This window comes from Roseiflexus sp. (assembly GCF_057785375.1).
In genome coordinates this window covers 173014-215410 of the sequence record NZ_JBYNRX010000097.1, presented here as the reverse complement: position 1 = coordinate 215410, position 42397 = coordinate 173014, and the positions used below count along the sequence as shown (strand labels likewise).

General features: G+C 60.0%; 33 protein-coding genes and 2 pseudogenes (1 of these 35 cut by a window edge). 25 read left to right on the top strand and 10 right to left on the bottom strand.

What is annotated here, in order from left to right:
* From AC3EA7_RS19910 to AC3EA7_RS19895, 4 genes and pseudogenes are all read right to left on the bottom strand, one after another.
* A pseudogene (locus tag AC3EA7_RS19910) lies at positions 1 to 100 on the bottom strand (Uma2 family endonuclease); the annotation flags it as partial.
* Positions 54 to 1349 (bottom strand): glycosyltransferase family 4 protein, encoded by a 1296-nt coding sequence (locus AC3EA7_RS19905; protein ID WP_488615815.1) that lies wholly within the window; start codon positions 1347 to 1349, stop codon positions 54 to 56. The gene AC3EA7_RS19905 and the pseudogene AC3EA7_RS19910, both read right to left, overlap by 47 nt.
* Positions 1324 to 2259 carry a hypothetical protein gene (locus AC3EA7_RS19900; RefSeq protein ID WP_488615814.1) on the bottom strand — a complete coding sequence of 312 codons (936 nt, stop codon included), beginning with the start codon at positions 2257 to 2259 and terminating at the stop codon, positions 1324 to 1326. Before AC3EA7_RS19900 ends, AC3EA7_RS19905 begins: the two co-directional genes overlap by 26 nt.
* A gap of 316 nt (positions 2260 to 2575) precedes the next feature.
* Positions 2576 to 3673: a glycosyltransferase family 2 protein gene (locus AC3EA7_RS19895; RefSeq protein WP_488615813.1), complete on the bottom strand. Its 1098-nt coding sequence runs from the start codon at positions 3671 to 3673 to the stop codon at positions 2576 to 2578.
* Between the two features lie 787 nt (positions 3674 to 4460).
* On the opposite strand from AC3EA7_RS19895, the pseudogene AC3EA7_RS19890 reads away from it, so the two are divergent.
* Positions 4461 to 4807: pseudogene (locus tag AC3EA7_RS19890) on the top strand (transposase); the annotation flags it as partial.
* Positions 4808 to 5533: 726 nt separating this feature from the next.
* Here the strand turns inward: AC3EA7_RS19890 and AC3EA7_RS19885 are convergent.
* Complete coding sequence (locus AC3EA7_RS19885) at positions 5534 to 6700, bottom strand: glycosyltransferase family 4 protein (protein WP_488615812.1); 1167 nt, start codon at positions 6698 to 6700, stop codon at positions 5534 to 5536.
* A gap of 746 nt (positions 6701 to 7446) precedes the next feature.
* Between AC3EA7_RS19885 and AC3EA7_RS19880 the strand changes: the two genes are divergently transcribed.
* From AC3EA7_RS19880 to AC3EA7_RS19805, 16 genes are all read left to right on the top strand, one after another.
* A complete protein-coding gene (locus tag AC3EA7_RS19880; protein WP_012119349.1) occupies positions 7447 to 8094 on the top strand; it encodes a 4-vinyl reductase in 648 nt (215 codons plus the stop codon).
* Positions 8095 to 8425: 331 nt separating this feature from the next.
* Entirely contained in the window at positions 8426 to 9826 is a 1401-nt protein-coding gene (locus AC3EA7_RS19875; RefSeq protein ID WP_488615811.1) for a multidrug transporter, read from the top strand.
* A gap of 11 nt (positions 9827 to 9837) precedes the next feature.
* Entirely contained in the window at positions 9838 to 10782 is a 945-nt protein-coding gene (locus AC3EA7_RS19870) for a response regulator (RefSeq protein WP_488615810.1), read from the top strand.
* 55 nt (positions 10783 to 10837) lie between these two features.
* A complete protein-coding gene (locus AC3EA7_RS19865; RefSeq protein ID WP_488615809.1) occupies positions 10838 to 17338 on the top strand; it encodes a GAF domain-containing protein in 6501 nt (2166 codons plus the stop codon).
* On the top strand, positions 17335 to 18174 hold the full coding sequence (locus AC3EA7_RS19860) for an alpha/beta fold hydrolase (RefSeq protein ID WP_488615808.1): 840 nt from the start codon (positions 17335 to 17337) through the stop codon (positions 18172 to 18174). Before AC3EA7_RS19865 ends, AC3EA7_RS19860 begins: the two co-directional genes overlap by 4 nt.
* 285 nt (positions 18175 to 18459) lie before the next feature.
* Positions 18460 to 19500 (top strand): galactitol-1-phosphate 5-dehydrogenase, encoded by a 1041-nt coding sequence (locus tag AC3EA7_RS19855; RefSeq protein WP_488615807.1) that lies wholly within the window; start codon positions 18460 to 18462, stop codon positions 19498 to 19500.
* Between the two features lie 1235 nt (positions 19501 to 20735).
* Positions 20736 to 22919, top strand: a complete 2184-nt coding sequence (locus AC3EA7_RS19850; RefSeq protein ID WP_488615806.1) for a heterodisulfide reductase-related iron-sulfur binding cluster — start codon at positions 20736 to 20738, stop codon at positions 22917 to 22919.
* A gap of 926 nt (positions 22920 to 23845) precedes the next feature.
* A complete protein-coding gene (locus AC3EA7_RS19845) occupies positions 23846 to 24118 on the top strand; it encodes a hypothetical protein (RefSeq protein WP_488615805.1) in 273 nt (90 codons plus the stop codon).
* A complete protein-coding gene (locus AC3EA7_RS19840; protein ID WP_488615804.1) occupies positions 24118 to 25047 on the top strand; it encodes a hypothetical protein in 930 nt (309 codons plus the stop codon). The genes AC3EA7_RS19845 and AC3EA7_RS19840 overlap by 1 nt, the downstream gene beginning before the upstream one ends.
* Positions 25008 to 25334, top strand: a complete 327-nt coding sequence (locus tag AC3EA7_RS19835; protein WP_488615803.1) for a hypothetical protein — start codon at positions 25008 to 25010, stop codon at positions 25332 to 25334. The genes AC3EA7_RS19840 and AC3EA7_RS19835 overlap by 40 nt, the downstream gene beginning before the upstream one ends.
* 733 nt (positions 25335 to 26067) lie before the next feature.
* Positions 26068 to 26823, top strand: coding sequence for a (Fe-S)-binding protein (locus AC3EA7_RS19830; protein ID WP_488615802.1), 756 nt, complete (start codon positions 26068 to 26070; stop codon positions 26821 to 26823).
* Positions 26820 to 28232 (top strand): LutB/LldF family L-lactate oxidation iron-sulfur protein, encoded by a 1413-nt coding sequence (locus tag AC3EA7_RS19825; protein ID WP_488615801.1) that lies wholly within the window; start codon positions 26820 to 26822, stop codon positions 28230 to 28232. Before AC3EA7_RS19830 ends, AC3EA7_RS19825 begins: the two co-directional genes overlap by 4 nt.
* Positions 28233 to 28235: 3 nt before the next feature.
* Complete coding sequence (locus AC3EA7_RS19820; RefSeq protein ID WP_488615800.1) at positions 28236 to 30671, top strand: DUF3536 domain-containing protein; 2436 nt, start codon at positions 28236 to 28238, stop codon at positions 30669 to 30671.
* Positions 30672 to 30859: 188 nt separating this feature from the next.
* Positions 30860 to 31465 carry a Uma2 family endonuclease gene (locus AC3EA7_RS19815; protein WP_488615799.1) on the top strand — a complete coding sequence of 202 codons (606 nt, stop codon included), beginning with the start codon at positions 30860 to 30862 and terminating at the stop codon, positions 31463 to 31465.
* Positions 31466 to 31574: 109 nt separating this feature from the next.
* Entirely contained in the window at positions 31575 to 32315 is a 741-nt protein-coding gene (locus AC3EA7_RS19810; protein WP_488615798.1) for a nitroreductase family deazaflavin-dependent oxidoreductase, read from the top strand.
* A 162-nt stretch (positions 32316 to 32477) separates the two neighbouring features.
* Positions 32478 to 33785, top strand: coding sequence for an NAD(P)H-dependent oxidoreductase (locus tag AC3EA7_RS19805; protein WP_488615797.1), 1308 nt, complete (start codon positions 32478 to 32480; stop codon positions 33783 to 33785).
* Between the two features lie 297 nt (positions 33786 to 34082).
* Here AC3EA7_RS19805 and AC3EA7_RS19800 read toward each other — a convergent pair whose 3' ends face one another.
* A complete protein-coding gene (locus AC3EA7_RS19800; RefSeq protein ID WP_488615796.1) occupies positions 34083 to 34274 on the bottom strand; it encodes a hypothetical protein in 192 nt (63 codons plus the stop codon).
* A gap of 1 nt (position 34275) precedes the next feature.
* Between AC3EA7_RS19800 and AC3EA7_RS19795 the strand changes: the two genes are divergently transcribed.
* The 7 genes from AC3EA7_RS19795 to AC3EA7_RS19765 all read left to right on the top strand — a co-directional run bounded on the left by AC3EA7_RS19795 (position 34276) and on the right by AC3EA7_RS19765 (position 38251).
* Positions 34276 to 34806, top strand: coding sequence for a hypothetical protein (locus AC3EA7_RS19795; RefSeq protein WP_488615823.1), 531 nt, complete (start codon positions 34276 to 34278; stop codon positions 34804 to 34806).
* Entirely contained in the window at positions 34701 to 35060 is a 360-nt protein-coding gene (locus tag AC3EA7_RS19790; RefSeq protein ID WP_488615821.1) for a CPBP family glutamic-type intramembrane protease, read from the top strand. Before AC3EA7_RS19795 ends, AC3EA7_RS19790 begins: the two co-directional genes overlap by 106 nt.
* 156 nt (positions 35061 to 35216) lie before the next feature.
* Positions 35217 to 35453, top strand: coding sequence for a hypothetical protein (locus AC3EA7_RS19785; RefSeq protein ID WP_488615795.1), 237 nt, complete (start codon positions 35217 to 35219; stop codon positions 35451 to 35453).
* A gap of 51 nt (positions 35454 to 35504) precedes the next feature.
* Positions 35505 to 35696: a hypothetical protein gene (locus tag AC3EA7_RS19780; RefSeq protein ID WP_488615794.1), complete on the top strand. Its 192-nt coding sequence runs from the start codon at positions 35505 to 35507 to the stop codon at positions 35694 to 35696.
* 11 nt (positions 35697 to 35707) lie between these two features.
* Positions 35708 to 35902: a CPBP family intramembrane glutamic endopeptidase gene (locus AC3EA7_RS19775; protein ID WP_488615793.1), complete on the top strand. Its 195-nt coding sequence runs from the start codon at positions 35708 to 35710 to the stop codon at positions 35900 to 35902.
* A 97-nt stretch (positions 35903 to 35999) separates the two neighbouring features.
* Positions 36000 to 37307, top strand: a complete 1308-nt coding sequence (locus tag AC3EA7_RS19770) for a hypothetical protein (protein WP_488615792.1) — start codon at positions 36000 to 36002, stop codon at positions 37305 to 37307.
* Positions 37304 to 38251: a CE1 family esterase gene (locus tag AC3EA7_RS19765; RefSeq protein ID WP_488615791.1), complete on the top strand. Its 948-nt coding sequence runs from the start codon at positions 37304 to 37306 to the stop codon at positions 38249 to 38251. Before AC3EA7_RS19770 ends, AC3EA7_RS19765 begins: the two co-directional genes overlap by 4 nt.
* A gap of 132 nt (positions 38252 to 38383) precedes the next feature.
* Here the strand turns inward: AC3EA7_RS19765 and AC3EA7_RS19760 are convergent, their stop codons facing one another.
* The 4 genes from AC3EA7_RS19760 to AC3EA7_RS19745 form a co-directional block, all read right to left on the bottom strand.
* Positions 38384 to 39256, bottom strand: coding sequence for a CPBP family glutamic-type intramembrane protease (locus AC3EA7_RS19760; RefSeq protein ID WP_488615790.1), 873 nt, complete (start codon positions 39254 to 39256; stop codon positions 38384 to 38386).
* A 42-nt stretch (positions 39257 to 39298) separates the two neighbouring features.
* A complete protein-coding gene (locus AC3EA7_RS19755) occupies positions 39299 to 39973 on the bottom strand; it encodes a TIGR00266 family protein (RefSeq protein ID WP_488615789.1) in 675 nt (224 codons plus the stop codon).
* A 15-nt stretch (positions 39974 to 39988) separates the two neighbouring features.
* A complete protein-coding gene (locus AC3EA7_RS19750; RefSeq protein WP_488615788.1) occupies positions 39989 to 40924 on the bottom strand; it encodes a CPBP family intramembrane glutamic endopeptidase in 936 nt (311 codons plus the stop codon).
* A gap of 107 nt (positions 40925 to 41031) precedes the next feature.
* Positions 41032 to 41568: a helix-turn-helix domain-containing protein gene (locus AC3EA7_RS19745; protein ID WP_488615787.1), complete on the bottom strand. Its 537-nt coding sequence runs from the start codon at positions 41566 to 41568 to the stop codon at positions 41032 to 41034.
* Between the two features lie 650 nt (positions 41569 to 42218).
* Here AC3EA7_RS19745 and AC3EA7_RS19740 point away from each other — a divergent pair.
* On the top strand, positions 42219 to 42397 hold the start of the coding sequence (locus AC3EA7_RS19740; RefSeq protein WP_488615786.1) for a transposase. 475 nt of this gene lie beyond the right edge of the window; 179 of the gene's 654 nt are visible here — the first part of the coding sequence; the start codon lies at positions 42219 to 42221; its stop codon lies beyond the right edge, outside the window.

Sequence of the window (42397 nt, the reverse complement as noted above, 5' to 3'; positions counted from 1 at the left end):
GCTTTTCGGAGAAGAAGTTGTCCACCGGCGTGTCATCCTCGGTGACGAACCGCTCATAGTCCGGCAGATACTCCGGCGGCGGCGGCCTGGTCGGGTCCACCTCCGGTACGGTCGCAGGCGTCGTCATCGTTTCCCCTCCTTACGCTGAGCGTTTGGGAGCATTGTAGCACGTTCGCCGCGTTGACGGCATGGAACTTCTGGCGCACTGTTTCACGTGCCAGTTGTTCGAACATGTTCAGGTACTGCTGCGCCACTGCTTCCCACGACATCTGTTCCGCTCGCCGACGCGATGCGGCGCCCATTCGCAACAGATGTTCACGGTTGGCAGCGAGATATGCCAGGTGTTGCGTCAGCGTCTCGACATCGCTCCACGCGAAGGTGAGTCCGTTCTCGCCTTCCTGCACCAGTTCCGCAGTTCCGCCGGTACGTGTGACGACCAGCGGCAATCCGGCAGCCATGGCTTCGAGCGTCGCCACGCTCATGCCCTCGTTGTACGACGGCAGGACAAACACATCGGCGTTCGCATAGCGCTCGGCGATCCGCTCGCGTGGCACATACCCCGTGAAGGTCACGAGGTCGGCGACATCCAGGCGTTCCGCTTCGGCGCGGTACATCCGTTCGGCATCGCCGGTCCCGACGAACTCAACCGCTGCCGCTACCCCTGCGTCGCGCAGACGGCGCAGCGCGGCGATCAGATGCCGCTGCCCTTTGCGTTCGATCAGCCGCGCCACGCAGATGATGCGCAGCGGACCGCGCAAGCGCGGCTTGGCGACCCGAAATGCAGCGACATCCACGCCGTTCGGCACGATCGCGGGGGTGATCGACGGATCGACACGCCGGATCATGGCGGCTTCGCCGTCACATTTCGCCACCACCAGCCGTGCATGCTGCCACACCGCGCGGATGAACGGCGCCAACACCGGGTACAGCCAGTCATACCGCTCCTCAAAACCGGGAATATCCGGCCCACACACTCGCACCAGATACGGCAGACCGGTGAGAGAGCGAAGCGCCAACGCGACGCCGCCCGCAGGCACGGCGCTCCAGGCGAAGCAGAAGTCGTAGGGCAGCGCGCACTGTCGTGCCAGTGCAGCAGGCAACACCCCGGCAGCGTAGGTCAGCAGCTCGCGGTTCGATGAGTGATGAAGATCGCGGTTGTTAACCGGAACTTTGTAGATCTGAATGCGCTCGCTGAACTGCTCACGCTCTGGTTTGCCTCCCAGCGCCGCCGTAAACAGATCGATCTCCAGATCGACGACGCAGGCGAAGCGCTGAAACAGCGCCTGGTTGACCGTCCCCGTTCCGCCGCCGAGCGGCGGAAACTCATTGTTGAGCATCAGAATGCGCATTTTTTCTCGCTTGCCAGCCATCGTACAGAATGAACGCCAGCGTGGGAAGGAAGAGCGCCGGAACCGACCATGCTGGACGAACCTGTAGCCCAATGCCAAAATGGAACAACGGAACGACCCAACTCAGCACCGTCAGCGCGAGCACATGGCGGCTGCGCGTGGGAATCAACCAGAGCGCCGCCAGATCATACACGCCGCGGAATGGCAAAACCGACATCGCCAGAAACAACCGGACGCGCTCTTGCCGCCAGCGTAGCAGCGCGAGCGCCAGCAAAGGACCAAAGGGCAGGGTAAGCAGTGCGATCATCTGCTGGTACTCTCCGGTCATCTCCAGCCACCGGCGGGGCCAGGATGGATAGATAATCAGAGACGCCGCGAGAACACTGCCTGCCAGCGCTATGCCGCGCCAGGTCACCCGATTGATCGCTACCGGCAACGCGATGTTGGGTTTGATAAGAACCAGGAGCGGCGCCAGCAGCGGGAAAAACCAAGCAGCAGCGATAAGCGGCGACCACTGAGCGAACATCAGGGCATAGAGATAGGGAAATGATGCAAAAACGGACAGTCGCCACACGTCACCCGCGCGCAAAATGCCATATGCCAGCAGTCCTGATGATCCCCCAAAGAACAGTGCTGCGGCTAGCGGTTTAGGGAGTGTGACGAACGGCAATCCAAACAGTGCGACAGGCAAGGGATAGGGGACTTTGAGCGATGACGGCTCAAAATCATACGGATCACGCCCCTGAAGGAGCGCAGTTGCGGTATCGAGCGCCCAATTGAAATCGCCTGGACCGGGAAAATACATTGGCAGCGTTCTGAATCGGTAACACAACACAGCCGCAGCGCTCCCAATCATCATCGCAAGCAACACCTGGCGATACCAGCGAACACTGTGCCAGGTCCGCCACATCCATCCTTGATGTCTTGGAATAGAGCGCAGATGCATTTGGCTCTCAGTCCTCACGCCGAATCGCAATCTACACGATGTTCGAGCGCCCGGTTCGCAAGGCGTCACAATCTATAACGCCTCGGCATCAGCAGCCCCAAGGGGGCTTGCACTTGCGGTGAGCGCAGTCGAACCGCGTGCCTCAGCAAGGGCTTTCGCCCGCAGCGCCCTGGCAGTATTGTACGAATGACCGCGCATTGGTGTCAGTTCTCAGTTCTCAGTTCTCAGTTCTCAGTTCTCAGTTCTCAGTTCTCAGTTCTCAGTTCTCAGTTCTCCGGTTCTACTCCCCGCCAACCACCCGTCGCACCACATACAGCGGGCGCTGTTTGACCTCCTCGAAAATACGTCCCACATACTCGCCGATGACGCCGATGGTGATCAACTGAATGCCAGACAGCAAAAAGATCGCCACAATCAGGGTTGGAAAACCAGGAGGATTCAACCCGAACGCGATGCGTTGCACGGCATACACTATCGCCAGCGCAATCGAGATCGCTGAGACAATGAACCCCAGCATCGTAATAATCCGCAGCGGCACAAAACTGAACGACACGATTCCATCGAGCGCCAGATAGGTCAACCGGCTCAGGGTATATTTCGGCTTCCCCGCGTGTCGTCCCTGCCGGTCGTAGGGCAGCCCGATCTGCCGCATCCCGACCCAACTGCGAATGCCGCGCACAAAACGGTTTCGTTCCGGCATCGCCGTCAGCACATCGACAACCCGCCGATCCATCAGGCAAAAGTCGCCGGCGTCAAGCGGGATGTCGATATTGGCGAGCCGCCGCAGCATGCGATAGAACAACGCATACGCCGCACGCAGCAGCAGGTTCTCTTTGCGACTCGCGCGCACTGCGTACACGACGTCGTACCCCTCGTGCCAGCGGGCAATAAACTGCGGCAGCACCTCCGGCGGGTCTTGCAGGTCGGAGTCCATCACGATGACGCCATCGCCGCGTGCGTGGTCCAGCCCGGCGCTGATTGCAATCTGATGCCCGAAGTTGCGCGCCAGCTCAACCACGACAACCCGTGCGTCGTTCGCTGCGAGCGATAGCAGAACATCCCGACTCCCATCGTGGCTGCCATCATCGACGAACACCAGTTCATATGGTTGCCCTTCATCTTCCAGCACGCGGGTGAGCCGTTCATAGAGCGCCGGCAGGTTCTCACGCTCATTGAAGACCGGTAGAACAACCGAGAGATGCGGACGCGGGCGCGACGTCTGTGCGACGCCATTGCCGGAATGATCGGCGATCAACCCCGCGAGCCTGCGGCAGAATGCCAGCGCCGCCTGCGGGTCGTCGATGGGAATGACGGACGCCAGCGCCGCAGCCGTATCGCGCTGGTTTGCCGATCCGCCATGGAAACTGTGCTCACCCATATCCCATCCCGGCCAGCAGAGACGTTGCACTGCAACGTTTCAACCCGGCAATTACCATCACTAGTATATGGCGATATCAGGGTACGCGATCGATCGACATGGAGTCAAATTGATAATAAGGTCGAAATAGTTGAGATATAAGGGTTGCTGGTTAGAGAAGGGAAAGTGGCGCATAGCGTGCGGAGATGCAGCAATCTCACGAGAGTCACATCGTTGCGAGCGGGCAGGCGCCGCGTCCCTCGTCCGACTACCCATTGAGATGCGGCGATCTCACGAGTGCCACATTGTTGCAAGCCCTCACGTCGGATCGCTCGATTAGGGCATTGGGACGCCAATATGGGCGAGGCGCCGCCTTGTGCCAACGCCACCTTCCTGTCCAGAGAACCTGCCGCTGAAAGGTCGGCTCTCTATTACCCACACGTCTGAAAGCGTCTTCCTTAGAACCGATCCACCGCACCCGCCCGACCGCGACGGTTATTGAGCCAATAACCCGGTATATCCCGGTCAAGTACAAAATAATCTGGCATGTGCGCTGCGCCCGGCGGCTGAAGCCGTGGGCTACGGTTGCGAAGCCTGCCTTCGCAGGCTATACCGGTTTAATGCTTAGAGCCTATCCGAAAAATCGTTGACTGAAGTGCGATCGGGTAGGCGAAGGCATTGCCTTCGCCTACCCAACGAGCCTTTCCGGATAGGCTCTTAGAGCCTGTTATGCACTTCAGAGATAAACGTGGTATGATTTCAGCATGACACGTAAACCCTATCCAAGCGATGTGATCGACGCGGAGCGCTGAGCCGGTCGAAGCGAGGAGCGGGCCTTCGTCGCTTCGACCGGCTCAGGCGCCGCGCTCCCTCCCTAACCTTAATGACCGAAGACGCCCCGCAGCGCGACCACGCGCTGCGCGAGGTCTCTAACGGATTGCGCTGGATCGTCCGCGCTTCGGCAAGCTCAGCGCATCGCGCTTCGGCAGGCTCAGCGCATCGCACGGGAGCGCCCTGGCGCATGATGCCCAGCGCTCCGCCGCCGTGGTCCACCGTCTATCAGCAAACCCAGCGCTGGCTGAAGGCCGGGGTCTTTGCACCGCGCTCGTCCATGATCTGCGCGCGCTGGTGCGTGAAATCGAAGGGCGCGCGCCTGCGCGCTTCGACGCTTCGGCCGGCTCAGCGCAAGCCGGCTCAGCGCACCGCCGCGCGCGGCGATCGTTGACGCGCGCACGATGCAATCGACCCCCCCCTGCCCCCCCCTGCATGCGGGGGGGCACGTGGCGGTTGATACGCTGGGCCAGTTGCTGGCCGCGATGCGCTGAGCCTGCCGAAGCGCGGTTCATTACCTTTATGCTCGAAAGTACATAACAGGCTCTAGCCCGCGCACCGACATCAGCAGCCCCGGCGGAGCTTTCGCGTGCGGTGAGCGCAGTCGAACCGCGTGCGGTGAGCACGGTCGAACCGCGTCCTCAGCGCGGGCGTTCGCCCGCAGCGCCCTGGCGTCCCGCTGCGCGCCCTGGCGGTATTGCCCAAATGACCGCGCATTCGTAGAAGACTCACGCAAAAGCGCGAAGGTGCGAAGATGCTGTAGGACATCCGGTGTGCGATGACGCTGCGACCTGATGAACATCGAGCGAGAAATCCGGTCTAGCCCGCGCACTGACATCAGCAGCCCCGGCGGAGCTTTCGCGTGCGGTGAGCGCAGTCGAACCGCGTCCTCAGCGCGGGCGTTCGCCCGCAGCGCCTCGGTGTCCCGCCAGCGCTCCGGCGGTATCGTCCAAATGACCGCGCATTCGTATCAGTTCCGCAAAGTCACGGCAATATGTCGTGATAGAGGAGAACGTTGAATAGAGCCAGGCGGAAGGTTCAGTCCAGCATCTAACCCCTAACCACTACATACACCCGCTCCGCAATCGGCGCCAGCGCGTCCCAGGCGTAGCGCAGGGCTACCCGGCGTACCCCGATGCTCAGGCGCTGTCGCAGATCGGCGTCGTTCAGCAGATGGATCGCCGCTTCCGCCAGCGCCCCGGCATTGCCTGGCGGAACGAGCCAGCCGCTCACCCCGTGCTCCAGATACTCGGCAGCCTGCCCGACACGGCTGGCGATGATCGGCAGACCGGCGCCCATCAACTCAAGCAGTTTCGCCAGGCCCCGCGCGCGGTTGATCAGCGAATCCTGCATTGGCATGAGCGCAATGTCGGCGGATGCCAGCGTCGGCGGGATCTGTTCCGGCGACAGCCAGCCGCGATATTCGATGGCGTGAGACAGACCGGCGCGTTCAGCCAGGTGCAGCAACGTCTGCTCCTCGCCGCGCTCGCCTCTGCCCGCCACGATCAGGCGTGCGTCCGGGTGGCGAGCCGTAATCCCGACGAGCGCCGCCACGACCTCGCGCACATCGAGTTCCCAAAAGCGGGTGTAGAGGAGGAGGCTCGCCGTTGAAGGTTGAAGGTTGAAGGTTGAAGGTTGAAGGTTGAAGATTGAAGATCCAACGCCGTTGGGAAGGTAGAAGACGCGATCAGGTGCAATGCCGAGGCTCCACATCAGGGTCTCGAGGGTGCGGCTGGCGACTGTCACCGCAGCTGCACGGCGCGGCAGATCGCGCTCCTGCCAGGCGAACAGGCGCTTTGCCGCCGGAGGGTACGGCAACAGATCGTTCCAGCCGCCAGAACCTTCCCAATCATCGGTATCTACGACCAATGGTATTGCCGGGCGGATAGTTCCCAGCAGCAAGGCGGCAAGACCGCTATACCCCTTGGGTTTGAACAAATGCACAACGTCTGGTGATCGCTGCACCGTTTCACGGAGCAGCGCCAGCGTCTGCTGCGCGACAGTCGCAGCGCCAGGCAGCGATGGCGCTGCGGTGTGGATCACCGGCACATCGCCGTGAACCACGCACGTCGCAGCATCCTCTGGGTTATGCACCGGCGGCGCAACAATCACGACCTCGTGCCCGCGCCGCGTCAGCGCCTGCGCCAGCGGCAACATGCGCGCCGCCAGCGTGCCCTTGGGACGGATGCCAAACGGAGCGAGCATCACGATTCGCATGACTGGTCATTGCCTCTTTGCCTGATGGGATGTCTTCTTTACGGACGGATTATATCCTGATACTACTGTGCGGTCATTCGTACAATACCGCCAGGGCGCTGCGGGCGAAAGCCCTCGCTGAGAACATGAAAGCCCCTCTGGGGCTGCTGATGTCAATGCGCAGTGCGTCCGCGACTGCCAACGCGCGTTGTGGATCGGTGCGCCGTGCGAACCGGGCGCTCGAACATCTTGGCTGACTGACTGCAAGGTAGTATGAGAACCAGGGATTAGGGGTTGAGATTGCTGTCCTTATAGAGCGAACAACCAGATGTTGCACAATAATGGCCCGTGGTGACCCTCTTGTAGCTGCCGTTGGCTGAGCCTGTCGAAGCCGGCGTCAGCTGCTCCGCGACCTTGATTGTCCAGGTTTTGGTTGATCGCTCGATTACCCTTCCGCGTCCAACCTTTGGACCTTTGCGGGACAAAACGCGCAGCGTGTCGTGCGCGGCCTTTGCACCTCTCTCCTCGCACTTGCCCGCCCTCGCGCCTCCTTGCCCTGCGCCTCACGCCTGGTTCCGCCTTCCCGTTTGCCGCCCTGCAACGCTCTCACCCTCTGCGATTTTCCATCATACGATACTGTCTCATACGAAGAAACCTCGTGAACGCTGTTGACGATCCCGATCCCTTCGTGTACAATGATGCAAGCCATCGACTGATGGCACATTCTAACCAATCGTTTACTCCTGAGACCCTTAAGGAGCCGGGCAATGCCTGACGAGCGTGGCAGCGCAGATGAACTTGAGGTGCGATACTATCCCAATCTGATCGGCCGCCTGTACCTCATCAGCCTCGAGGACGTCATGGGGCGAAATGGCGTCAATGCGCTGTTGAACCTGGCCGGAACCCGGCATCTGGTCAACAATTACCCGCCGAACAATCTCAAGCGCGAATTTCCGTTCTCGGATTTATCGGCGATCTCCAAAGCCACCGAGACGATGTACGGGCCGCGTGGCGCGCGCGGCATGGAACTGCGCGCCGGGCGCTATGCATTCAACCTGGGGCTGAAAGAATTCGGTCCGCTGCTCGGAATGGCTGACCTTGCGCTGAAACTCATGCCGATGACGATGAAGATGAAAATCGTCCTCAATGCGACAGCGCAGACGTTTGATCGCTTCAGTGATCAACCGTCTCATGTCGAGGAGCGCAAGGGTCAGTTCCTCTACATCATCGACAAATGCCCGATCTGCTGGGGACGCAAGTCGGATCGTCCTGTCGGGCACCTTGCACAGGGTATTCTCGAAGAAGCGCTCACCTGGGTGACTGGCGGTCATTCGTTCCGTATCGAGCAGACCGAGTGCCAGGGCATGGGATGCGAGCGCTGCATCTTCGCCATCGATAAAGACCCGATCGATTAGTCTTCACCTGACAGTTATCGGTTTCTGGAGGTGCAGACGTCTTGCGCAACGGAGACAGGGCGGGCACGCTCCATATGTCCTGTACAAGCGCACGTTCGATAGTCCGGCTCTGTCCGTCGGGCGTATCGCTACGTGTGTTTTTGTGTTTTCAGGATTAAGCGTCTGTCAAACGCCGCCTCTCGTGCGTATCATCGATCTCCTGGCGCGTAATTCGACTGTAATCTCATGCCCTTGAAGGGGTGCTTCCCTATCCTGTATAGTACAGGTCAGAGCCTGGAAGGAGGTTGTGCTTCTCCTTCAAATCCGGCTATCGTTGCGGGGAGTTCCATCTATGAAACGCATTATCATCCGTGAGCGCACGCTCATTCCCCCGTTCGGCGAGCCGGCGCGCGATCTCCGCGTGCTGAATAAACCGCTCTGGCTGTTGCAACGTGACTTGCTCGCTCCCTACTGTCGCGGCGCGCTGGAGGTCGACTCGCTTGAAGAGGCGCCGCCGGTCAATGAAGAATTGCTTGTTCATCGTGACAATCTGTTCTTCAACGAGTACCTGATCGACGCCTTTATCCGCGAGGCGCGCAAGATCGGTCGCGCCTGTCGCATCGCCTTCGCGCGCGACGACGCGGCAATCGTCACCCACGCACTGCACCTGCAAGAAGGTATTCGTCTCGATGAACGCCATGGCGTGTATGTCGCCGATCTGTTCTATTACCCGCACGGTCCCGATGCCGACCCGGAGCCGCTGGTGATCGATACGCTGCCGCGCGAAATGGGTTACTACCACATCCCCAGTTATATGGCGCGCCACGGCGACCTGGTGTTCCAGGTGCCAATGCGCGCGTTTCTGTCGATCGAAAACTGGGTGCACCTGTTTCTGGCGAACTCGCCGTTCGGCGTCTTCTCGTGGGGGCGAATCCACGAGCAACTGGTGGAACAAAGCTGGAAAGAAAAAATTGCAGTATCATTAACAACGCTGGCTGAACGGCTCAACCCGCTTGCTCCGCCCTGGCGCAATCACTTTCTGTCGTGCTCGCGCCTGGTGAAGGTCGGCAAAAACTGCTCGATCGATCCCACGGCAGTTATTCACGGCCCGACGGTCATCGGCAACAATGTCTATATCGGCGCTGGCGTCGTCATTACCAATAGCCTGATTGGCGACAATGTCAATATTATGCAGGGGTCGCAGGTGATGCTGAGCGTGGTGAGCGACCGCTGCTACCTGCCGTTCAACGCGGGTCTGTTTATGACGACGCTGATGGAGAACTCGATGGTCGCGCAACTCAGTTGTTTGCAGTTGTGTGTGGTGGGGCGGAACACCTTTATCGGAGCAGGAAACATTTTCACCGATTTCCACTTGCTGAATCGTCCTATCCGCACATTCCATCGCTGGAAAGGCGCCGAGAAACCAGAACTGGTCGAGGTCGGATTGCCGGTCCTAGGATCCGCTGTCGGTCACAACGTCAAGATCGGAAGCGGCTTTGTCATTTACCCGGCACGTATGATAGAATCAAATACCGTGTTGCTTTACTCGTCGCCAAATAGCGCCATTGGGCACAATGTCGTGCATCTGGCAGGCGATGACGAGAGCGATGCCGATGAGTACGGCGAGCCGCGCCGCACCGTGTATCGCTGGCCCCATCGGTATGATCTCGCTACGCACGATGGCGACGATGAGCCGCATGGTCCGATACTGGTATCGATGTCGCTTGCGCAATCCATTCCTGCGCGACGCTAGGAGGCTGTTTCGTGAGCAAAGAGAAGATTCTGGTCGTCGAAGACGCCCCCGACATTTCCAGTCTGCTCAAGATTTATTTTACGTCGCAGGGGTATGAGGTCATGACGGCGCTGCGCGGTCAAACCGCGCTCGAAATCTGCCGGAAGACCCCCCCAAATCTGGCGTTGCTCGATGTCAATCTGCCCGATATGGAAGGGTATGAGATTGGGAAGGCGCTGCGCCAGAGTGCGCGAACGCGCCATATTCCGATCATCTTCCTGACGGCGCGTGGTGAGAAGCAGGATCGCCTCAAAGGGCTTGGCGAAGTTCAGGCGGAGTACTATATCGTGAAGCCCTTCGACATCGAAGAAGTGCATACGATTGTCAAGGGCGCTCTTGATCGCGCACGGCAGAAGAATCTGACCCATCCGGTCACCAACCTGCCAACCGCCGAGTTGATCAATGAACAGTACCGCGCATTGCTGTCGAGCAGCGGATGGGCGCTGGCGCTGGTGCATATCAACGGCTTCGACGCCTTCACGCAGTCCTACGGCGCAATGGTGGGGGAAGAGGTGCTGAAATTTACTGCCCTGCTGATCAGCGAGGCGATCAACGAGTTGGGGCGTCCTGAGGATTTTGCCGGGCAAATGATCGTCGGTCCGTCGTTTGTCATTACGTCAACGCCCGATGCTATTCAGGCGATTGGTCAGCGTCTGTGCGACCGGTTCGATGCCGACATTGGGCTGCACTACGACTACAAGGATCGCCGCAACGGGTATATCACGATCCAGGCGGAGGATGGCAGTGTGCGGCAGTTGCCGTTGATGTCGCTCTCGATAGGCATTCTGACCAGCAACGACGGGCCGTTTTACGATATTCGCGAACTGAGCGAAAGCGTCGAAGAAGTTCGACAGCGCGCCGTCGCCGAGGCGCGTGAGCAGGGGCGGAAAAGCCACATGAGCATCGGACGAGCGTAGGAGATACGGCGGTCTGGCAATACGCTGCCGCTGATGTTGCGATAGGTCTCCATCAATGGACGCCACAACTGTTACGTCACCGCACGTTCGCGCATGGGAGATTCTGACGGCGCTGGCAGAGTACGGCCGATCCGATATCGATGCGCAGACGATGGTCCGGCGGATTGTCGAATTGGCCCAGGATCATCTGCCCTGCCCCTGGGGTGTGATTGCGGTGCAAACCGGCGGTGTCACGCACAGCGCCGGTTGGGGTGTCAGCCCGGAGTGGCGTCAGCGCTTGATCGAACGATCGGTCTCGATTCCAGACCAGACGATCGAACTGCCGCTCTACTACCAGGATGCCCCGGCAGGCATGGTGTGGCTCGGCATGCCTGCCGCTCATCACGAACAACTCACTCCTGGCTTCCTGACAACCTTGCGCCATCAGATCGAACTGCTGATCGTGCTGCTTCATCGTGAAGCGGCGCCGACGCCAATGACCGACGCGGCTGATGGCTCGCTCGAACGACGGTATGCCGGTGAAATCGATACCCTGCGCGCGCTGAGCGTTCACCTTGCGTCTGGACCGGACCTCGATGAACTGCCTGCCGTCGTGGTTCGATTCACGCAGCAACTCATTCCCTGCGCGGCAGTTGCATTCAGCCTGATCAACACTGAAACCGGGCTGCTTGAACCCGCAGCGTCCATTGGCGTTCCGCTCGAGCCTCCAGCACCCGCCGCATCGAACGACCATCAAACGCTGAGCGAATGGGCGGTGCGTCATCGCCGCACGATCCGCCTTTCCGACCTGCGTTATGCCCCTGTGCCCCCGGCTGTTATCGCTTTTGCCGATGGACGCGCGATCGGCGCCTACATGGCGGCGCCTTTGCAGATGGGAAATCAGGTGGTTGGCGTCCTTGAATTGATGGATGTTCAATATGATCGCTTCGGCGAGCACGAAGAGCGCCTGATTGCGATTGTTGCAGCGCAGGCGGCGCAAGCCTTCGTCAGCGCGCAACGCTATGCCGAAGACGATGTCCATCTCCAGAGTCGCCTGTGGCAATTGCGCTCTTTGCAGCGTATCAGTCGTGAACTGACATCCACTCTCTATCTTCACAACATTCTCGATTTTGCACTGAAAGAGGCGCTGCGCGCCACTCGCGCCACCCATGGATATGTTGCGCTGCGCGGCTATGTGGTGGAGCATGAAGCGTTCGAGCTGGAGCAGTCCGATGCGCTTGGCGTCACAACGTCACCCCAAACATACGTGGCGTTGCGTTCGGTCGGCGAACGTGGTCCGGTGCGCCTGATCGTTGCCGCAGGGTATGCCCCCGAGGATGACGAACAATTGATCAATACGGTCCTCGATGGGGGACATGCGATTGCTGCGGGGGTCGTGACACGCGGCGAGGCGCGTATTGTCGAGCAGTTGACGGATGATGATCGACCTGCGGCGGTTGGTCCCTTGCCAGCGTCCGCGCTGGCAGCGCCGATCTATTACGAGGAGCAGGTCATCGGTGTCATCAATCTGCACAGTTCACGGGCGCATGCCTTCAATCGCGATGCGCTCGATTTTATCCGCGCAGTCGCCGATCAGATTGCGCTTGCCATTGGCAATGAAGAACGCTATCACGAGCAGCGCCGTCAGCGCGACTTGCTGGCGCAACGCGCGACGACCCTCAATGAAGTGTTGCGCATTGGGCAGGAAATGCGCGCCGACCGCTCGCTCGATGATGTGCTCGAACAGATTGCCTTTAGCGTCGCCGAAACTGCGCGCTTTCGCTCGGTTGCGGTCTACCTGATCGACAACGATGATGGCGCGATGGCATCGCTGGTCGCTGCGGCAGGGTTGCCGCTGGCCGACATCGAGCGCCTGCGCCGTCGCTATCTGCCGGTGTCGTTGCTCGAACACCTGCTTGATCCCCGGTATCGCATCGGGCGAAGTTTTTTTGTTCCCGGTCAGCGCATACGGGAACTGATCGATGGCGCCGATCTTCGCCTGATCTCGCCCCTCGAAGCAGAAGGAACGCGTACATCGGAAGAGTGGCAGGCTGATGATGTCCTGATTGTGCCGCTCTACCGGAGCAAGTCGCGTCTGGTTGGCGTTATGGTGGTGGACGAGCCGTATGATCGCCAACTCCCGACCCCCCGTTCGGTTGAAACCCTCGAGATTTTTGCCGATCAGGCGGCGATTGCCATCGAAAATGCCACGCTGCTGCGCGAAGCGCGATCACAGGCGGAACAAATGGCTTCGCTCTACCGCGCCAGCGCAGCGATGGTTTCCTCGCTCGACCTCGACAGCCTGCTCGAACGGATCTATGAAGAGATCGTCGCCCACGTCGGCGTGCCGTCGTTCTGCTTTATGGCATCGTACAATCCGCTCCGCGATGAACTCTGCTTCGAGATGTTCAGGCGTGAAGGGATGACAGCGGCGCATCTGCACAAACGCAGAATACCCCGTAGTGGTCTGAGCGGTTGGATCGTTGAGCACGGGAAGATGCTCTACGTTAAGGATTATCTGGAAGAACAGGATCGCCTGCCGGCAACGCCGGTCAACCTGGGAGAGCCGATCCGTTCATGGGTTGGCATTCCGCTGATGCGTCAAAACCAGACCATCGGGGTGCTCTCGGTGCAGAGTTTTGAGCCGCATGCGTTCAGCGCCCGCGATGTGCAGTGGTTATCGACGGTTGCGAACCAACTGGCGGTGGCGCTCTCGAATGCACAACTCTTTGCCGAACGTGGACAGCGGATTAATGAACTGAACCTGATCAATCACATTGGTCACATTACCAGTTCGACGTTCGACATTGAGCAGATGTTCGCCGGCGTCTACGAGGCGCTTGCCGGCTTCCTCCCGGTTGATGCGTTCGCGGCATGCGTGTACGACACCAGAACGGATCGCATTGGTCAGACCTTCGTTGTTGCTGCGGGAGAGCGTGTGTGTCGGCGCGTCGACCGCGCCTCATCGCCTGAGGGGCTGATCCGCCGCGTGGTCGATGCCCGGCAGTCGATCCACCTGGACAATCTGTGCCATGCGACCGTAAATGTCTGTCTGGACCTGGGGGTCTCTCCTCCTGTTGACGTCGACCAGATGTCTGGATCGTGCGTCGGCGTGCCGCTTGTGGTGGGTGAGCGTGAAGTCGTCGGCTTGATTGTGCTTCAAAGTAATACGCCACATGCTTATGGCGATCGGGAACTCGCGTTCCTGAATACGGTTGCGGTACAGGTGGCGCTGGGTGTGCAGAATATTCGCCTGTTCACCGAAGCGCGCGATAGTGCGACGGCATTGCAGCAGAAAGTCGGCGAATTGTCGGCGTTGCTGCGAGCGGCGCAAGTGCTCAGTTCCTCGCTCAAGCCGGAGGATGTGCTGCAATCGCTCATGGCTATCGTCGCCGAACAGTTACAGGTCGATACTGTTGCGCTCTGGAAGATCAATACAGATGGCTTCCTCACTCCAGCCGCCATGCAGGGTATTCCATTCGATATGGCGCGCATCCTGCGCGTGCCCATCGGGAAAGGGTTGACGGGGCGCGTTGCCGCGAGCGGGCAGCCGCTGGTCGTGGCGGATGTCGAGGAAGATGGCACGTCGCTCTATCCGCAGTTCAACCGTGAACATCGCTACACGTCGTTTATGGGCGTGCCGGTGGTCTACCGCGAACAGACAATCGGCGTCCTGAGCGTCATGACCGTGCCAAGGCGTGCGTTCAGCGCCGATGACGTGGCCTTGCTGGCGGGCATTGCCGATCAGGCGGCGATTGCGTTCGAGAATGCGCGATTGTTCGCGGAACGCGAGCGCCGGATCGCCGAACTGACGGCGTTGAACCATATCAGCCAGGCGATCAATGTTTCGCTCAGCACCGGAGAGATCCTGGAGGCGCTCCATCGCGGCATGAGCGAGGTGCTCGATACGTCGCAGTCGTTTATCGCGCTGTACGACGCGAAAACCCGTCGCCTGACGTTCCCGCTGGTCTATGAAGATGGATGCCGCGCTCCTGAAAGAGAAGCCGAGGTTGTGGTTCTCGATGAACTGACCGGCGGATTGACGCCGACCGTGATCCTTGAGCGTCGGCCACTCTTGCTGCGTACACAACAGGAAGTCGATGCCATTGCCCTGCTTCCGCTCGATCCGGACGAGCCGCCAATCTGCTCATGGTTGGGCGCGCCGATCATTCAGGGCGACGACGTCCTCGGCGTGCTCAATGTCCAGAGTTATGAACCGGCTCGGTTCGATGAGGACGCCCAGCGTTTCCTGATGACGGTCGCCAATCAGGCGGCGATTGCGTTGAGCAATGTCCGTCTGTTCCAGAGTGAGCAGGAACGCCGCCGTGTTGCGGATACGCTGCGCGAAGTGGCGCAAATGATGACCGGCGTACTTGCGCTCGACGACATCTTTGGATTGATCCTCGATCAACTGGCGCGGATTGTTCCCTACGATACGGCATCGCTCATGTTGCGCGAAGGGGATATGCTGCGCATTGTGGCAGCGCGCGGCTTCGATGAGGCGATCCGTGATCGTGTTGAGCATCTCCAATTGCATGTTGATGATGACCCGTCACTGGCGCAGGTGGTGTATACCCGCCGTCCCCATATCCTGATCGATGCCCGCGAGGCGCCAGCGTCCAGCGTCGATGATGGCACGGAACATATCCGCGGCTGGGTCGGCGCGCCTTTGCTGCTCGGCGATGAGGTCATCGGCATTCTCAACGTCGATAGCGCAACGGTCGGCGCATATGATGAAGAAGATGCACAACTCGTGTTCGCGCTGGCAAGCCAGGCGGCGCAGGCGATCCGCAATGCGCGCCTGTTCGCCGAAGTACGGCGCTTCAATGCGGAACTCGAGCAACTGGTCAGTGAACGCACAGCGGCGCTCCAGGAAGCCAACGCCCGCCTCGCCGCCAAGCGCGACCGGTTGCAGGCAATGCACAAGATTACGCTGGAACTGACCGCCAACCTTGACCTGCAAACAACCCTGAATCGCACGCTGGAACTTGCATCTGCAGCAGTCGGGGCGCATCGCGGATCGATCATGCTCAAGGACCTCCAGAGCGGCACACTGATCTGTCGCGCCGTGCTGAACACTGATGGTACGGTTGAGTCAAATCACTTGCCGATTACCTTTGAGAAGGGATTGGGGCTGTCAGGGTGGGTCATGAATCATAAGGAAGCGGTTTGTATCGCCGATGTGCGCGACGATGCGCGCTGGCTGCACGAAGAAGGACGCGCCGAAGAAGTACGTTCGGTGATTGCCGCGCCACTGATGACCCAGGATGGTCCGCTTGGCGTCCTGATCCTGACAAGCCCTGAGGTTCATTTCTTCAACCAGGACCAGTTGCAACTGTTGGCGACCATTGCCAATGAGGTGGCGATCGTAATCCACAACGCGATGCTCTACACCATCATCAACGAGATTGCCACCCAACGCGGCGAGTTGTGGTCGCAACAGCGCGAGGAGAACAGTAAGAACCAGGCGATTCTGCAGAGTCTGGGCGAAGGCGTGATCGTGGTTGATGAAGAACAGACTGTTGTGCTCTACAACGCCGCTGCCGAGCAGATTCTGGGCATTCCTGCCAAATTCGTCGTCAAACAACCACTCGCGCGGATTGCTGAGCATGGTGAAGGCGAGCAGGGCGCCGAACGCGCCCGGCGCATCTATGAGGGGCTGCGGCAGGGGTTGCAGGCGCTTGTCGAAGTGCAGAAGAATCATAACCGCGTGTTGACCCTTCCTCAGCCGGACCAATCGATTGTGCTCAATTTTGCGCCCTGGGTCGGGCCCGAGCCGCGAAAAGCCATGTATGGCAGCGTGATCGTGCTCCACGATATTACCCGCGAAGTCGAAGCCGACCGCGCGAAACGCGAGTTTATCTCCAATGTTTCCCATGAACTGCGCACGCCACTGACATCGATCAAGGGGTATGTGGACCTGCTGATGCTCGGCGCCGGTGGACCGCTCAATGAAGGGCAGATGTCGTTCCTGAGCGTGGTGAAGAACAATGCGCACCGGCTTATGAGCCTGATTAACGATATTCTGGAGATTGGGCGGATCGATGATAACAAGGTCCGATTGAAGTTCGAGAATGTCTTCATTGGCGCTATCTTCGAGGAGGTCGAGAAGACGCTGCGCGCCGAGATCGAGCGGAAGCGCCTGTCGTTCAGCATCGAGGTCGCCGAGCACACGCCGTCGGTCATGGCCGATGAGACACGCCTGACACAGGTTGTGCTGAACCTGGCGTCGAATGCGGTGAAGTACACCTATCCCGGAGGGTCGGTCAAACTACGCGCCGGACTGAACCCCGCCGGGTTGCTCCAGGTCGATGTCATCGACAACGGTGTGGGCATTTCAGCCGAGCAGCAGCAGCATCTCTTCCGTCGCTTCTACCGCGCCGATAACCCGCTCCGCGATGAAGCAGGCGGCACCGGTCTTGGATTGTCAATCGCCAAGTCGTATGTCGAAATGCACGGCGGCCAGATGTGGGTCGAAAGTGAACCGGGCAAAGGGAGTACGTTCAGTTTCATCATCCCGCTGACCCAGCCAGCGTTAGAAGCGGAACCGGCAACGACCGGGCAGAGACAGCAATGAGTGCGATTCATATCGATAATCGATTGGTCCACTATGAGGTGGTCGGTCGTCGCGGCGCACCGGTGATCTTCCTGCACAGCTGGCTTGGATCGTGGCGCTACTGGTTGCCGACGATGGAGCACGCCTCCGAACGATATCGCACCTTTGCCATCGATTTCTGGGGGTTTGGCGAGTCCGATCGGCGCGATGGCGCTTTCTCGATCGCGGAGTATGTCGATCTGGTGCTGCACTTTATGCATCAGCTTGGCATCGCCAGAGCCAGCATTGTCGGGCATGGTCTGGGCGGCATGGTCGCGCTCCGCGCCGCAAGCCAGCATCCCGAACGGGTTTCGCGCCTCATGATTGTCAGCGCCCCAATCCAGGGTTCGCAGATCCAAAACCACGTTCGGCCTGGCGCACTGTCGCGCCTCTTTGGTCGCGCCGCCCCCAGCAATGTCTGGACGCGCCTGATGCGTCAGCTCAATGTCGATTATCCGCAGATTCTGAATGAAATCATCGAAGATACCGACAGCCTCTCGGAAACGGTGGTGCAGCGCGTGATCGCGTCGGTCGTCGAGACCGATCTGCGCGAGGATCTCGAACGCCTCGAGACGCCGCTGCTCGCGGTCTTCGGCGAAAAAGACGCGATTGTGTCGTGCGATCAGGCGCGTTTCCTGCACGACGACCACGCCTCGATGCAACAGGTCATCAAACTGCCGCGTTCGAATCACTTCCCCTTCCTCGACCAACCGAATGTCTTCAACCGTCTGTTGATGGATTTCCAGGCGAGCAATGGCACGCAGGTGGAGATCAAGACCGAATGGCGGCGGCGGGTGAGTCAACTGGAGTATATCTGAAGGCGTGAGTCACGAGGTGTGAGGCGTGGGGTGTTGAACGTGGAGCCGTTGCACTGCAACGGCTCCACCGATGGGGAAACGCCTCCAGGGGGCAAAAAAGGTTGCAGGCGGAAACGAGAACGATTTTGCGGTCTGCTCTCCACATGCCCAACACCCGTCGCTGCGACTTCAAAGGTCTTCGCCAGAGTCAAGCAGCGTGCGGCGTGCAGTGAAGGCCTACGAGGGCGCTTTGCGCTCTCTGTGTCTCTGTGGTTCAAGCAAATGCAAATGGGGTAGATGGAAAGCATGCACAACCACACAATGGACGCGCTGGTCTGGCTGGGACCTCGCAAGATGGAATTGCGGCGCGAACCCGTGCCGATGCCAGGACCAGGTGAAGTGCTGATCGAGGTTGCAGCGGTCGGGATTTGTGGGTCGGAACTGAGCGGATATCTGGGAGAAAACAGCCTGCGCAAGCCGCCGCTGATCATGGGTCACGAAGCGGCAGGGCGCATCGCCTTCGACTGCGACGCGACGCTGAGCGATGGTTCGCCGGCGCGGGCGGGCACGCGGGTGACGTTCAACCCGCTGCTGACGTGCGGTGTGTGTGCTCTCTGCCTGGCAGGGAAAAGCAACCTGTGCCGCAACCGGCAACTGATCAGCGCGCACCGTCCAGGCGCATTCGCCGGGTATGTCGCGGCGCCGGCGCACCTCTGCGTTCCGCTGCCGGATCACGTGTCGCTGACTCTGGGTTCGCTCACCGAACCGCTGGCGTGCGGTGTGCGCGCTGTGGCGCATGCCGGCGCGCCGCAGCGTCTCGTGATCCTGGGCGCCGGACCGATCGGGCTGCTCTGCCTGGTTGCTGCGCGTGCCGTCGGCATCGAACATATTCTGGTCAGTGATGTTTCTGAGCGACGGTTGGCGGTTGCGCGCGCATGGGGCGCAAGTGCAACCGTGAATGCGCGCGACAATGTGCTTGCAGCGGTGCAGGCATTTGCACCAGGCGGCGCCGATGCCGTTATCGACGCCGTAGGGCTGACTATCACCCGTGATCAGGCGGTGCGCGCCGTCATTCCCGGCGGGCGTGTCGTCTTCATTGGATTGCACGAAGAAGAGTCGATGGTTGCCGCCAATTACATTGTACGCCAGGAAATTGCGGTCATCGGCAGTTTCACCTACAGCGACGCCGACTTTGCACGCGCACTCGACTTGTTGGCGGCGGGAAGCGTGTCACTCGATGGCGACTGGCTCGAAGAGCGACCGCTGGCGGCGGGACCGGCGGCGTTCGAGGAATTGATTGCCGGAGCAACGCGCGCGGCGAAGATTGTGCTGCGGGTGGAACAATAACAGCGTGCACCGGTGCGCTGGAGCAATGGAGCAATGCTCCGGCGCACCGGCGCACATTTTTATTTAGAAATGTCTCCCGGCGATGTGTACCATACTTTTGCTGGAATAATGTTAGATATCTGTTAAAAATGGCAAGAGCAGATATAAATGGGTCGATAGTAACCTTGCAATTCATCCTGGAGCGTGCTATACTGAAAAAGCGAGAAATGAACGGATAATGCATCCAATGCACGAAAATGCATTTTCCAGTATATCTCTCGTAGAAGGAGGCTGGCTATGACGCCGATGGTAGTTGGCTTCTTTATTGTTGTGTTTGTCGTTGTTGCCGGGTTCTTCCTATCGATGATCATGTCGGGCAGGCCCGAGTCGCGGTAGGGAAGAAGTACGGCGCCGCCGACGGGCGGTAGCGAGAGGGGGCGGGTGGCGATGCCTGCCCCCTCTGCGTTTTGGGCATCACTGCTCATGAGTCCACTGCAAAAAGGCTTAACCACAAAGGACACGAAGCGCACGAAGGTGAATAAACACGAAGCGCATTTGCTTTGTGTCCCTTTGTGACCTTCGTGGTTTCGCGGTTCCATCTTTTTGCAGTGAAGTCTGCTCATACTAACTTGCGGTCAGTCAGACAAGATATTCGAGCGCCCGGTTCACAAGGCGTAACGAGCCACAGCGTGCGTTGGCGGTTGTGGACGCATGCCTGCGCCCTGGCATCAGCAGCCCCAAGTGAGCTTGCACGTGCGGTGAGCGCCGTCGAACCGCGTGCGGTGAGCGCCGTCGAACCGCGTCCTCGGCGAGGGCTTTCGCCCGCAGCGTCCCGGCAGTAGTGTACGAATGACTGCGCGTGAGTATCAGCGCATTCATTGTGAGACGTGTGCGTTCCGGCGGGTAGTCGCTTGAGCGATAGCGTATCGAGAACGTTGCCTGCACTGGTTACGAACCTTTAACTTCCTGCCATTTCCTCTTCTCTCCACAGCGCGCCACAGCATGCTAGGATTGTGACGGACCGCGCAGCATACCCGTGCAATGTAAAGTGTTTGCACGTGCTCTGTGTATCTTATGCGCTGTTTTGACGCAGTGCGTCGATCGTGATATGCTACAGAAGCATTGACACATCTGCTATCATTTGCACAATGCAGCGCAGTGATGCGCCCCACCTGAGTCGTAACCATCCCTCGCTGTGGCGGACGCCTGGATGAACGCCATCATAGTTCTGGCCCTGAGGCCCTGGGGAGCTCCGTATGACCGAAGCCTTCCGTGAGATTTACTGGAATGTCGGCGAGACGCTCGGTTCACTGACCGTGTACGGTTCTGCGATCATCGTCCTGGCAGTGATGACGTGGGGCATACTGCGCGATGTCAACCGCTGGCGCAAGGGTCGTCCTGATGCGCGGATCAACAACCTCGGCGCGCGCATCATCGAATTCCTGGTTCAGGTCTTTGGTCAAAAGAAAACCCTCAAAGACCGGCGCCCCGGCATAATGCACGCGCTGGTCTTCTTTGGGTTCCTGGCATTGTTCATCGGCACCGACATTATCGCGGTCGAGGAAGACTTTACCGTCCCGCTGATGGGGAAAGATGCCGGGAAAATCCTGGTCGGCGAGTTCTACAAGAACTACGAGTTGATCATGGATTTCATGGGGCTGGTGTTCATTGCCGGCATTCTCTGGATGGCATATCGCCGCTATACGAAGTACCCCGACCGGCTGCACAACCGACGAACCGATCTGTGGGCGCTGGCGGTGCTCGGGTATATCGGTATCAGCGGCTATTTCATCGAAGGGTTGCGCCTGGCGAATCAGACGATCGGCGGCGTTTCGGTTTTCGCGCAGGATTGGGCGCCGCGCGCATTCGTCGGTTATGGTCTGGCGACCGTCTTTCGGGGCATAGGGTTGGGTGACGGCAGCCCGGTTGGGTTGGGGTTGCACCTGTTCTTCTGGTTCAGTCATACGCTGGTCACCTTTGCCTTCATTGCATCGATCCCGTTCTCGAAATTGCAGCACATTTTTTACACGCCGCTGAACACCTTCTTCCGTGATCTTGCGCCGAAAGGGGCGTTGACCCCCATTCCGAATCTGGAGGCGGAGATCGAGAAGGACGAACCGCGCCTTGGCGTTGCGACGCTGGCGGATTTCACCTGGAAGCAGCGGCTCGATTTCGATGCCTGTATGCAGTGTGGGCGCTGTCAGTCGAAATGCCCGGCGTATGCGTCGGGGTCGCAGCTTTCTCCGAAGTTCCTCATCACCAAGATGATGAACCTGCAACGCGGCGAGCCGGTGCTGCTTCACGACGGCAGCCTGGGGCGCGCGCATACCGTGCTGACGACCGACCAGTACAATGAGGCGCCCAAGCCGGTCGCCGAGCGCCAGCCGGTGTATGCCAAGATCGACGGCGACCGCGAGACGCTGCCGTTGATCGAGCACGAGATCTACACCGAAAATGAGATCTGGTCCTGCACGACGTGCCGTGCCTGCATGGAGGAGTGCCCGGCGATGATCGAGCACGTCGATCTGATCGTCGATGTGCGTCGCAATCTGACGATGATCCAGAGCGAGGTGCCGTCGAATGTCAAGCGGGTGCTGGAGGGCATTGAGCGCGCCGGCAACCCCTGGCGCCTGCCCGCACGCGAGCGCACCGCCTGGACCGATGGGCTAGACGTGCCGACGATGGCGGAGAAGGAGAGCGCCGAGGTGCTCTACTGGGTCGGGTGTGCGCCAGCCTACGATGAACGTTCGAAGCGCGTCGCCCGCGCCATGGTGCAACTGCTCGCGCGTGCCGGCGTCGATTTTGCGATCCTTGGCGAAGAGGAGAGTTGCACCGGCGATCCGGCGCGGCGTATGGGCGAGGAGTTGCTGTTCCAGGCGCAGGCGCAGGCGAATATCGAGACGATGCACCAGTACAAGTTCAAGAGGATCGTCACGACATGTGCGCACTGCTTCAACACGCTCAAGAATGAGTATCCGCAGTTTGGCGGGCGCGCCGGCATCGATTATGAGGTCATCCATCACACCGACCTGCTGGCGCAACTGGTGCGTGAAGGCAAACTCACCCCGAAGCGGTCAATCAATCAGAAGGTGGTCTACCACGACCCGTGCTACATCGGGCGCTACAACGACATTTACGACTCGCCGCGCAATGTGCTGCGCGCCATCCCTGGCGTGCAACTCGTCGAAGCGCCCGACTGGAACCGCGAACGCGCAATGTGCTGCGGCGGCGGCGGCGGCAATGTCTGGATGGAAGGGTGGGGGAAACGTGGCGTGAATGCCATCCGCCTGGAGCAGTTGATGCAGGAAAAGCCAGAAACACTGGCGCTCGCCTGCCCCTTCTGCATGGTCATGTTCGAGGATGCTGCAAAGAACGCCGGTGTTGATGAGCAACTGGCGCGCAAGGATATGGCGGAACTGCTGCTCGAGTCGCTGGAGTAGAGGCTAGAGGTTAAGGGTTAGGGGTTAGGAGAACCCAGAACCAGGACCCATGATCAGGTAGGACGTAAGGGCAGGTCCCTGTGCCTGCCCGCCCTGCCTCCGCCCCGCGTCGATCCGCGCCACGTAGGGGCAGGTCCCTGTGTCTGCCCTGCAGCGGGCGCCCACAGGGGGGCGCCCCTACAGTGGCGACCTCACGAGCGCGCCAATGCCGAACGCCTCCGCCGGTGTAAGGGCAGGTCCCCGCGCCTGCCGGCCCCACGTCGATCCGCGCCGGTGTAGGGGCAGACCCCCGTGCCCGCCCCACGTCGATCCGCGCCGTTGTGGGGCAGACCCCCGTGCCTGCCCCACAGCGGGCGCCCACAGGAGGGCGCTCACAAGTGTAGAGTTTTCAGTCGCGCCCTCGTGTTGTATTGCTCGTTTCAGGCATCAGGATGAGCAAACTCCCCCTTCTCCCCTTGTGGGAGAAGGGGCAGGGGGATGAGGGGAAAAAGGCGTCAGGATGCAACAAACACCCCTCGCACTCGAAAAACTCTACCCTTGAAAGGTCGCCCCTACGGTGGCGATCTCACGGGCGCGTCTGTGCCGAACGCCCCTGCCAGCGTCCAGGCAGAACCCTATGCCTGCTCGCCCTGCGTCCGTCCCACCTCGATCCCCGCCAGTGTAGGGACAGGTCCCCGCGCCTGCCCCGCAACGGGCGCCCACAGGGGGGCGCTCCTACAGCCTGCCCGCCCTGCTTCCGCCCTGCGTCGATCCGCGCCACGCAGGGACAGGTCCCCGCGCCTGCCCCACATCAGTTGCCCCCTCTAGAGGGTGTCCCAGAAGGTTGATACAAAGGAGCGAAGATGCAATGGGGGCATCGTTTTAAGGAGTGAGGCTTTGCGTCTGCGCATCTTTACATTAACCTTTTTGGGAGGCCATTGAGAACGATGAAGACCCTCGAAAGCAACTATCTGCTGCATAACGAGCGGACGTCAGAATCCACGCCTGCGTTCCCGGTCTATCGCGGCGAGTTGCCCGCCCGCCTCAACCCGCTGAACCCGCGCCACTACCTGCTGCTGGCGTACTGGATCTTCTGTCGGCCTACAGCGCTGAAGTATTACCTCTACCGGGCTGCGCCGGAGGTCTATCGCAATCCCCGCAGCAGTTGGAGCAATCTCTGGGTGATACTGCGCATTCCTGCTACCACTTCCCAGTGCTGATGGCGCCGGTTCTGAGCGCAATGCTGACGGTCATTGTCACGCTTCTCGTCGGTTGGATGCCGGGTGCGCCGGTTGACTGGCTCAGATTCGCGTTTGGTGCGGCGTTATTCGCTGCACTCATAAGCGCGGTGTTTGGCGTGGCGAGTTGTGTGGCGTTTGGTGCGGCGGCCAGCGTGGCGCACGCTGTGGTGGCTGGTGTGGCGAGTGGCGTGGCAAGCGGCGAAGTGCGCTTTCTGCTGTTCGGTGTGACGAGCCTCGGGGCTATCGATGCGGTCCGCCACCTGGACGCAGCAGTCTACGCAGCAGGCATTGTGGCGTTCGGCGCCGGGGCGCTCCGGCTGCCGTTCTATCTCGTCTATCTGCTGCTGGCGCTCTTCAGTCGCGCAGAACGGCGCCACCCGCTCTCCTGGGACGAACTGCACGTGCTGCCGCCGCCAGGGGCGGAGACGTTCCTCTTGCAGCAACTTCAGCGCAATGAACAGGAGGGATTGGACCTTCTCGCCGATGTGACCCGCAATCCCTTCCAGCGCCGTGTGGTGCGGTCCGTGCTGCAGCGCTATCTCCACGACCATCCGCAGCCGCTGCACTTCCTCTTCCGGCTGCTGAACACCCCGTCGCTTCATACGTTTGTGGACGTACCGCTCCAGAAAGGCGACTGGGAGAATGTTCGTTCAGTGCGCCAAGCGCTGCTGGCAGAACTGGGCAAACCGTCGCCGGATAACCCGCAAACGCCGTTGATTCGCTTCGCCGGGTTGCTCTTCTGGTTGCTGGAGCAACGTGAAGCGATCGAGAATGACGCCGCTCCTTTCGATCTCGCCAATGGCGCGAGGTCTACCTGGGCGTGCAGGACTATCCCGGCGGCGCGGAGATTGTCCACGTCTTCACCTGGATGGAGCGCTTTCTGGCATATCACAGAATTGTCGGCCTGACAGAAGCCAATGCGTCCGCGGCGCTCCCGCCGGTTGCGGAACGGATCCGTCCGGCGGTCGGAGTGGCGCTGGCGTGGCTCGATGCGGTCGGGCGGGAAATCGCCGTTTCTATGACGACAACTAACTACGCAGACCAGCGGGCTATGCTGTTGCGGGCTGCCGATGCGCTCACGGAGTTGGACCGGTATGTGACGGACGACGTCCCGCCGCCGGAGCGGTATCTGTTGCGGCGCATTATCCGCCAGTGGCAGGCGTTGATCATCGCCGGGAACGACGACCTGAGGTAAGATCAACCTGCGGATTGTTGTCAAGCCCTGTATTCGGAACAGCCTTGCTAAGAGGCACGGTTTCGTCGGGCTCGAAGGCGGCTGCGGCGCCTGGGGGAATTCCGGTCGTCAGAGATGACACACGCGCCCCTGGTTGTCAAGAGACGGTCGCACAACGCCATCGAACCCACCCAAGATGGTAGGGGCAGGTCCCCGTGCCTGCCCTCCAGCGGGCGCCACCGACCGCAGGCACTAACGCGGAGGGGCAACCACAGGGGGTTACCCCTCCTATGGGCGCCCGCGAGAGGCGCCCCTCCGCCAGGCGCCCACGAGAGGCGCCCCTCCGGTGAATGTCCCCGCCGGTGTAGGGGCAGGTCCCTGTGCCTGCCCTCCAGCGGGCGCCACCGACCGCAGGCACTAACGCGGGGGGGCAACCACAGGGGGTTACCCCTCCTATGGGCGCCCGCGAGAGGCGCCCCTCCTGATTCTCCAACCAAAAACGGCCGCTTGCCAGCGACCGTGAAAGAGGGGATGTGGCGGCGGCAGTGTCTTGTGCTGTTGCATCTGTTTGTTCTGTTCGTCGTGGTTAGCCGCCGCGATATCTATTTCACTAGAGTAGACGCACTGCACCCCGAAAAGGATGCCATCAAAAGATAAGAGATGTATTAGAAACCGCACTGCACGCAACCACGGGTGACTTTTGCTATAATGCGAATGGAATACGCATCGTCTCAGTAGAGAGAAGAGGTCCTCGATGACCGCGCAACCGCATCGGCGCGCTGTGCTCTTCGTTACGTGCATTGTTGATCAGATCTATCCCGATATCGGGTTTGCCGCAGCAGAACTACTCGAACGCCAGGGGGTCGAAGTGGTCGTTCCGCGTGGACTGACGTGTTGCGGTCAGATGGCGTTCAATGCCGGGTTCCGCGACGACGCCTATGCTGTTGCGGGACGCACCATCGAGATTCTACGCAACCAGGGGGACGTAGTGCTTCCTTCCGGTTCGTGTGGCGCCACGATCCGTCATCTGTACCACGAACTGTTTCACGGCACACGCCACGAAGCCGCTGCGAAAGAACTGGCGCAGCGCACCTATGAACTGAGCGAATACCTGGTCGATGTGCTTGGCGTCACCGACGTTGGCGCGAGATACGATGGGGTGATCGCGGTGCATGACGCCTGTCATGGGATGCGATATATGGGATTGGGACGGCAGGCGCGCATCCTGCTCGAACACGTCGCCGGCGCGCGCATCGTTGCGCTGCCAGGCAGCGACGAGTGCTGCGGCTTCGGCGGTCTGTTTGCAATCAAGCAGCATCAGATTTCTGAAGCAATGTTGCAGCGCAAACTGACGCATATCGCAGAATGCGGCTGCGACCTGGTCGTCACTGGCGACGCCAGTTGTATGACGCAGATCGCCGGCGGTCTCAGCCGATCGAAATCACGGGTGCGAGCATGCCATCTCGCCGAGGTGCTGGCGAACAGGGTTAGGAAAGGATTGCGGGTATGACAACAGAGACCATTGCGTTTTTTGATCGGGTAGATGAGGCGTTGCACGATTCGATGCTGCAAACGGCGCTCGAGCGGGCAACGACGCGCTTTCTCGGCAATCGCGCGAAGGCGGTCGCCGATGTCGATAATTTCGAGGCGCTGCGCAATCAGGCGCGCGCCATTCGCGCCGGGGCGCTGGCGCACCTCGATGAACTGCTGGCGCGCCTCGCCGATAATGTCGAACGCCATGGCGGGCACGTCTGCTGGGCGGAAGATGGCGCAGCGGCGCGCCAGTATATCCTCGACCTGGCGCAGCAGCGCGGCGTGCGCACCATCGTCAAATCGAAGTCGATGGCATCAGAGGAGATCCATCTGAACGAAGCGCTCGAACATGCCGGGCTGGACGTCATCGAAACCGATCTCGGCGAGTATATCATTCAACTCGCGGGTGAAACGCCGTCGCACATTATTGCGCCTGCTATTCACAAGACCCGCGAGCAGGTGCGCGACCTGTTCGTCCGGCATCTGGGTATGGAACCGACCGACGATATTCCAACAATGACGCGCACGGCGCGCACGGTGCTGCGGCAGCGCTTCCTCCAGGCGGATATGGGGATTAGCGGGGTGAATTTCGGCGTGGCGAACGAGGGTGCAATTGTGGTTGTCGAGAATGAAGGCAATGCCCGCCTGACAACCACTGCGCCGCGCATCCACGTTGCGATCATGGGCATCGAGCGCATCTGCGAGAGCCTCGATGACCTGGGCGTGCTGTTGCAGGTGCTGGCGCGCTCGGCGACGGGGCAGCGCCTCTCGGTCTATACCTCGATCATCAGTGGACCTCGCCGCCCTCACGAACCGGATGGACCGGAGGAGTTCCACCTGGTGCTGCTCGACAATCGCCGCTCGGAGATCATCGGCGGGAAGTATGTCGAGGCGCTGATGTGCATTCGCTGTGGCGCCTGCCTGAATGCCTGCCCGGTCTATCAGTCGATTGGCGGGCATGCCTACGGCGGGGTCTACTCGGGTCCAATTGGCGCCATTCTGACGCCGCTGCTCCAGCCGGACCTCCCCGATGCGCACAAACTGCCGCATGCCTCGAGCCTGTGCGGCGCGTGTGAGTGGGCATGCCCTGTCAAGATCGCCATCCCCGATTTGCTGCTGCGGCTGCGCGCCAATGCCGTGAAAAATGGGAAGTATGAAGTGTACGAACCGCCAGCAATGTTCGGCTGGCGCCAGGCAATGACCAACCCGGCGCTCTACCGGCTGGGCGGCAAGATGGCGTCGTTTGGCACGCATCTGCTGGCGCGGAACGGGCGCGTGGGCTGGTTGCCGCCGCCGCTCGACGGATGGACGAAACAGCGCGATTTTCCGCCGTTCGCGCCGAAGACATTCACCGAACTGTGGGAAGAGCGAAAAAAACAGGGGTGAGGTTTGGAACGTTACATTTGTATTCACGGTCATTTTTATCAACCACCGCGAGAAAATCCGTGGCTTGAAACAATTGCACCGCAGCACTCCGCCCATCCCTATCACGACTGGAATGAGCGCATCGTCGCCGAATGCTACACGCCCAACACAGCGTCGCGCATTCTGGACGGCGATGGTCGCATTGTCCACATCGTCAATAATTACGCGCGCATCAGTTTCAATTTTGGTCCGACGCTGCTGGCCTGGCTCGAAAAGCATGTTCCCACGACGTACCATGCCATTATCGAAGCCGACCGGCAGAGTCGCACGCTCTTTTCGGGGCACGGGTCGGCGATTGCCCAGGCGTACAACCATATGATCCTGCCGCTCGCCAACAAACGCGACAAGCGCACGCAGGTCATTTGGGGCATCCGCGATTTCGAGCGACGCTTCGGGCGCATGCCGGAAGGGATGTGGCTGCCGGAGACCGCCGTCGATACTGAGACTCTGGAGGTGCTCGCGGAGTGTGGCATTCACTTTACCATCCTGTCGCCCTATCAGGTGCGCGCTGTGCGGAAGATCGGCGCGACGACATGGCAGGATGTCAGCGGCGGGAAGATTGACCCGACGATGCCCTATCTGCAACGACTGCCGTCAGGACGCTCGATTGCCATCTTCTTCTACGACGGTCCGATCTCGCGCGCGGTCGCATTCGAGGGTCTGCTCTACAATGGCGGCAACTTCGCCCATCGTCTGCTGAGCGGGTTCAATGGGCGTCCGGGAGCGCAACTGGTGCACATTGCCACCGACGGCGAGACCTACGGGCATCACCATCCACGCGGCGATATGGCGCTCGCCTATGCGCTCTATTATCTCGAACGGGAGCGATTGGCGCGTCTGACGAACTACTCCGAGTTTCTTACTATTCATCCGCCAATGCACGAGGTGCAGATTGCCGAACGCACCTCGTGGAGTTGCTTCCATGGCATCGAGCGCTGGCGCAGCGATTGCGGGTGCAGCAATGGCGGGCGCGAGGGATGGAAGCAAACATGGCGCGCGCCCCTACGCGCCGCGCTCGACTGGCTGCGCGACACGCTGGCGGCGCGTTTTGAGGCTGCTGCCGAGCGTCTGCTGCTCGATCCGTGGGCTGCGCGCGACGACTACATTCGGGTGGTGCTCGACCGCTCGCCTGAGTCGATCAATACCTTCCTCGCTGAACATGCGACGCGCGAGTTGAATGCCGAAGAGCAGGTCGAAGTGTTGCACCTGCTCGAAATCCAGCGCCAGGCGATGCTGATGTACACCAGTTGCGGCTGGTTCTTCGCCGAGATTTCGGGGCTTGAAACCGTTCAGGTGTTGCAATATGCGGCGCGCGCCATTCAACTGGCGCGCACGCTCGACGGCGACGATCTGGAGCCGGAATTTCTGCGACGGCTGGCGGAAGCGCCAAGCAATCTGCCACAGTTCGTTAATGGTCGCGGCGTCTATGAGCAACTGGTACTGCCGCACGTCGTCGATCTGCGTCAGGTTGCGGCGCACTACGCCGCCACATCGCTCTTCAACGCACAGAGCGAACCAGGGAAAGTGTACTGCTACACCGTCGAGCAACGCCGGCACCGGGTGATGGAAGCCGGTCACGCAAAACTGGCGTTGGGAGTGGCGCGGGTGACCTCGACCATTACGCTCGAGTCGGCGGAACTGCGGTATGGCGTCTTACATCTTGGCGACCAGAACCTGATCGGCGGAGTGCGAACCGAGGATGGCGCAGCGAGTTATGCCGATCTGCTCCACACGATCTCGCCCGCTTTCGAGCGCGCCGATCTAGCGGGAGTGGTTCAGGCGTTGACCAATCATTTCGGGCGGCTCGATTATTCGCTCAAGTCGGTCTTCTACGATGAGCAGCGCGCGATTGTGCAGGCGATCCTGACGCCGGCGCTCGAAGAGACTGCTGCTGCCTACCAGCGTCTCTACGACCGGCACACGCCGCTCATTTCGTTCCTGACCAACCAGGGTATTCCGTTGCCGCCGGAAGTTGCCAGGGCTGCGGAGTATGCCATGAGCATGGCGGTCTATCGCGCGCTGACGGCGGAACCGCCGGACTTCGACCGGGCGCGGTCGTTGATCGACGCTGCGCGCCGGGCGGGGGTCTCGCTGGCGCGCGAGCCGTTGATCGGTGAACTGCGCCGCGCCATCGAACAGACGACTGCGCGACTCCTGACCGATCCCGAATCCTCGGCGCTGCTCGACCGACTGTTGAGCCTGGCGCGGCTGGTGCGCGCGTTACCGTTCGAGATTGATCTCTGGCGCGCCCAGAACGACCTCTTCGCCATTCGCGCAACCCACCACTCGGCGCTGGCAGCGCGCGCGGTCACCGGCGATCAGCGGGCGCGCCTCTGGACGGAACGCTTCGCAACCGCTGCGACGCTCCTCGGTGTCAGTATGAGCGGGCATGGCAGGTGAGAGGGCGATAGAGCGATTGACCACTGCGGACACAGAGGGCACAGAGGCTTCACACCAGAGTTCACGCCCTACACATCGTGGCTGCGCTGGAACCACCCATCGCAGCCATAGATTGTCGCACGTTCACTCCGCCAAGCGAATACGGGCATGCTACAATGCCAGCAGACATTCGTGAAAGGCAGGCGCCTATGACCGTATCAGACCTCCTCGATACCCTCCCCATCGTCACCGTCGTCACGCCGATGAGCGGACCGCCGCAGGGACGCTGGACCTACGACGATTATGCGGCGCTGCCGGAAGACGGGAACCGCTACGAGATCATTGCGGGAGTGCTTTACATGACGCCAGCGCCAGAAACCGGACATCAGAGCGTCAGTGTGCGAATGGTCACGTTTCTTGTCACCCATATCCAGTTCGCGGGTTTGGGGCGCGTCTTTGCAGCGCCAACTGACGTCGAACTGGCGCCCGATACCGTGGTGCAGCCGGATATTGTCGTTGTTCTGACCGCCAACCTCGGCATCATCACCCGCAGCCGCATTGTTGGCGCCCCCGACCTGGCGGTGGAAATTCTGTTCCCCGGCACAGCAGGGTATGACCGGCGCGAGAAACAGGATGCCTATGCGCGCGCCGGCGTGCGTGAGTACTGGGTGGTCGATCCGGCAGCCCAAACGGTCGAGGTTCTCGTTCTGGAGCAGGGGTCCTATCGTTCCCGTGGCGTCTTTCGCGGTCAGGCGCGGCTGCCGTCGCAGGCGGCGCCGCTGCCGGTTCCGGTCGAGCGCTTCTTTCACGAGTGAAGCAGATCAATCCCGGCGGAGCGAGCGTTGCCGCTGCTTTTCCTGTCGGCGGATTCGATTGTTCTGGTGGAATGGGCAATCTTCGCTCAGCCGAAAACGAGGCGTTCCCATGCCTGAAAAAGCGTGGGTCGAGACCATCCCCTACCCCAAAGGTCTCCTGAAACTCCTGTTCAAAACGCCCATCCTGCTCTATCGGCTCGGATTGGGCGTTTTGGTTGGGCGTCTGTTCATGGTGCTGACCACCGTCGGACGCAAGAGCGGACAGCCGCGCCGCACGGCGATTGAATTTCACGAGTTCGAGGGCAAGCCTACCGTGATGAGCGGCTGGGGCGAACGAACGGACTGGTATCGCAACCTGCAAGCCAACCCGCTCGCTACCGTGCAGACCTGGCGCGGGGCGCAGTCCGTCCGCGCGCGACGCATCGACTCGGAGGAAGAGCAGACGCTCCTGCTCATCCTGTTCGGCCAGCTTGTGTTAGACGTCAATTATTTCCGCGAGCCGTTGGGCGTGCTGCTGGTCGCCGCGGCGTTCAGCCTGTGGATCGCCAGCATGGGGCTGTTCATCGGCATGTTGGCCCACGGGGAAGAGCAGGTCATTCTCTTTTGTCTGATTGCCATGTTCCTGTTCACCTCATTGGGCGGCGCGTGGTTTCCGTTGGAAGTGACCGGCAAGACGTTCTATGCGATTGGGCATCTCACCCCCGGCGCGTGGGCTATGGACGGCTTGCAGAACATCGTGGTGCGTGGATTGGGGATGGCGTCGGTCTGGCAGCCTGCCGGCATTTTGCTGGCTTACGCGTTGGGCTTTTTTGCTCTGGCTGTGTGGCGCTTTCGGGCAAGGGAGGTATGACAGAGATGGCGGACGCTCAAGACCGATGGCTGGCTGAAAACACTCGCGTGATGACCGGTTTCAGCGTCGTTGCCGCCTGCCCTGCACTTTCCTCTTGACAAATAGAAATAAACAGTGTATATTTACACTGTTTATTTCTTTCTGAAACAGATCGAGCGCCGAATGAAAATCACAATTTTAGACGGTTCTGCCGCCGATGACGCTCTCGGTCAGCGCATCCACGCTGAACTGCTGCGCCAACTGAACGCACAAAACCACGCCGTCGAGACCTTCACCATGCGTGAGCGCAAAATCGGCAACTGCGCCGGGGATTTCTTCTGCTGGGTGCGTCGTCCCGGCATATGCAACACCGATGACGACAACCGCGCCATCGCCGCCGCCATCATCCGCGCCGACTTGCTCATCTACCTCAGTCCTATCACCTTTGGCGGCTACAGCGCCGCGCTCAAAAAAGCCGTTGACCATCAGATTCAAAACATCGCGCCTTTCTTCACCACCCTCAACGGCGAAACCCATCACGCTCGCCGCTATGAGCGCTACCCCGACTTCCTCGCCATCGGCTGGCAGCCCGCCCCCAACCTCGTTGCCGGGAACATCTTCCGTCACCTGGTCTGGCGCAACAGTCTGAACTTTTACGCTCAGGCCTGGCATTGTGAGATTGTGACGGGCGACCAGCAGGAAGCAATGCTCGCCGCTCAAATCGAATCCGCGCTCGCGGCGATTGCCCGCCGCCTGCCGGAACCGCAGCCTGTTTTGCCGTCCTGGAGCGTTTCCCCTGTCTCGACTAATCCGCCGCGCCGCGCCCTCTTGCTGGTGGGCAGTCCGCGCGGACGCAACAGCACCTCCCATTCTATCGGCGCATACCTGCTGGAGCGTCTCGCCGCGCGCGGCATCGAAACCGAAACCGTTCTCATCTACCCTGTGCTGAACAACCCGAAAAAGATGGAAACCCTGCTGAATCAGGCGGACTCCGCCGATCTGACGCTGTTGGCGTTCCCGCTGTATGTGGATACCCTGCCTGCGCCGGTCATCCTGTTGCTGGAGCGTCTCGCCGCCCATCGTGCTGCGCGCCCGAACCAGGGCGGGAGTTTTGCCGCCCTTGCCAACTGCGGTTTCCCGGAGTGGCATCACAGCGCCAACGCCCTTGCCATCTGCGCCGAATTTGCGGCCAACACGGGTTATCACTGGCTCGGCAATCTGGCACTGGGTGCGGGCGAAGGTTTGGTGCATGGCGCGCCGCTCAACGAAGCAGGAGGGCGGGTCATCCCGCTCAAGAAAGCGCTCGAACTGGCCGCCGAGTCGCTGGCGCAGGGACAGCCCATCCCTGCCGAGGCGCAAAAATTCATCGAAAAGCCCTTCATTCCGGTCTGGCTGTATCGTTTGCTCGGCGGAGTGGGCTGGAGGCAGCAAGCCAAACGCTGGGGTGCGCGGAACGATCTTCAGCGCAAGCCTTATCAAAAGGTTTCTTGAAACTCCTGTTCCAAACGCCCATCCTGCTCTATCGGCGTTGGGGTGCTGGCCACCATCGGATGCAAGAGCGGACAGCCGCGCCACATGACGATTGAATTTCACGAGTTCGAGGGTCAGCCGGCTGTAGAGGAGATCAGTTACGTCCCTGTCACTGTCTGGGGCATTGCTCTATTGCGAACTTATAGAGCAATCAACCAGAACCCGGAAGCAGCTGACGTTGACTGAGCCTGTCGAAGCCAACGTCAGCCGCTCGACGGTCACCATGCACAAGTATTGTGCAACATCTGGTTGATCGCTCTATGAGGCAACGAGGTAGCGCAGTTGGGCGTCGGTCCCGCATCCCGCGCCCCAAACCGCTGTGAATGTGGCTGCCGTCCCGCGCCGGATACAGTTGACCACATACGCCAGAAAGCCGCCGCCCTCCGCGCCGAACCGGACGGCGTGGCGGCGGCGGTGCGGTTGATTGAACAAAGCAATCGGAGAAGACAAGATGTCCAGTCTTGAGGAATCCAATGCCCCCAAACAAGGGCTGGCGTTGCTCATCGGCATCATCGTAGCGACAATCCTGCTTCCCTTGCTGTTTTTTATGGTGATAGAGCATTGGGGGCTGGATGGCTTGCCGGTGTATTTTCTCCAATTGGGCATATATCTGTTGCTTTACCTGTTGGCATTTGTCGGGCTGAGGAGAGATAATATCCCGTTGCCTGTCAACGCACGCTTGATCTGGCAGGCTGTGGGGTGGACGCTGGCAGGTTGGCTGTTCTATGCGTTAACGGCCCACCTGTTGGGGCTGGTCAAATGGCCTGAAGCATTTCGGACCTTGCGCAGCGTTCCGACCTGGAAAATCGGGGCGCAAATCTTGAGCGCCTGGTTCTTTGTGGTCTCGGAGAGGAAGTCTTGTTTCGCGGCTGTTTTCTGGCCGGTTTTCGGCACTATTTCACCCAAGGGACGAGTCGTCGCCGAACAATTCTTGCGAGTGTCCTTGTCAGTGCGTTTTTCTCACTCTGGCATCTGCCGGTGAGAATATCCTGGCTGCTATCCGGCGAGTTGGATGCGGTCACGCTGGTGGTTAGTCTGATTATGCTGTTTTTGTTGGGCATAGGATTTGCCTATCTGTTCGTTCAGACCCGGAATATCGCGCTTGTGGGCCTGGTTCATGGGGTTATGGACTATCCATTGATTGGGCTGGAGACGCAGTTATCCTTTCTTGTGCTGTTAACTTGCCTCGGTCTTACCGTCATTGCCCGGTTGGTGCATGCCCGTCAAACAACGTAGGGAAACCAGCACTGTTGGGTAGGCGAAGGCAAGACCTTCGCCTACCCGGTCGCACTTCAGTCAACGATTTTTCGGATAGGCTCTGAGCGAAATTCCGCTCCTCTTGCGCTGAACGTTATGAGTGCGAGTCACCTCTGTCCCCTGTGCGGCGCGCCCATGCCTTTCGACCCGCGTTACCCGCGCGCCGTCTGCTCGCAATGCGCCGCGCAGGCTTGCGACGCCCAGGGCCGCCCGCTCGATTTCTACAACGAAGGTATGGGCGGCGGTTTCTATGCCGTCCTGCGCGAAAGCGGTCTGCCGTACCCTTCGCATGAGTGTTTCATTCGCGGCAGGCGCTGTTACGCCGATGAAGCCCGCTTTGGCGGCATCGTGATTCAAATTGTGGAAGCGTGATGCAATGGCGACTGCCGTCGAACGTCCGGACGGGCGGCTGAGTTGAATCCGGTGGAGATGGTCTGGAATCACAGCAAGGATGGGGAGCTGGCCAATGTCATTCCTCAGGATGTGGACGACGTGCAGCGTGCGGTCACGGCGGCGCTCGAGAACAAGGGTGCGCAGACGCAGCTGATTCGCTCGTTCTTCCAATCTGCCGGACTGGAATTGGAATTGTTCCTTTCAATTAACGAAAGTCAATAGTATGAGGTGGCTTGTGGCTGATCTGGATCCTCATCTCCGGGCTGGGCGAAGAGACGGGTTGGCGCGGCGTTGCCCTGCTGCGTGTGCAGGCGCGTTCCGGCGCGCGCGACGCCTCGTTCATGCCGGGACTGTTGTGGGCGGGCTGGCATGCCCTGGCGTTTTTCTCCAACGACGAACCCTCGCTCTTTGCTGTTGATTGCGCATGACAAGCCCTACTCTTCATAAAAAAACACATCTTCCTAACAATCTGCACACAGGCGCAGGATACCATCAGGACAGGTATTTATGCACCGGAGGTTCACCGTGAAAAATGGATTGATCCTGTTTGCCGTGTTGCTTACCATGCTTGGCGTGAATTGCCGCTTCAGCGTCTCAGACTCCTTGCCTGAACCGGCTTCACCAACCCCGGTCGAATCCGCCCAACCGACCACTTCCCCAATCCCCGCAGCATTTACTCCGCACACCGTCATGGTCGGCGACCCGGCGGTCAATTACGCCAACGTGGAGTTCACCGCCGATGGGCAGTACATGGTCTGGTTCGAGATGACCGACCAGCAGGGCAACGGCATCGTCTGGCACTGCGGCGTAGACCCGCACACTGGCGACTTGATCCCCGCCGACGGCAAGGGCTTTCGCGCTTTTGAAAGCACCATCTACGGGCGCGCTAACCCCGGCCTGGACGCCGACGGCGCGTACTACGTCGGCGCAGACCGGGACGGGAGTCTGATCCTCGTCCGCCCCAGCAGCCCCACGTCCGGCGAGATTCAATCGCTGCCCACCCCGCCCGACGCGCTGCGCCGCGCTATCTATCCCACTGTCCTGCCGGGGCAGGCGGGCGGCTATGTCTTCTGGATTCGGGACGAAAGCGTTCACGGCGCCGCCAACCCGCGCAACAACTGGGTGGAATTGCAATACATTTCGCTGGAGAACCCCACCGAAGTGCATGTCGTCGAACGGCAAACACGCCCGCGCCGAACCAGGTTTGCGCCGATGGATTCGGGCTTTGCCCGCTGGATGAAGGGCGAGTCCGCCCTCACATACGGTTTTGCAGCCGAAGACGGCACGGTGCAGGTGCGCATGCTCGACCTGACCCTGCCCAACCCCGTCCCGCAGGCGGTGACAGACGACCCCGGCGACAAAATAGACCCCTACGGCTGGTTCTGGAACGGGCAGGAGATACTCATCCCCGGCATAGACGCGCAGGCGCGGCTGCACGTCTATACCCGCGACTCTGGCGAAACACGGTTTAGCCTCGCCGAGACCATCGCCCCGCCTGCCTCGGGTTTATCCCACCCGGCGCTGGCGCAATCGGCGGAGCCGATTCTGTTCGGCGGGCAGGCATACGTTGCGTACCAGATCAACGAGGCCGGGCGCAATTTTTGGGACGTGACCTTCGGCAAACCGGGCGAAATCTGGTTTGCGACGCTGTTCCAATCACCGGGGCGGCAATGGCTGCTGACCGATTCGCTGACTGCCAAAGCCGAGCCGGAGCCGTTCGTCGGCGAGACGCAGGTGTGGGTGTTTTACAACGTGGCTGAAGGCAGCAGCGCGCGCGAGGCTGTCTGGCATTTGTACCGCGCCGAAACCCCGCTGCGGCAGGAGGGACCATGAAACGACTTTTTCTCCTTTCCCTGGCGTTTTTGCTGGCACTGACCGCCTGCGTCCGTCCGCAGACCGAGTCCCTGCGCCCTGGTAATCATGATCTTTCGATGACCGTAGACGGACTGGAACGCACCTACATCCTGCACGTCCCGCCGGCTGCGCGGCAGGGGCAGCGGCTGCCCCTGCTTATCGTCCTGCACGGCGGGGGCGGCAGCGGCCAGAAAATGCAGCGCTTTTTGGGCTTCGATGATTACGCCGATGAGCGCGGCTTTTATGTGGCCTATCCCGATTCGTACCGCTCTGCCGGGCAACATGCCGCCCACTGGAACGATGGGCGCGGCACGGAAGCAACTTCGGGCGTGGACGATGTCAAAGTCTTGCTGGAGATGATCGCCGACATTGGCCGTCGCGTCCCACTGGACGAGCGGCGCGTGTATGTGACCGGCGCCTCGAACGGCGGGATGATGACCTACCGCCTGGGCTGCGAGACGCAGGGCGTGTTCGCCGGTATCGCACCGGTGATTGCCAACATCCCGCAGCCGATTTTTGCGACCTGCGCCCCTACCGCGCCGTTGAACTTTCTGGCCGTCAACGGCAGCGCCGATCCGCTCATTCCATTGGAGGGCGGTAACGTTTGCGAGGGCATCCGCTTTGGCTGCGCAGGCGGGCAGGTCGTCTCGCAAGCCGAATCGGTGGGGCGCTTTGCCGCTGCCAACGGCTGCGACTCCGTGCCGCAATTGGTCAACCTGCCGGTGGAAGTGGCAGATGGCACATTTGTCGAACAGCAGACCTACGCCAATTGCGCGGACGGAGCGCAGGTAAGGGCATATATCGTCTACAACGGCGGACACACGTGGCCGCCGCGTCCCGGTCAACTGCCTGCGGCTGGCGCGCAGAGCGGCAATCTCGATACTACCCGGCTGATTGTGGATGCTTTCTTTTCGCAAAAGTGATATGTTATGGGCGCTTCTCTGTTGATCATCGGCGGCGGCCCTGGGGGGGTTAATGGCTGCCCGCACCGTCGTCGGACCGACCAGCCCTGCGAAAGGAAAGTCGTCATCGTTTCGCAGGGCTTGGTGCGTGAATTACCCTTGTGGCAGCGCTTTCTCGACCGAAACGAGATTTTTCCTGAACGTCATCACCACCACCGCCAGAGAAGAGACGAAGAGAATCGCCAGCCAGACGACCCCGCCCGTCTCGCCAAAGAGCGCGTTCATCCCATCGCCCAGCGTCCAGAGCAGATTGGTTGCCATGTGCGCCAGCACGGCGTACCAGAATCCCAGCCGAATGCGGATATACCCGAACACAAATCCCCCAATCAGTTGCGGTAGGATAAGCACGGGCGCGTACCACCAGGGTTCGACGTTGTAGTTGTAGTTGCTCAGGTGAACAAAGCCGAACACAATCGCCGCCACATAGTAGTACACTGCAACGTAACGGCGGAAGAAATCGGCGTAGGGTTTCCCGCCTCGTTGGCGCAGATAGAAAAACAGCGTGATGACGGCGCCGATTATCAGGTAAAAGGCGATTCTCACCAACACGAGGAAGTCATCCGCCAGCCCCACCTCTCTCAACTGACCGGTAAACGGCAGCGGTGCGTACTGCGTTGTAATCAAGGCAAACGAGATAAAGAAGAAGAGCGGATTCGGGGCCAGCCAGAGCCGAAATGTCACCTCTTCGATGAGGGGCGCAACGAAAATTCCCGCCAGGGCTAGCATAAAACCCAACTGCGCAACAGCCTCTCCTGCATGTTGCGCCTGCACCGAGATCAGCGCTTCAATGGGGGCGGTCACCAGTGTTACAAGAATGCCAATCAGAATGTCCAGCGCAACGATAACCGCCATAACCAGAAGTTTCTGCTTGAGCGGAGCAGATATGGTCTCTGCGTTTGGACGCCGCAGGAAAGCAAAGAAATCAAGAATCGGGTTGGAGATGGTTTGGGTTTGGTTGGCGTTCATATCTGGCCTTCTTTCTCACGAATCGGGATGTCGGTCAGCCTCTCATTCTTTGGTGCGCGGCAATTGCGGAACAAGCCAATCGAGAAAGGCGCGGGGGGAACGGGTCTGCAAGAGAACCCGCCCCGGCCCGCGCAACTGTACGATAAAGCCTTCGCCGCTAAAGAGGGTGGATTTCAACCCGCCGACAGGCCGGTCTGCAACGGTCATGTCGGCGCTGAACGCAACGAGATGCGTGGAGTCAACGATGTACGTTTCTCCGTCCCTCAGCACCTTTTCGTGAATGGCGCCATACGATGAGAGCAACAGCTGGCCACGACCAAAGATTTCCAAAATGGCGAGACCTTCCATTGCCTCGAAGGCTTTCAGGCTAAGCTTCGCATTAACCTCGATCCCCCGTTCCGAAGCCAGATACGAGCCAGTCTGCACCAGCAGCCGCTCATTGTTCAGCGTCAGAGTAAAGACATCGCCGGGCAATTCAGGAGCGAAGGTAATCTCGCCACCCTGCGGCGGGGCGGTAAAGAAATTCTGAAAGAAGCTCTCGCCGCCAAGAATGGCGCGGCTGAGCGATTTGAACAGACCGCCTTCCGCTTTCGTCTCTAACGTGATTCCCTCCGACATGCTGACCATCGCGCCGGCCTCGGCCCGAATTTGCTCATTGGGGGCAAGCGTTACCACGCCGAGCGAATAGGATGGACGATACAGAATTTCGACTTGCATAGACATTTCGCCCTTCTACCGAAGAAAAACTTCCACCGAAGCGTCTTGCGAGGTTTGGCTGGATTTCGGCCAAACGACCATCAGCGCGCTGCCCAGAACCAGCACAATCGTCACTGCCAGCCCGCCTTCGGGACCGAACGCACCGCCGGTGAACCAGTCGGGTCCGGTTTCCATCAGGTCGAACAGCGTGCCAACCCCGGTCTCCTGCCCGCTGACCGCCAGCCCAAACAGGTTGCCCTGCGCCCAATTCCAAACGGAGTGAAAGGCGCAAATGCCCCACAGCGATTCTTCGCGCAAGGCGTATAGCGCGGCAAACAGCCCGTACAACATCAGGTTGACCAGCGCCAGAATGCTCACATTGGGGTTGAGACCGTGCATGACGGCAAAAAAGAGCGAAGAGAGCAGAATGCCCAGCCAGGGGCGATAGCGCGCGCTGATGACCGGCAGCATCCAGCCGCGCGTCAGCACTTCTTCCGCCGCGCCCTGAATGAACCAGCCGGGCAGAAAGATGAGCAGCACGCCGCCCAATGCCGCCAGTCCCGCCCGCGCCGGGTCGCCGGCTTCGGGGGCAACATAACCGAAGAGCGCCATCAGCCCCACCGACCCGCCAAAAGCCAGCACACCAATCAACAGGCCGCGCCCATACTGGAACAGCGCGCCGCGCCGCTCGAATCCCAGCGTAGCAAACGGGCGCTTCTCGTAGCGCCATACCCACAGCCAGACGAGCACAATCAGCGTGCCGAACGACACAGCCAGCAGCAAGCCCATGAAAAGCCCGGCCAGCAAAGGCGGCTGAGCCGCCATTTCCGACTCGGAAAAGCCAGCTAGCGCCATCTGCGCCAACTGCACCGGCAAGCCAAACAACGACGAGACGAGCAGCATCACGCTCGCCAATGCAAAGACGCCCCACCACGGGGTAAGCCACCGCCCCTGCCAGGCTAAATCGTACATCGGTTATTTGTTATCCAGGTTGGCATAAACACCTCACGAATAAGGTATGGATTGATAAAAACGGGGATGCTGCACACACAGTCCAGGCGCGCGCTGTTTGAGAACGATTACTCTTCTTCAGCGGAACCCGCCGGATGCGCCATGATGAACATGCGGTATTTCCTGCGTCCAGGCGCCGGGGGTGCGGCTTCCAGCTCTTTCAACAGCTGATAAATCGTTTCACGCGCCTGAACAAACTCCTGCTCGGAGGCATAAAACACGTGGTCGCGGACGGCGATGTTTTTGTCGCATGGGTCGCCACTCGACAGAATGTAGCGCATAAGTTCTTGCGCCACGCTGTTGCCGTACAACTGCACGTGATCGGCAAACTGCTCGAGGCCTTCGGGCTGGCTGATATCCGCGGGGTCAATCAGTTCGTTGACCGCTGAGAAGAAACGCTCCTCGATCCCGTTGACCAGGCGCGTGCGTGTGACCACAATAACGCCTGCTTCGAGCATCTGATGAATGTGCCGATAGAGCGAAGGCTTGGGGACATCAGGAAGGCGCTTCGAGAGTTGATTGATGGAGAGTTCCCCGGCATGCAGCACCTGAAAGATGCGCATGCGGACCGGATGGTTGATAACGGCGAAGTTTTTGAGTGGCATGGCTGGGATGATAGTTATCAATTCTTATATCGACATCGAAAATGATAACAGGTTTGGCTTTGGATGTCAAGGGTGATGAAGGCGGAATAGCAATTCCAAATTCCGGTGACAGAAGCGCCCGATGAGCGAAGCGTCACGCCGCCGGCACGGCGAGTGCGCCCGCCGTCAGCCCTGCGGTGAGGAGAAAGACCTACACTGCCTGCTGCGTTTTTGCCAGACCTGATTCAGAAATACAGATGTGATATGATAGGGGCGTTTACTGCTTGGCGGTGCGATACGTCTCGATATTGCGCGCAGCCGAACTGGTTCAGCACGGCAAACTAGAAATTCGCGCCTATCCCTTGCGGAACATTCACGCCAAAGTATACATCGTCACGTTAAAGAAGGTGACCGCGATGGCGAGTGATTACCAGATCGAGCAACCTGACCCGGTCAGGCTTAGTGGATAATCTCGAACTCCCGTTACACGCTGCTTCTCTAGCTTTTGTATACGCTGTATGAGCTAATGGAGGAAGAGATAGAACTTGTCGAGCGCAGCATGTAGGTCGGAATGAATTCCGATCGCCGTAGAGAGGCGGCATGGAATTCATTCCGCCCACCATATGACATAGTGCGGCATTCATTCCGACCTATGCAGAGAGGAACATAGCGTGAACAACGAACCTAACATGACAGAACGTATACTGCACTACAGGCGCAAACTTCCCCACTGGCAACCCGAAAGCGCAATGTTTTTCATTACCTTGCGGCTGGCAAATTCTCTGCCTAGTCATATCGTGCAAGCATTACAGGCAACTCATGAGCGTGAACAGCACATCATCCACGCCAA

Coding starts and splice junctions, on each gene's coding strand:
- AC3EA7_RS19745 (WP_488615787.1), bottom strand. CDS start 41,568: ATGCCACTCAAAAACTTCGCCGTTATCAACCATCCGGTCCGCATGCGC.
- AC3EA7_RS19805 (WP_488615797.1), top strand. CDS start 32,478: ATGAAAATCACAATTTTAGACGGTTCTGCCGCCGATGACGCTCTCGGT.
- AC3EA7_RS19855 (WP_488615807.1), top strand. CDS start 18,460: ATGCACAACCACACAATGGACGCGCTGGTCTGGCTGGGACCTCGCAAG.
- AC3EA7_RS19875 (WP_488615811.1), top strand. CDS start 8,426: ATGAAACGCATTATCATCCGTGAGCGCACGCTCATTCCCCCGTTCGGC.
- AC3EA7_RS19850 (WP_488615806.1), top strand. CDS start 20,736: ATGACCGAAGCCTTCCGTGAGATTTACTGGAATGTCGGCGAGACGCTC.
- AC3EA7_RS19835 (WP_488615803.1), top strand. CDS start 25,008: ATGGAGCGCTTTCTGGCATATCACAGAATTGTCGGCCTGACAGAAGCC.
- AC3EA7_RS19760 (WP_488615790.1), bottom strand. CDS start 39,256: ATGAACGCCAACCAAACCCAAACCATCTCCAACCCGATTCTTGATTTC.
- AC3EA7_RS19905 (WP_488615815.1), bottom strand. CDS start 1,349: ATGCGCATTCTGATGCTCAACAATGAGTTTCCGCCGCTCGGCGGCGGA.
- AC3EA7_RS19900 (WP_488615814.1), bottom strand. CDS start 2,259: ATGTGGCGGACCTGGCACAGTGTTCGCTGGTATCGCCAGGTGTTGCTT.
- AC3EA7_RS19765 (WP_488615791.1), top strand. CDS start 37,304: ATGAAACGACTTTTTCTCCTTTCCCTGGCGTTTTTGCTGGCACTGACC.
- AC3EA7_RS19845 (WP_488615805.1), top strand. CDS start 23,846: ATGAAGACCCTCGAAAGCAACTATCTGCTGCATAACGAGCGGACGTCA.
- AC3EA7_RS19785 (WP_488615795.1), top strand. CDS start 35,217: ATGCCTTTCGACCCGCGTTACCCGCGCGCCGTCTGCTCGCAATGCGCC.
- AC3EA7_RS19880 (WP_012119349.1), top strand. CDS start 7,447: ATGCCTGACGAGCGTGGCAGCGCAGATGAACTTGAGGTGCGATACTAT.
- AC3EA7_RS19795 (WP_488615823.1), top strand. CDS start 34,276: ATGTCCAGTCTTGAGGAATCCAATGCCCCCAAACAAGGGCTGGCGTTG.
- AC3EA7_RS19830 (WP_488615802.1), top strand. CDS start 26,068: ATGACCGCGCAACCGCATCGGCGCGCTGTGCTCTTCGTTACGTGCATT.
- AC3EA7_RS19840 (WP_488615804.1), top strand. CDS start 24,118: ATGGCGCCGGTTCTGAGCGCAATGCTGACGGTCATTGTCACGCTTCTC.
- AC3EA7_RS19885 (WP_488615812.1), bottom strand. CDS start 6,700: ATGCGAATCGTGATGCTCGCTCCGTTTGGCATCCGTCCCAAGGGCACG.
- AC3EA7_RS19810 (WP_488615798.1), top strand. CDS start 31,575: ATGCCTGAAAAAGCGTGGGTCGAGACCATCCCCTACCCCAAAGGTCTC.
- AC3EA7_RS19815 (WP_488615799.1), top strand. CDS start 30,860: ATGACCGTATCAGACCTCCTCGATACCCTCCCCATCGTCACCGTCGTC.
- AC3EA7_RS19755 (WP_488615789.1), bottom strand. CDS start 39,973: ATGCAAGTCGAAATTCTGTATCGTCCATCCTATTCGCTCGGCGTGGTA.
- AC3EA7_RS19750 (WP_488615788.1), bottom strand. CDS start 40,924: ATGTACGATTTAGCCTGGCAGGGGCGGTGGCTTACCCCGTGGTGGGGC.
- AC3EA7_RS19825 (WP_488615801.1), top strand. CDS start 26,820: ATGACAACAGAGACCATTGCGTTTTTTGATCGGGTAGATGAGGCGTTG.
- AC3EA7_RS19860 (WP_488615808.1), top strand. CDS start 17,335: ATGAGTGCGATTCATATCGATAATCGATTGGTCCACTATGAGGTGGTC.
- AC3EA7_RS19865 (WP_488615809.1), top strand. CDS start 10,838: ATGGACGCCACAACTGTTACGTCACCGCACGTTCGCGCATGGGAGATT.
- AC3EA7_RS19895 (WP_488615813.1), bottom strand. CDS start 3,673: ATGGGTGAGCACAGTTTCCATGGCGGATCGGCAAACCAGCGCGATACG.